The organism is Geodermatophilus sp. DF01-2, from assembly GCF_004571065.1.
Lineage (GTDB): Bacteria > Actinomycetota > Actinomycetes > Mycobacteriales > Geodermatophilaceae > Geodermatophilus.
In genome coordinates, this window is record NZ_SPQN01000021.1 from 1 (window position 1) to 49,826 (window position 49,826).

The 49,826-nt window shown below is 74.0% G+C and carries 37 protein-coding genes, 2 tRNA genes and 3 pseudogenes; 26 read left to right on the top strand and 16 right to left on the bottom strand.

The genetic code is table 11. From position 1 onward, the window contains the following. Window positions 1-288 precede the first annotated feature (288 nt). Entirely contained in the window at window positions 289-702 is a 414-nt protein-coding gene (locus E4P41_RS08185) for a DUF5318 family protein (protein ID WP_209307597.1), read from the bottom strand. 206 nt (window positions 703-908) lie between these two features. Between E4P41_RS08185 and E4P41_RS08190 the strand changes: the two genes are divergently transcribed. The 3 genes from E4P41_RS08190 (at window position 909) to E4P41_RS08200 (ending at window position 3,728) form a co-directional block, all read left to right on the top strand. Continuing rightward, on the top strand, window positions 909-1,535 hold the full coding sequence (locus E4P41_RS08190; RefSeq protein WP_135140431.1) for a PadR family transcriptional regulator: 627 nt from the start codon (window positions 909-911) through the stop codon (window positions 1,533-1,535). Between the two features lie 115 nt (window positions 1,536-1,650). Further along, on the top strand, window positions 1,651-2,730 hold the full coding sequence (locus E4P41_RS08195) for an inositol-3-phosphate synthase (RefSeq protein WP_135140433.1): 1,080 nt from the start codon (window positions 1,651-1,653) through the stop codon (window positions 2,728-2,730). Between the two features lie 236 nt (window positions 2,731-2,966). Then, the gene (locus tag E4P41_RS08200; protein ID WP_135140435.1) at window positions 2,967-3,728 is read left to right on the top strand and encodes a hypothetical protein; all 762 of its coding nucleotides are present in this window, start codon (window positions 2,967-2,969) and stop codon (window positions 3,726-3,728) included. Between the two features lie 295 nt (window positions 3,729-4,023). Here the strand turns inward: E4P41_RS08200 and E4P41_RS08205 are convergent, their stop codons facing one another. Beyond that, window positions 4,024-4,683, bottom strand: a complete 660-nt coding sequence (locus E4P41_RS08205; protein WP_245177188.1) for a YqgE/AlgH family protein — start codon at window positions 4,681-4,683, stop codon at window positions 4,024-4,026. Window positions 4,684-4,800: 117 nt separating this feature from the next. Here E4P41_RS08205 and E4P41_RS08210 point away from each other — a divergent pair, with 117 nt between their 5' ends. Then, the gene (locus E4P41_RS08210; RefSeq protein ID WP_135140437.1) at window positions 4,801-6,078 is read left to right on the top strand and encodes an MFS transporter; all 1,278 of its coding nucleotides are present in this window, start codon (window positions 4,801-4,803) and stop codon (window positions 6,076-6,078) included. Here the strand turns inward: E4P41_RS08210 and E4P41_RS08215 are convergent. Both E4P41_RS08215 and E4P41_RS08220 read right to left on the bottom strand, forming a co-directional pair. Next, window positions 6,075-6,686: a hypothetical protein gene (locus E4P41_RS08215; RefSeq protein WP_135140439.1), complete on the bottom strand. Its 612-nt coding sequence runs from the start codon at window positions 6,684-6,686 to the stop codon at window positions 6,075-6,077. The two genes, E4P41_RS08210 and E4P41_RS08215, sit on opposite strands and share 4 nt — an antisense overlap. A gap of 426 nt (window positions 6,687-7,112) precedes the next feature. Further along, window positions 7,113-8,546 (bottom strand): CCA tRNA nucleotidyltransferase, encoded by a 1,434-nt coding sequence (locus tag E4P41_RS08220; RefSeq protein WP_135140440.1) that lies wholly within the window; start codon window positions 8,544-8,546, stop codon window positions 7,113-7,115. Between the two features lie 334 nt (window positions 8,547-8,880). Here E4P41_RS08220 and E4P41_RS08225 point away from each other — a divergent pair, with 334 nt between their 5' ends. The 9 genes from E4P41_RS08225 (at window position 8,881) to E4P41_RS08265 (ending at window position 20,987) form a co-directional block, all read left to right on the top strand. Beyond that, window positions 8,881-9,357 (top strand): NUDIX hydrolase, encoded by a 477-nt coding sequence (locus tag E4P41_RS08225; protein WP_135140442.1) that lies wholly within the window; start codon window positions 8,881-8,883, stop codon window positions 9,355-9,357. Between the two features lie 38 nt (window positions 9,358-9,395). Continuing rightward, complete coding sequence (locus E4P41_RS21990) at window positions 9,396-11,711, top strand: DUF6049 family protein (RefSeq protein WP_280659823.1); 2,316 nt, start codon at window positions 9,396-9,398, stop codon at window positions 11,709-11,711. 73 nt (window positions 11,712-11,784) lie between these two features. Continuing rightward, the gene (gene murJ, locus E4P41_RS08235; protein ID WP_135140444.1) at window positions 11,785-13,785 is read left to right on the top strand and encodes a murein biosynthesis integral membrane protein MurJ; all 2,001 of its coding nucleotides are present in this window, start codon (window positions 11,785-11,787) and stop codon (window positions 13,783-13,785) included. Window positions 13,786-13,853: 68 nt separating this feature from the next. Beyond that, window positions 13,854-15,494 carry a protein kinase family protein gene (locus tag E4P41_RS08240; protein WP_135140446.1) on the top strand — a complete coding sequence of 547 codons (1,641 nt, stop codon included), beginning with the start codon at window positions 13,854-13,856 and terminating at the stop codon, window positions 15,492-15,494. A 270-nt stretch (window positions 15,495-15,764) separates the two neighbouring features. Next, the gene (trxB, locus tag E4P41_RS08245; RefSeq protein WP_135140487.1) at window positions 15,765-16,742 is read left to right on the top strand and encodes a thioredoxin-disulfide reductase; all 978 of its coding nucleotides are present in this window, start codon (window positions 15,765-15,767) and stop codon (window positions 16,740-16,742) included. Between the two features lie 134 nt (window positions 16,743-16,876). Then, window positions 16,877-17,203, top strand: a complete 327-nt coding sequence (trxA, locus tag E4P41_RS08250; protein WP_091220964.1) for a thioredoxin — start codon at window positions 16,877-16,879, stop codon at window positions 17,201-17,203. A gap of 116 nt (window positions 17,204-17,319) precedes the next feature. Beyond that, complete coding sequence (locus E4P41_RS08255; RefSeq protein WP_245177190.1) at window positions 17,320-18,471, top strand: N-acetylmuramoyl-L-alanine amidase; 1,152 nt, start codon at window positions 17,320-17,322, stop codon at window positions 18,469-18,471. Window positions 18,472-18,639: 168 nt separating this feature from the next. Continuing rightward, on the top strand, window positions 18,640-19,983 hold the full coding sequence (locus E4P41_RS08260) for a PLP-dependent aminotransferase family protein (protein ID WP_135140490.1): 1,344 nt from the start codon (window positions 18,640-18,642) through the stop codon (window positions 19,981-19,983). Continuing rightward, window positions 19,980-20,987, top strand: coding sequence for a D-alanine--D-alanine ligase (locus E4P41_RS08265; protein ID WP_135140448.1), 1,008 nt, complete (start codon window positions 19,980-19,982; stop codon window positions 20,985-20,987). Before E4P41_RS08260 ends, E4P41_RS08265 begins: the two co-directional genes overlap by 4 nt. Before the next feature lie 279 nt (window positions 20,988-21,266). Here E4P41_RS08265 and E4P41_RS08270 read toward each other — a convergent pair whose 3' ends face one another. The 8 genes from E4P41_RS08270 to rpmH form a co-directional block, all read right to left on the bottom strand. Next, complete coding sequence (locus tag E4P41_RS08270) at window positions 21,267-22,328, bottom strand: ParB/RepB/Spo0J family partition protein (RefSeq protein ID WP_209307598.1); 1,062 nt, start codon at window positions 22,326-22,328, stop codon at window positions 21,267-21,269. Further along, a complete protein-coding gene (locus tag E4P41_RS08275; RefSeq protein WP_135140452.1) occupies window positions 22,325-23,386 on the bottom strand; it encodes a ParA family protein in 1,062 nt (353 codons plus the stop codon). Before E4P41_RS08275 ends, E4P41_RS08270 begins: the two co-directional genes overlap by 4 nt. Window positions 23,387-23,461: 75 nt before the next feature. Continuing rightward, entirely contained in the window at window positions 23,462-24,133 is a 672-nt protein-coding gene (rsmG, locus tag E4P41_RS08280; RefSeq protein ID WP_135140454.1) for a 16S rRNA (guanine(527)-N(7))-methyltransferase RsmG, read from the bottom strand. Next, window positions 24,130-24,777, bottom strand: coding sequence for a protein jag (locus tag E4P41_RS08285; RefSeq protein WP_135140456.1), 648 nt, complete (start codon window positions 24,775-24,777; stop codon window positions 24,130-24,132). The genes rsmG and E4P41_RS08285 overlap by 4 nt, the downstream gene beginning before the upstream one ends. A gap of 100 nt (window positions 24,778-24,877) precedes the next feature. Next, complete coding sequence (gene yidC, locus E4P41_RS08290; RefSeq protein WP_135140457.1) at window positions 24,878-25,978, bottom strand: membrane protein insertase YidC; 1,101 nt, start codon at window positions 25,976-25,978, stop codon at window positions 24,878-24,880. Beyond that, window positions 25,971-26,327, bottom strand: coding sequence for a membrane protein insertion efficiency factor YidD (gene yidD / locus E4P41_RS08295; RefSeq protein ID WP_167760977.1), 357 nt, complete (start codon window positions 26,325-26,327; stop codon window positions 25,971-25,973). Before yidD ends, yidC begins: the two co-directional genes overlap by 8 nt. Continuing rightward, a complete protein-coding gene (gene rnpA / locus E4P41_RS08300) occupies window positions 26,324-26,707 on the bottom strand; it encodes a ribonuclease P protein component (protein WP_135140459.1) in 384 nt (127 codons plus the stop codon). The genes yidD and rnpA overlap by 4 nt, the downstream gene beginning before the upstream one ends. A gap of 1 nt (window position 26,708) precedes the next feature. Next, a complete protein-coding gene (rpmH, locus tag E4P41_RS08305; protein WP_089305879.1) occupies window positions 26,709-26,846 on the bottom strand; it encodes a 50S ribosomal protein L34 in 138 nt (45 codons plus the stop codon). 580 nt (window positions 26,847-27,426) lie between these two features. On the opposite strand from rpmH, the gene dnaA reads away from it, so the two are divergent. From dnaA to E4P41_RS08340, 7 genes are all read left to right on the top strand, one after another. Further along, window positions 27,427-29,187, top strand: a complete 1,761-nt coding sequence (dnaA, locus tag E4P41_RS08310; RefSeq protein WP_135140461.1) for a chromosomal replication initiator protein DnaA — start codon at window positions 27,427-27,429, stop codon at window positions 29,185-29,187. 740 nt (window positions 29,188-29,927) lie between these two features. After that, entirely contained in the window at window positions 29,928-31,091 is a 1,164-nt protein-coding gene (gene dnaN / locus E4P41_RS08315; protein ID WP_135140462.1) for a DNA polymerase III subunit beta, read from the top strand. 318 nt (window positions 31,092-31,409) lie between these two features. After that, window positions 31,410-32,342, top strand: coding sequence for a phosphogluconate dehydrogenase (NAD(+)-dependent, decarboxylating) (gene gnd / locus E4P41_RS08320; RefSeq protein ID WP_135140464.1), 933 nt, complete (start codon window positions 31,410-31,412; stop codon window positions 32,340-32,342). 135 nt (window positions 32,343-32,477) lie between these two features. Continuing rightward, window positions 32,478-33,677, top strand: coding sequence for a DNA replication/repair protein RecF (recF, locus tag E4P41_RS08325; protein WP_135140466.1), 1,200 nt, complete (start codon window positions 32,478-32,480; stop codon window positions 33,675-33,677). Next, entirely contained in the window at window positions 33,674-34,174 is a 501-nt protein-coding gene (locus tag E4P41_RS08330) for a DciA family protein (protein WP_135140468.1), read from the top strand. The genes recF and E4P41_RS08330 overlap by 4 nt, the downstream gene beginning before the upstream one ends. A gap of 42 nt (window positions 34,175-34,216) precedes the next feature. Further along, window positions 34,217-35,200 carry a hypothetical protein gene (locus E4P41_RS08335; RefSeq protein ID WP_135140470.1) on the top strand — a complete coding sequence of 328 codons (984 nt, stop codon included), beginning with the start codon at window positions 34,217-34,219 and terminating at the stop codon, window positions 35,198-35,200. 10 nt (window positions 35,201-35,210) lie between these two features. After that, on the top strand, window positions 35,211-37,007 hold the full coding sequence (locus E4P41_RS08340; RefSeq protein WP_245177192.1) for an ABC transporter ATP-binding protein: 1,797 nt from the start codon (window positions 35,211-35,213) through the stop codon (window positions 37,005-37,007). A gap of 116 nt (window positions 37,008-37,123) precedes the next feature. On the opposite strand, the gene E4P41_RS08345 is transcribed toward E4P41_RS08340, so the two are convergent. Then, window positions 37,124-38,662 (bottom strand): SDR family oxidoreductase, encoded by a 1,539-nt coding sequence (locus tag E4P41_RS08345; protein ID WP_135140473.1) that lies wholly within the window; start codon window positions 38,660-38,662, stop codon window positions 37,124-37,126. Between the two features lie 393 nt (window positions 38,663-39,055). Between E4P41_RS08345 and gyrB the strand changes: the two genes are divergently transcribed. The 6 genes from gyrB (at window position 39,056) to E4P41_RS08370 (ending at window position 45,382) form a co-directional block, all read left to right on the top strand. Then, a complete protein-coding gene (gene gyrB, locus E4P41_RS08350; RefSeq protein ID WP_135140475.1) occupies window positions 39,056-41,101 on the top strand; it encodes a DNA topoisomerase (ATP-hydrolyzing) subunit B in 2,046 nt (681 codons plus the stop codon). A 219-nt stretch (window positions 41,102-41,320) separates the two neighbouring features. Beyond that, complete coding sequence (gene gyrA / locus E4P41_RS08355) at window positions 41,321-43,789, top strand: DNA gyrase subunit A (protein WP_135140477.1); 2,469 nt, start codon at window positions 41,321-41,323, stop codon at window positions 43,787-43,789. 171 nt (window positions 43,790-43,960) lie between these two features. Then, window positions 43,961-44,650: a DUF3566 domain-containing protein gene (locus tag E4P41_RS23600; protein ID WP_135140479.1), complete on the top strand. Its 690-nt coding sequence runs from the start codon at window positions 43,961-43,963 to the stop codon at window positions 44,648-44,650. 324 nt (window positions 44,651-44,974) lie between these two features. Beyond that, a tRNA-Ile gene (locus tag E4P41_RS08365) sits at window positions 44,975-45,048 on the top strand. A gap of 89 nt (window positions 45,049-45,137) precedes the next feature. Then, complete coding sequence (locus E4P41_RS21995) at window positions 45,138-45,281, top strand: DLW-39 family protein (RefSeq protein WP_167760978.1); 144 nt, start codon at window positions 45,138-45,140, stop codon at window positions 45,279-45,281. 28 nt (window positions 45,282-45,309) lie between these two features. Further along, window positions 45,310-45,382: transfer RNA gene (locus tag E4P41_RS08370), tRNA-Ala, on the top strand. A gap of 202 nt (window positions 45,383-45,584) precedes the next feature. Here the strand turns inward: E4P41_RS08370 and E4P41_RS23605 are convergent. The 3 pseudogenes from E4P41_RS23605 to E4P41_RS08380 all read right to left on the bottom strand — a co-directional run. After that, window positions 45,585-45,857 (bottom strand): annotated as a pseudogene (locus tag E4P41_RS23605) (site-specific integrase); the annotation flags it as partial. Between the two features lie 398 nt (window positions 45,858-46,255). Next, a pseudogene (locus E4P41_RS23785) lies at window positions 46,256-46,537 on the bottom strand (site-specific integrase); the annotation flags it as partial. Window positions 46,538-46,661: 124 nt separating this feature from the next. Continuing rightward, window positions 46,662-49,382, bottom strand: a pseudogene (locus tag E4P41_RS08380) (AAA family ATPase); the annotation flags it as partial. Window positions 49,383-49,826: the final 444 nt, after the last annotated feature.

Consider the following 49,826-nt stretch of genomic DNA (forward strand, 5'->3'; position numbering starts at 1 on the left):
CCGGCCTCCGCGGCCCGCCGGTGGGCGGCCGCCTCCGCCGCTGCCGCCGACGGTGCGACCGGACGGCGGCCGGCGGACCGAGCCGCCACGCGGCCCGACCGGGGAGGTCTCGTCGTGGGGAGGCACAGGGCCCCTCTCTCGTTGGGGTCTCGGTGGGCACGCGAACGAGGGCGTCCGTCACCCAGGGTGGCGTCTTCAGCTGTGGCAGCGGGGACGACCCGCGGCGCGGCGGCCCCCAGCTGTCTCAACGACCACGCAGGGCACCGCGTGTTCCGGATGTGACGCGTACTACTCCGTGGCCGCCCGTCGCCGGGTCCGCCGCGGCTGACGCCCGGGATCGGGCTCGGCACCCAGGACGTACGAGCAGTCCAGATGGTTCCACCCGCAGCCGCGGCACACCTGGACCGCGTAGACCGAGAACTCCTCCTGCATCGCGTCCATGCGGGTGAGCTCGGCCTGCGTCTTCGCCTGGCCGGCCGTGGGGCCCAGGTGCTCCCCGTAGACGTAGCTGACCAGGATGAGCCGTTCCTTGCGGCACACCGGACAGGCGATGTCGGTCGCCTCGCCGTGGTACCTGGCCGCCCGGGTGAGGTACGGACTGGCGTCGCACACCTCGAAGAGCCCCGTGCGTCCGGCGTACACGTCGGCGAGGACGGCTCGCCGCTGCAGCGAGTAGTCCACGACGGATCGACGTCCGGGCACGGCGCCAATGTACGCACCGCCGGCGACATCGGAAGGCGTTCGACGACATGGACACCCACCCGAGCTGGTCTCCGGCCCCCGAAAGGACCCCCTCCCCCCTTCCCCCTCGCAGGCTCGGGGCGAGCCTCTGGGACGGGGCCGAGAGCGCGGGGTCCTTGATGTATCGTTCCGATACATCGATCCGCGGGACGACGAGGGAGGGCGACGTGCTCGAGTTCGCCATCCTGGGCCTGCTGCACCAGTCCCCGATGCACGGCTACGAGCTGCGCAAACAGCTCGCACAGGTGCTCGGCGGCCTGCGCAGCATCTCCTACGGCTCGCTGTACCCCGCGCTCAAGCGTCTGCACGCTGCGGGCTACGTCACCACCGACGAGCCCGACAAGCGGGCACCGCTGCCGGCGGACGCACCGCCGCTGACCGGACGGCGCGGGAAGGTGGTCTACACGATCACCGCGGAGGGCAAGGAGCGCTTCCACGAGCTGGTCAGCCAGGCCGGCCCGGAGGCGTACGACGACGGCGGGCTCTTCGGCGTCCGCCTGGCCTTCTTCCGGCACACCGCCGCCGACGTGCGGCTGCGGATCCTCGAGGGCCGCCGCCGCACGGTGGAGCGGCAGCGCGAGGGGCTGCGGGCCTCGCTGAGCCGCACGCGGGAGCGCCTCGACCGCTACACCCTCGAGCTCCAGCGCCACGGCCTGGACTCGGTGGACCGCGAGGTCCGCTGGCTGGCCGAGCTCATCGACCGGGAGCTGACCGAGAGCCAACGGCGTCGAACCGACGGCGCCGCCCCCGGAGATCCGGAAGCGCCTCCCGGAGAGGCGTCACCGCATTCCTGACCACCCGTCCCGATGACCCCTGACGGGAGAGCTCCACGCCCGTCACCACCCCGAGCAGGACCGCCCACGGTCCGCGCCCACCGACCGCACCCGGTCTGCTGAGAAGGAGATCTCCATGGGATCCGTCAAGGTCGCCATCGTCGGCGTCGGCAACTGCGCCGCTTCGCTGGTGCAGGGTGTCCACTACTACCGCGGCGCCGACGAGACCACGTCGGTGCCGGGCCTGATGCACGTGCGCTTCGGCGACTACCACGTCTCCGACGTGGAGTTCGTCGCCGCGTTCGACGTAGACGCCAAGAAGGTCGGCCGCGACCTGTCCGAGGCGATCGTCGCCAGCGAGAACAACACCATCACCATCTGCGACGTCCCGCCGCTGGGCGTCCCGGTGCAGCGCGGCACCACGCTCGACGGGCTCGGCCGGTACTACCGCGAGATGGTCGAGGAGTCCGACGAGCAACCGGTGGACGTCGTCGCGGCACTGCGCGAGGCGCAAGCCGACGTCCTGGTCTGCTACCTGCCGGTCGGCTCGCAGCAGGCCGCGGAGTTCTACGCGCAGTGCGCGATCGACGCCGGGGTCGCCTTCGTCAACGCGCTGCCGGTGTTCATCGCCGGCACGCCGGGGTGGGCGGAGAAGTTCACCGCGGCCGGCGTCCCGATCGTCGGCGACGACATCAAGAGCCAGGTGGGCGCCACCATCACCCACCGGGTGCTGGCCAAGCTGTTCGAGGACCGCGGCGTGCAGCTGGACCGCACGATGCAGCTCAACGTCGGCGGCAACATGGACTTCAAGAACATGCTCGAACGCGAGCGGCTGGAGTCCAAGAAGATCTCCAAGACCCAGTCGGTCACCAGCCAGGTCGGCCGCGACATGGGCGCCGGCAACGTGCACATCGGCCCGTCGGACCACGTCCCGTGGCTGTCGGACCGCAAGTGGGCCTACGTCCGCCTGGAGGGCCGCGCGTTCGGTGACGTCCCGCTGAACCTGGAGTACAAGCTCGAGGTCTGGGACTCCCCGAACTCGGCCGGCATCATCATCGACGCCGTCCGCGCCGCCAAGATCGCCAAGGACCGCGGGATCGGTGGCCCGATCCTCTCCGCGTCGTCCTACTTCATGAAGAGCCCGCCGGTGCAGTACGACGACAGCGAGGCCCGCGACGCCGTGGAGAGGTTCATCCGGGGCGAGATCGAGCGCTGAACGAGGACCCCACTGCGCCCACCCCTCGTAGAAGGACTCACCCCGAGGTCGTCGTCGAAGGACCTCCTTCCCGCGGGCTCGGGGCGGTGCCCTGGAGGTAGACCGGCGCCAGGCCAGGGCCGGGCCTCCGGGGGCCTGCAGGGCCCGCGATCCGCACGGATCGCGGGCCCTGTCGCGTGGCGGGGCACCCGCGTGGGACCCGGTCGACGACCTCCCCCGATGCCTACCCTGGCCGCATGCCCGCGCGCCGCCGTCCGCTGCTCCCTGCCCTGGGGCTGGCGCTCGCGCTGCTCGCCGGCTGCGCCGGCGGTACGGACGACCGGCCGGAGGGCGCACCGGTCACCCAGGAGGAGGCCGGCCTCCTCGCGCGGCTGCTGGTGGCCAACCACGAGGAGGGCGGGGCCGACTTCGTGGTCACCGCCCCGTACGGCGAGGGCACGGTGCTGACCCTCACCGGCGAGGTGGACCTCGCCGACGGGGTCGGACGCGCGCAGGCGGTCACCGCGTACGACGACGGGCGGCCCGACGACATTCGAACGCTGTTCTTCACCGCCGACGAGCTGTGGTTCGGCGACGTCCCCGGTCTGTCCGGCGCGCTGGATGCCGCCGGTCTCCCCGAGGCCTCCTACGTGCGCCGCCCGGTGACGCTGGGGGAGCAGGCGCCGCTGGTCGACGTCCTCACCCGGATGGTGCTCAACCTCTCCGCCGAGGAGGCCGACGCCGCCGGGGCCTTCCGCGACGCGGGCTACACCTGGGAGGGGGACCGCTCGATCGACGGCGAGCTGGCGGCGCTCTACGCCTCGGAGGCGGGCTGGTCGGTCGCGGTCGACCGCTCCACCGACCTGCTCGTCCAGTACCGCACCCCGCTGCCCGGGCAGGAGTTCGACGTCACGGTGACCCTGTCCGACCACGGTCCGCGGGAGATCGCTCTGCCGTCGGAGGAGGAGTCCGTGGACGGGGCGGCGCACCCGGAGGTGGCGGCGACCGTCGGCCTGTAGGGAAAGGACCCCCTCCTCCCCACCGCGCGCAAGCTCGCGGCGGGCCCCTGGAGGGGGCCGAGTGGCGGGGGGCAGAGGGTCCCTTCCACCTGCAGGAGGGCGGCCGTCCCGGCCCGACCCCTCGCCGTAGAAGGACCCTCTCCCGAGCCCTTCGCAAGCTCGGGGCACGCCAGGAGAGGGCCAGGGACCCGGGACGGGGCCGGGACATGCGGAAGGGGGCGGCCTCTTCCCCAGACCGCCCCCTTCCATCCCCGTTCCTACCAGATGCCGGGCTCCCGTGCACCCGGGACTCGCGTCAGTTGGCGGTCGGGTCGGCCGGCGCGGTCGACAGGACCGCCAGGCGGCCGGTCTGCCGGCCCATCACCCGGCGCCAGAGCTCCGGGCCGGCCAGCGCGCTCAGCACGTCGTCCGGGCTGCCGGGCACGCAGGCCCAGGCCCCCTCGGCGAGCTCCCCGACCAGCTGGCCCGGTGACCAGCCCGCGTAGCCGGCGAAGACCCGCAACCCGCGGACCTGGCCGGCCAGGGCGTCGGGGTCGGCGTCCAGGTCGACCAGGTGGACGTCGCCGGCGACGCGCCGCAGGCCGCAGTCGTCGCCCGGCGTCCCGCAGACGGCCAGGCACAGGGCCGTGTCGGTCTCGCAGGGGCCGCCCACGTGGAACACCCCGGGGTCGACGGCGAGGTCGCACCAGCCCGGCAGCACGTCGCGGATCTCCACCTGGCTCGGCCGGCCCAGGACCACGCCCAGCGTGCCGCTGTCGTTGTGGTCGAGCACGAAGACGACCGTGCCGGCGAAGGTCGGGTCGGTCAGGCTCGGCATGGCCACGAGCAGCGACCCGGTGCGGACGTCGTCCAGGCAGCCGATCGAGAGCACGGGAACCGCGTCCGGACGACGGCGGCCCGTCGCGGGCCGGGCCGGCGGCCCCGACTCGGGATCGGGCGAGGACGGGGGAGTCATCGATCCCAGTGTGCCCCAACCGCGGGCCCCTCGGCGGCGGAGGCCGCGTCCGCCACGGGGGGATGCGCGGCCCGTCGTCCACCGTGCGACGCCGGGCGGCCACCGTAGGGTGACCGGGTGCGGCAGGCCGGGACGACCGTGCGGCACCTCCTGGCGCGCGGCGTCTTCCGCCGGCTCCTGGCCACCCGGCTCTCCGCCCAGTTCGGGGACGGCGTGCTGCAGGCCGCCCTCGCCGGCACGGTGCTGTTCAACCCGCAGCGGGCGGCCGACCCGGTCGACGTCGCCGCCGGGTTCGCCGTCCTGCTGCTGCCGTACTCACTGGTGGGTCCCTTCGCCGGCGTCTGGCTGGACCGGTGGAGCCGGCGTCAGGTGCTCGTGCACGCCGACCTCCTGCGCGCCGGCCTGGTCGCCGTCCTCGCCCTGCTCGTGGCGGGTGGCGTGGCGGGGGCGCCGTTCCTGCTCACCGGGCTGGCGCTGTTCTCGCTGGCGCGGTTCGTGCTCTCGGCGCTCTCCGCGGCCCTGCCGCACACGACCGACGCACTGGTGCCGGCGAACGCGCTGTCGACGACGTCCGGGGCGGTGGCGACCGTGGCCGGCGGAGCGGTCGCCGTCGGGCTGCAGCAGGCCGGCGGTGTGGCGGGGGACGCCGGCTACGCGCTGATGACGCTGGGCGCGGCGGCGCCGTACCTGCTGGCCGCCGCGCTGGCCGCCCGGTTCGCCCGCGGCGCGCTCGGCCCGGACGAGGAGAGCCGGGCCGGGCGGGTGCCCGCGGCGGCGGTGGTCGCCGGGATGGTGGCGGGGGCCCAGCACGTGTGGGCCCGGCCGGCCGCGGTGGGAGCGCTGGCCGTCGTCACCGTGCACCGGCTGTGCTTCGGACTGGTCACCCTCATGACGCTGCTGCTCTTCCGCACCACCTTCTCGACCGATCAGGGATTCGTGCCCGGCGGGCTGGCGGGGCTGGGCGTCGCGGTCGCCGCGGGGGCCGTCGGCGCGCTGGTGGCGGCCGCGGTGACGCCGGCGGCGGTGCGCCGCCTGGGGACGGCGCGTTGGGTGACGCTGCTGCTGGCCGCCTGCGGTCCGCTGCTGGTGGCGTTCGGCCTGCCGTTCCTGCCGTGGACGGTCGTCGTCGCCGGCATCGTGCTCGGGTTCGTCGGGCAGGGCGTGAAGATCTGCGTGGACGTCACCCTCCAGCAGGTGGTGGACGACGACGTCCGCGGCCGGGTGTTCTCCGTCTACGACATGCTGGTCAACGTCAGCTACGTGGCGGCCCTGCTCGCGGCGGCGTACCTCCTGCCCCCGTCCGGCGTCTCGCCTCCGGCGGTCCTGGCGGTCGGCGCCGTCTACGCCCTCACCGCCCTCTGGTGGAGTCGCTGGAGCGCGGAAACCGTCACCTAGCGACTCCGCAAGAGGGTGTCGATCTCTCGTCCACATGCCGCTTCGTCCGAGCGCAGCCGGCGGACCGGGAACCGCAGGAGCACGATCCCCGCGCCGTGGATCGCGTTCTGCCGGACGAGGTCCTCCGACCAGTCCTCTGCCGAGAGGTGGAAGGCGGCACCGTCGGCCTCCGCCGCGACACCCTGGGCGCGCCACAGGGCGTCGACGAAGAACCGGCCGACCGGGGTGACGACCTCCGCGTTCCACTCCGGTTCCGGTAGGCCGGCGGCCACCACCACCCGCCGCAGGTCCGCTTCCCCGACCGACCGCATGCCGCGACAGGCATCGACCACAGCGGTTCGTAGCCACGCGGTGGCGCTCCGGCCGAGCAGCCGGGTCTCCTCCGCCAGTTGCTCGACACTCGCCATCCCTCGCTGGAGCACGTGGGAGACGACGTGGTCGACCTCGGACCGCCGACGCGCCGTGACGGCCACGTCCACGGCGGCACGAGCGGCTGAGGTCACCGGCAAGTCCGACACCATCCGGACGCCCAGGGGTCGACGGCTCTGGTGGACGACCACGAAGCCGGAGGAGCGCAGATGCCGGCCGTGCGGGACCGACACCTCCACGATCCCTCCTTCCGGGAGCGCGACGTACGTTCCTCGAACCCCGGCGACCCGAAGGGCAGGTGGCAGCTCCTCGACACGGGCACCGAGCACGGCCAGCGCGCTGCGATGGGACAGGCATCCGGTCGGGCCGGCATGACGGACGCCGACCTGCCACCGCTGGCGCTGGGTGAGCGGCCCACCGTGGCCCACGACGACGCCGGGCACGGGCTCCTGCCAACGACCGGAGGCGATGGCCCGTCGGATGCGACCGACGCTGATGCCGCTCTCGGTCAGTCCACGGCGGTGGACGACGGCATCCGGGCGGAGCGATACGCGCTGAGGCACCGGCGCAGGATGTCGCTGCGAGGCCGTCGGCCGCTGGCGCCGTCCACAGGCCCGCCCCTCGCGGAGTCGCTCGATGACGGTTTCCGCACTCCAGCGACTCCGCTAACGGTTGGCCCACCAGGACCGCAGCTCGCGCTCGGCGTCCTCCCGTGACAGCGGACCGCGCTCGAGCCGCAGGTCCTTGAGGTACGCCCACGCCTCGCCGACCTCCCGGCCGGGTGGGATGCCCAGGATCGCCATGATCGCGTTGCCGTCGAGGTCGGGCCGCACCCGCGCGAGGTCCTCGGCCGCGGAGAGCTCGGCGATCCGGCGCTCCAGGGAGTCGTAGGTGGCCGACAGCGCCGCGGCGCGCCGCTCGTTGCGGGTCGTGCAGTCCGAGCGGACCAGCTTGTGCAGCCGCGGCAGCAGGTCGCCGGCGTCGGTGACGTAACGCCGCACGGCCGAGTCGGTCCACTCCCCCCGGCCGTAGCCGTGGAAGCGCAGGTGCAGGAAGGTCAGCCGGGCCACCGCCTCGACGACCTCCTTGGAGTACCGCAGCGCCTGCAGCCGCTTGCGCACCAGCTTCGCCCCGACCACCTCGTGGTGGTGGAAGGACACCCGGCCGCGCGGCTCGTGCCGGCGGGTGGCCGGCTTGCCGACGTCGTGCAGCAGCGCGGCCAGCCGCAGCACCAGGTCCGGCGACTCGGCGTCCGGATCGGCCTTCTCCAGGTCGATCGCCTGGTCGAGCACGGTGAGCGAGTGGGCGTAGACGTCCTTGTGCTGGTGGTGCTCGTCGATCTCCATCCGCAGCGCCGCGAGCTCGGGCAGGACGACGTCGGCCAGGCCGGTCGAGACGAACAGCTCCAGCGCCGCCCGTGGGGAGTCCTGCAGCAGCGTCTTCGACAGCTCCACCTGCACCCGCTCGGGGGTGATCCGCGCCAGCTCGGGGGCCAGCGACGTCATCGCCTCGATCACCTCGTCGGCCGGCGTCAGGCCGAGCTGGGCGACGAACCGGACGGCGCGCAGCATGCGCAGCGGGTCGTCGGCGAAGGAGTCCACCGCGGCGCCCGGCGTCCGCAGCCGGCCGGCGAGCAGGTCGCCCAACCCGCCGTAGGGGTCGGTGACCGTACGGTCGGGCCCCAGCGACACGGCCATCGCGTTGACGGTGAAGTCCCGGCGGGCCAGGTCGTCCTCGAGCGAGTCCCCCCAGGCCACCTCCGGGTTGCGCGACTCCCGGTCGTAGCGGTCGGCGCGGAAGGTGGTGATCTCCAGCCGGACGCCGTCGACCTCGGCTCCCACGGTGCCGAAGGCGATGCCGGTGTTCCACGTGGAACCGGCGAACCCGCGCAGCAGGCCGAGCACCTGATCGGGCCGGGCGTCGGTGGTGACGTCGAGGTCACCGGGCGGGGGAGTCGGGTCATGCGCAGGCGCGCCCGAGCCGGCGGCCAGCAGCGCGTCCCGGACCGAGCCGCCGACGAGGTGTGCCTGGAAACCCGCGGCCGCGAACCGCTCCCCGAGCCGGGTCAACACGGGGGAGACGTCGACGAGCTGCCGCACCGTCTCCTGGACGGCGGGTGGTACCGGACCAGCGACCGGGAGACGACCACCGAGGCCGGTCCGACTCCGCGCCCCGGTCCGCTCCTCGCTCGCCGGCCCTCGCTGCGATGCCCCTCGAGGGACGGCGGTCGTCGGACGGAGCAGCTCACCGGACACGACGATCCAGGGTAGTGGCGCGCCCGGGCGACGCTGGTCCGGCTCCGCGCCCGCGGAAGGACCCCGCTGCCCCCCACCGCTCGCACGCTCGCGGCGGGACCTGCAGCGGGGCCGCTATAGCTCGTTGCTCGCTGCGATGCTCCCGGGGCTGTCGCCGAACGCGCGCTACCCTCCTGGCATGGCTGCGACGGGTGGGCGAGGGCGCCCCGGCCGCCGCCTGCGCCGGGTCGACGAGACCTCCGCCGGAGGCCTGGTGGTCGCCGACGACCCCGTCACGGGGCCGCGCGCCGCCCTCATCGGCCGCACCGACCGCCGCGGTCGACTGCTCTGGTCGCTGCCCAAGGGCCACATCGAGGAGGGCGAGACTCCGGAGGACACCGCCGTCCGGGAGGTCGCCGAGGAGACCGGGATCATCGGCGAGGTCGTCGCCCCGTTGGGCATCATCGACTTCTGGTTCGTCGCCGACGGCCGCCGCGTGCACAAGACCGTGCACCACTTCCTGCTCCGCGCCATCGGAGGAGCCCTGTCCGACGCCGACATCGAGGTCACCGAGGTCGCCTGGGTGCCCCTCGACGAGCTCGCCGCCCGGCTCGCCTACGCCGACGAGCGGGCGCTCGTCGAGCGGGCACCCGCGCTCCTCGCCGACAGCGCGTGAGCTGGTCGGCTGCCGGGCGTGCCGGCGGCCGGTCCGCCGTGCGGGGTCCCGGCCACGACACTGCCCGCCGCCACCGGGGGACGACGGTTCGCGCGGTGCTGGCCGGGCTGCTGACCGCTCCCCTCCTCGCGCTGGCACCCCCCGCCGCTGCGGCACCCGAGGATCCGGCCACCGCCGAGGAGAGCGCCGGCGACCGCCCGGTGCAGGTGGACCTCGGCCTCCTCGAGCCGCGGACGCTCACCCTCGGGGCCACGGTCACCCTCGCCGGCACGCTGACCAACACCGGCTCGGAGACGCTCACCGACCTCGACCTGCGGCTGCAGCGCGGCGAGCTGCTCGACACCCGCGCCGAGCTGCTGGCCACCGACGACGCCCCGGACCCGATGACCGCCGTCACCACGCCGTTCCGCGAGGTGGCCGGAGAACTGCGGCCCGGGGACTCCCTCCCCTTCACCCTCACCACGACCACCGATGAGCTGGGCATCGACCGGGACGGCGTCTACCCGGTGCTGCTCAACCTCAACGGCGCCGGGCCCGACGGCGAGCGTCGCCGGGTCGGTGAGCTGTCGACGTTCCTCGTGCAGCCGCCGGTGCTCCCGGCCACGCCGACCAGCGTCGCCTGGCTGTGGCCGCTGGTCGGGCACACCCACCGCGACGCCTCCGGCGGGTTCGTCGACGACGAGCTGGCCGAGGAGCTGGCCGCCGGCGGCCGCCTGGACCGGGCGCTGGCCACCGTCGAACGACTGCCCGAGACCGTTCCCGCCGAAGGGGGCGAGCCGGTGCCGGCGGTCCCGGTGACCCTGGCGATCGACCCGGCCCTGGTCGAGGAGCTCGCGATCATGGCCGACGGCCCCTACGACGTCGCCGGCGAGGACGACGCGGGGACCGGGACCGAGGAGGCCGCCGCCTTCCTCGACCGGCTGCGCGCCGTCGCCGCCGACCACCCCGTCGTCGCCCTGCCCTACGGCGACGTCGACGCCGACGCCCTCACCGCGACCGGCCTCCCGGGCGTGGTCGCACGCAGCCTGCCGGGCACGCCCGAGGAGGACCCCGACGCTCCGGCCACTCCGCCGACGGGAGCCCCACCGGCATCGGACGCGGCGGCCACCGACGCCGGCATCCTCCGCGAGGTCCTGGGGGTGACGCCGCGCACCGACCTGGCCTGGGCGGTCGGCGGCTCGCTGCGCCCGGACACGCTGCGGACGCTGCAGGACGGGGGCATCGACGAGGTCGTGCTCGCGCCCAGCGGGCTCACCGACGGCTCGGCCGCCCTCGGGCTGGACGGACCCGCCGCGGCCCGGACGACCGTGCCGACGCCGGACGGTGCAGTCAGCGCCCTGGTCGCCGACAGCACGCTGAGCGAACTGGTGGAGGCGGTCGCAGAGACGCCCGGCGGCGCCCGCGTGGCCGAGCAGCGATACCTCGCCGGGCTCGCGCTGCTCACCCTCCAGCCGGGCGGCGCCACCGCCGGCCAGAGCGTGCTGGTGGCCCCGCCGCGGGAGGTCGACGCCGACCCCGCGGGGGTGAGCGCGATGATGGCCGACGCCGCCCAGCTGCCGTGGCTGCGTCCGGTGACGGTGGCGCAGCTCGGCGACGGCCCGGTGGTCGACACCGGGGAGCTCGTCCCCCCGTCCGGACCGGGTGGACTCGAGCCCGGCGGCCTGGCCGACGTCGCCGCCGCGGTGGCCATCCGCAACCAGCTCGCGAGCGCCGTCGTCGGCGACCCCGGCGTGGCGCTGGCGCCCTGGGACGCGGCCATCGCCCGGACCACCTCGGCCGCCTGGCGGGACGACCCGGAGGCGTTCGCCGAGGCCGCCGAGGACCTCCGGGCCACCATGGGGCGGCTGCTCGAGCGGGTCACGCTGCTCTCCCCGGCCGACGGTACGTACAGCCTCGCCTCCAGCGACGCCCCACTCGTGCTCACCGTCCGCAACGACCTCCCCTTCGCCGTCCGCGTGCAGCTGCGGGTCCAGCCCCGCGGGAACGCCCTGGCCGTGGAGGACATCGGCGAGCAGGTCCTCGCCCCCGAACAGCGGACGACGCTCCAGGTCCCCACCGAGGTGCGCCAGTCCGGCCGTTTCACCGTCGTGGCCACGCTGACGACCCCGGACGGCGCCCCGCTCGGGGACCCGGTGCGGCTGCAGGTGAAGAGCACCGCCTACGGGTCGATCTCCCTGATCATCACGATCGGCGCGGCGGCGCTGCTCGGCCTGCTCTTCCTGCGCCGGCTCGCGCTGTACCTGCTGCGCCGACGCCGTGGCACCCCCGAGGGCGGCGACGACGACCTCCCGCCCGGCGGACCGGCACCCGAGGGTGCGGCGGTCCCGCTGCCCCCGACCCGGAGCCCCGTGTGAACGAACGCACGAGCTTCCCGATGAGCACAGCAACCCCGCTCGCAGGGCCGACGAGCGCCGGCGAGGAGAACCCGTGAGCGGCGAGCGACCCGTGGGGCAGCAGCCCCGGCCGCTGCCGCCGGTCCCGCCGTCCGCGGCTCCCCGCCGGCCGGACGGCGGGCGTCCCCCGTCGGGCGAGCGGCCGCGGCGCCAGCCGCCGCCGGTCCCCGGTCCGGGCACCCCGCCGGCGCTGTCGCTGCCCCCACCGCCGTACCCGAAGGCGTCGCCGTCCGGGGTCCGTCCGCTGCCGCCGGTCCCCCCACCGGCGCCGCGCGTCCGGGACCTGCCACCGGTCCCCCCGCCCCGGCGGGCCTCCCGGTGGGTGCCCGGTCCCGACGACACCCAGCTCATCCCGGTGCTGCCGGCGGTGCCGCGGCCGGTCGACGAGACCGAGGAGGAGGTCGAGGCCCGCGAGGGCCGGCCCGGCGCCAGCCGGGGCATCCTGCGCGCCGCCGGGACGATGGCGGTGGCCACCCTGGTCTCCCGCATCACCGGGCTGCTGCGGACGATGGTGCTCACCGCGGCGCTGGGCGTCGGCCTGGTCGGCGACGCCTACACCACCTCGAACACCCTGCCCAACATCGTCTACGAGCTGCTGCTGGGCGGCGTGCTGACCTCGGTGGTGGTGCCGCTGCTCGTCCGTGCCCAGGAGCGGGACGACGACGGCGGCGCCGCCTACGCCCAGCGGCTGGCCACGATCGCGACCGCCGGGCTGGTCGTCGTCACCGGCCTGGCCGTGCTGGCCGCGCCGCTGCTCACCGCGCTGTACGGCCTCGACGAGGACCCCGAGCAGTACCGGCTGGCCACCTGGCTGGCCCGCATCCTGCTCGTGGAGATCGTCTTCTACGGCATCGGCGCGCTGGCCCAGGCGATCCTCAACTCCCGCGGGGTGTTCGGCCCGCCGGCCTGGGCGCCGGTGCTCAACAACGTCGTCGTGATCGCCACCGGACTGCTGTTCCTCGCGGCGAGCGGTCCCGGTGAGCTCACGCCCGTCACCATCACGCCGGGGCAGGTGTGGCTCCTCGGTATCGGGACCACGCTGGGCATCGCCGTCCAGGCGCTCGTGCTGCTGCCGCTGCTGCGCCGGGTCGGCGTCCCGCTGCGCCCGCGCTGGGGGCTCCGGGACACGGGGCTGCGCGAGGCGGGAACGCTCGGCCTCTGGGTGATCGGCTACGTGGCGGTCAGCCAGATCGGCGTCGCCGTGGCGACCCGGATCGCCAACGAGGCCGGGCGGGACGGCGGGCTGGGCTCGCTCGGCTTCGCCAACGCCAGCCTGCTGTTCCAGATGCCGTACGGGATCATCGGCGTCGCGCTGCTCACCGCCCTGGTGCCGCGGATGAGCCGGGCCGCCGCCCGGTCCGACGTCCCCGGCGTGGTGCGCGACCTCTCCCTCGGCACCCGGCTCTCCGCCCTCGGCCTGCTGCCGGTCAGCGCGGCGCTGACCGTGCTCGGCCCGGCCCTGGCGGTCGTGGTCTTCGCCCGCGGCAACACCGGGGTCGAGGAGGCCCGGTCCATCGGCGTCGCGCTCGCCGTCGGCGCGTTCGGGCTGCTGCCGATGGCGGTCACCCTGCTGCAGCTGCGGGCCTTCTACGCGATGAAGGACGCCCGCACCCCCACGCTGGTCCAGCTGGGGATGGTCGGCGTCCGGGTGCCGCTGCTGCTGCTGGTCCCGGTGGTCGTGCCCCCGGAGCACGTGGTGGCCGGGCTGATGCTGGTCACCAGCATCACGTACGTGGCCGGCTGGGTCATCGGGCACGCCGTGCTGCGCCGCCGGCTGGGGACGCCGGAGGACCGCACGACGTTGCCGTCGGTGCTGCGGGTCGCCGCCGTCGCGCTCGTCGCCGGCCTGCTCGGCTGGCTCACCGTGGTGGTGAGCGACGACGCGCTCGGCCCGTCGGTGGCAGGCTCGCTCGCCACCCTGCTGCTGGGTACCGTGGTGATCGGCGTCGCGGCCCTCGCCGGGCTCGTGCTCGCCCGCGTTCCCGAGGTCCAGGAGCCTCTGGCAGCCGTCAGGGCCCGGTTGGGACGCGGATGAGCAGCGCGTCGCCGCCGCCGGGGCAACCCAGCCGCCGGCAGGGAGCGAACAGGGGGCCGGGCGCACCGATGACGTCCGCGATCACCGGGCTCCCCGACCGCTATCGCCCGCTCGACGAGGTCGGCCCCGTCGAGACCACGGCGACCGGGGTCATCCACTGCTGGCGCGCGAAGGACCGGATCCTCAACCGCGACGTCGCCATCCGGGTGCACAGCCCGGGCGGGCCCGCCGCCCGCGGCTGGATCACCCGGGCGCTGACCGCCGGGGGGCTGGCCACCCCGGCGCTGGCGATGGTGTACGACGCCGCCGAGGGCACCGGGGACGTACAGGCGCCCGGCGGCGCCGCCTACGTCGTCAACGAGTGGATCGAGGGGCGCACCCTCGCCGAGCGCCTGGCCGAGGGCCCGATGCCCGAGCGCGAGGCGCGGACCGTGCTGCGCCGCCTGGCCGAGGGCGTCGCCGCGGCGCACCGGGTGGGCCTGGCCGTCGGCGGGCTCACCCCCGAGGCCGTCGTCCTGCGGCCCAACGGGCTCGTCGGGCTGCGCTCGGTGCCCGCCGCCAGCGGCACCATCCAGGGCGACGTCGCGGCCCTCGGTGAGCTGCTCGAGCACTGCCTCACCGGCCGGCGACCCGGGGCCGCGCCGGCGGGGCAGGAGGCGGGGATGCCGCCCGACCTGGCGGCGCTGGTCCGCCGGGCCCGCTCCACCGAACCGGGCGCCGGGCTGTCCAGCGTGGCCGCCATGGCGGCGCTGCTGGCCGAGCGCCCCCGCGGCGTCCACTCCTCCGAACCGCTGCGCGCGCCCGACGAGTCCGACAGCGGATGGCTGCGCCGGCTGCGGGAGCGCCGCGAGGAGGACCGCGGGGACGTGGCCGTCGACCCCGCGCCGACCCGGGACGCCTCCGGCCAGTCCCCGCCACGGCCGCCGGGCGCCCCGGGCCGCCCGCCGGTCCCCGGCCGGCACCGCGACGACGAGGAGGACCTGCTCCCCCTGTCGGCCGGCCTCGGCCCGGAGGACGACGACCTCGACGCCGGCCCGTACCTGCGCGACGACGATGAGGACCCCGGGCCGGCGGGTCGGCGGCGGTTGGTCGTCGTCGGGCTTCCCCTGCTCGCGCTGGTCGTGGTGATCGTGCTCGCCTGGTACGTGGGCAACAACCTGCTGTCGGTGGCCGACGACATCACCGGGGAGCAGTCCCAGGCGCCGAGCGCACCCTCGACCAGCGCGCCCGCCCCGGAGGAGACTGCTCCACCCGGCGACAGCCCGGCCCCCACCATCACCGGCGCCACCGTCTTCGACCCGTTCGGCGACGGCGAGCCGGAGAACACCGACGAGATCCCGCTGTCCTTCGACGGCGATCCGGCCACCGCCTGGTCGACGCTGACCTACCGGGGGTCGCCGGCGTTCGGGAACCTCAAGGACGGCGTCGGCGTCGTCTACGACCTCGGCTCGGAGCAGGCGCTGGCCGGGGTCGACCTCGCCAGCACCACCCCCGGCGCCACCGTCGAGATCCGCGTCGGCGACCAGCCCGACGGCGACCTCGACTCCTACGAGGTCGTCGCCAGCGGCGAGCTGGGGGCCTCGACCGACCTGGCCTTCGACGAGCCGGTGACCACCCGGTACGTGCTGGTGTGGCTCACCGGTCTGGTTCCCTCCGGGAACGGCTTCGCCGCCGACGTCGCCGAGGTGACCCTCACGCCGGCGAGCTGAGGAGAGGCCCTGCCCCCGGCCACTCGTGGAAGGACCCCGTCCTCCCCGTGAAGGACCCCTCGCCCCCCACCACTCGCAGGCTCGCGGCGGGACCCTGCAAGGAGGCCGTCAAGGCTCGGGGCGGGGCCCGGGACGGGGCCGGCGGTGCCCTGGGGGAGGCCGACGCCAGGAGAGGGCCGGGACCGTGCAGGAGGGCCGGTGGGGAATGCAGCACCTACGATCCTGGTTGTGCCGCCCGTGACGACAGACCACCCGACCCCCGGCCCCGCGGTGACGACGGAGCACGCAGACCCTGCGATCCCGCCGGCCGAGCACGACGGCGTCCGTGACCTGATCGTCATCGGGTCGGGCCCGGCCGGGTACACCGCCGCCATCTACGCCGCGCGCGCCAACCTCCACCCCCTGGTGTTCGAGGGCTCGCAGTTCGGCGGCGCCCTGATGACCACGACCGAGGTCGAGAACTTCCCCGGCTTCGCCGAGGGCGTCCAGGGCCCGCAGCTCATGGACGACATGCGCACGCAGGCCGAGCGCTTCGGCGCCGAACTGGCCGCCCGCGACGTCACCGAGGTCGACCTCACCGCCGAGCCGAAGGTCGTCAAGGTCGGCGACGAGGTGCACCGCGCGCACGCGGTCATCGTCGCCACCGGCTCGAAGTACCGGTACCTCGGCCTGGAGAACGAGGAGCGCCTGCTCGGCCGCGGCGTCTCCGCCTGTGCCACCTGCGACGGCTTCTTCTTCCGCGACCAGGACATCGTCGTGGTCGGCGGCGGCGACTCGGCGATGGAGGAGGCCACCTTCCTCACCCGCTTCGCCAGGACCGTCACCGTCGTCCACCGGCGCCACGAGCTGCGCGCCTCCAAGATCATGCAGCAGCGCGCGCAGGGGAACGAGAAGATCCGCTGGGAACTGGGCAAGCAGGTCACCGACGTCCTGGGGGACAGCACGGTGAACGGCGTCCAGCTGACCGACGTCGAGTCCGGCGCCACCGAGACCGTTCCGGTCTCCGGCATGTTCGTGGCGATCGGGCACGACCCGCGCAGCGAGCTCTTCGCCGGTCAGCTCAAGCTCGACGACGAGGGCTACATCCAGGTGGAGCACCCCACCACCCGGACCAACATCGAGGGAGTCTTCGCCTGCGGCGACGTGGTCGACCACATCTACCGCCAGGCGATCACCTCGGCCGGCACCGGCGCCGCGGCGGCCATCGACGCCGAGCGCTGGCTGGCGGTCGCCTTCGGCGAGCGCTAGGCCACCCTGCAGGGTCCCGCCGCGAGCTCGCGAGCGGTGAGGGGCAGGGGCAGGGAGGTTCTTCCGCGGGCATACATCCACTTCCCGTCCGGTTGCAGCCGGCGGACACCGACAGACCGAGAGGGAGAACGACCATGGCAGGCAACACCGTGACGGTCACCGACGCGACCTTCGCCGACGACGTCCTGGGCAGTGACAAGCCCGTCCTCGTCGACTTCTGGGCCGAGTGGTGCGGGCCGTGCAAAATGGTCGCCCCGGTCCTCGAGGAGATCGCCGCCGAGCACGGTGACAAGCTGACGATCGCCAAGCTGAACATCGACGAGAACCCGCAGATCGCCCGCGACTACCAGGTCATGTCGATCCCGACCATGACGGTCTTCCAGGGTGGCAAGCCGGTGAAGAGCATCATCGGCGCCAAGCCGAAGGGCGCGATCCTCTCGGACCTCGCCGACTACATCTGATCGGCGGCGGCACCGCCCACCATCGAGGGTCTCCCGGGCCAGTGGCCGGGGAGGCCCTCACCCGTCCGGGGCCCCACCGGGCCGGGACGGCGCCCGGGGACGACAATCGACCCACGATGGGAACCGACAGCCGCATGCAGCCCCTGGGCCCGGGGGACCGCGGTCCCGCCGTGGCCGACGTGCACGCCGCCCTGCGCACCCTGGGCCTCCTCCCCGCAGGAAGTGGTGCGGAGGAGGCGTCGCTGGACCAGGCGGCCTACGACCCGGCCACCGAGCTCGCCGTCCGCCACTTCCAGCAGGTCCGCGGGCTGACCGTCGACGGCCGCGTCGGCGAGGAGACCTACCGCGCCCTGTCCGAGGCCCGCTGGTCGCTCGGCGACCGGCTGCTGCACCACGACCCGGTACGGCCCATACGCGGGGACGACGTCACGAACCTGCAGGACCGGCTGCACGAGCTCGGCTACGACGCCGGCCCGGTCGACGGCGTCTTCGGCCCCGAGACCGAGGTCGGCCTGCGGGCGTTCCAGCGCGACTACGGCCTGACCTCCGACGGCACGTGCGGGCCGGCCACCCTCCGCGCACTGCGCCAGCTCGGCCGCAAGGTCACCGGCGGGCGGCCGCAGCTGCTGCGCCAGAGCGCCAGCTTCGTCGAGAGCGGACCGCACCTGATCGGCCGGCGGATCGTCGTCGACCCCGGCCACGGCGGCGCCGACACCGGCTTCACCGCCGGGGAGACCACCGAGGCCGACCTGGTGCTCGACCTGGCCTCGCGCATCGAGGGGCGGCTCGCCGCCGCCGGCGCCACCGTGTACCTGACCCGCGGCCGTGACCAGGACCCCAGCCCGGCCGAGCGGACGGCGTTCGCCAACGACGCGCGCGCCGACCTGTTCCTCTCCCTGCACACCGACGCGCACCGCTCCGAGCACGCCCGCGGGGTGGCCAGCTTCTACTACGGCACCGGCTCGGGCTCCTCCTCCACGGTCGGCGAGCAGTTCGCCAACCTGGTGCGCCGTGAGGTGGTCGCCCGCACCGGCCTGCTCGACCTGGGCTCGCACCCCAAGACCTGGGACCTGCTGCGGACGACCCGGATGCCGGCCGTCCGGATGGACTGCGGCTACCTGTCCCACCCGGTCGACCGGCTGCTGCTCCTCGACGCCCGGCTGCGCAGCACGGTCGCCAGCGCCGTCCTGGCCGCCGTCCAGCGGCTGTTCCTGCCCGCCGAGGCCGACCCGCCCACCGGCACCTTCGTGCTCCCCGGGAGAAGATGAGCGAGCCGTCCGGCGAGGGCGGCGATCTCGTCGGGAAGTGACGACGAGAGTGACTCGTGGGGTGGGACGGGTCCGTCCCACCCGCCGTGTCCGGGCGAGCTCGCTCATCCCGCTCCCTACACTCGGTGTGTGGCCGATCTCCCGCCCGGGCTGCCCCCGGGTCCTGGTGTGCACCACCCGGCGCCGCGCCATCCGCGGCTGGACCCGCTGGCCGACCGGTACGCAGCACGCACCCACGGGATGAAGACGTCGGAGATCCGCGCGCTGTTCTCCGTCGTCAGCCGGCCCGAGGTCGTCTCGCTCGCCGGCGGCATGCCCGCCGTCACGGCCCTGCCGCTGGACGCGGTCGGCTCGATGATCGGCGAGCTGGTCTCCGGCATGGGCGCCCAGACCCTGCAGTACGGCTCCGGCCAGGGCGACCCCCGGCTGCGCGAGCGCATCTGCGACGTCATGGCGCTGGAGGGCATCACCGACGCCTCGCCCAGCGAGGTCGTCGTCACCGTCGGCTCCCAGCAGGGGCTGGACCTGGTCACCCGCGTCTTCTGCGACCCGGGGGACGTCGTCCTCGCCGAGGGACCCTCCTACGTCGGCGCGCTCGGTGTCTTCCAGGCGGCCGAGGCGCGCGTCGAGCACGTCCCGATGGACGACGACGGGCTGATCCCCGAGGCGCTGGAGCAGGCGCTGATCGAGTGCAGAGCCGCCGGCGACCGGGTGAAGTTCCTCTACACGGTGCCGAACTACCACAACCCGGCCGGCGTGACCCTCTCGGAGCCGCGCCGTCAGGCGGTCATGGAGATCGCCGAGCGGTACGACCTGCTCGTCATCGAGGACAACCCCTACGGCCTGCTGGGCTTCGACCGCGAGCCGATGCGTGCGCTGCGCGCCCGGGACGACCGCCGGGTGATCTACCTGGGCTCGTTCTCCAAGACCTTCTCGCCGGGCCTGCGGGTGGGCTGGGTGCTCGCCCCGCTCGCCGTCCGCGAGAAGCTCGTGCTGGCCACCGAGGCGCAGGTGCTCTGCCCACCTTCGCTCACCCAGTACGCCGTCGCCCGGTACCTCGACACCCAGCCGTGGCGGGAGCAGATCAAGCACTTCGTCGAGCTGTACCGGGAGCGCCGGGACGCCACCCTGGAGTCGCTCCAGGCGCTCATGCCCGCGGGCACCACCTGGACGAAGCCGGACGGCGGCTTCTACGTGTGGCTCAAGCTGCCGCACGGCCTGGACGCCAAGCTCATGCAGCCCCGCGCGGTCAACGCGCACGTGGCCTACGTGCCCGGTATCGGCTTCTACGCCGACGGGTCGGGGCGCGAGCACATGCGGCTGTCCTACTGCTACCCCGAGCCGGACCAGATCCGCGAGGGCGTGCGCCGGCTGGCCCGCGTCGTCGAGGCCGAGCTGGACCTGCACTCCACCTTCGACGGCGTGGACACCGGCAGCTTCCGTGCCGTGTCCGGCTCGCAGCCGGGCATCGTCGGCCCGGCCAACAGCGACCGATTCGAGGACCGTCCATGAGCGAGCCCGCACCCGCACCCGCACCCGCCCCCGCCGTCGAGCCGGAGCCGCCGGCGCACCCGCTGCGTGCCGTCGTCCTCGCCGGCGGCCTGAACGTCGAGCGGGAGGTCAGCCTCTCCTCGGGCACCCAGGTGGCCGAGGAGCTCGCCCGCGCCGGCGTGGAGGCCGAGCTGCGCGACGCCGATGCCGAGCTGCTGCCCGGCCTGGCCGCCGCGCCGGCCGACGCGGTCTTCATCGCCCTGCACGGCGCCACCGGTGAGGACGGCGCGCTGCGGGCGGTGCTCGACCTGGCCGGCGTCCACTACGTCGGCTCCCCGGCCGCGGCCTGCCGGCTGGCGTGGGACAAGCCGGCCGCGAAGTCCGTCGTCCGCTCGGCCGGGGTGGCCACGCCGGACTGGGTGGCCCTGCCGCACAGCACCTTCCGGGAGCTCGGCGCCGGCGCGGTGCTGGACCTGATCGTCGCCCGCCTCGGCCTGCCGCTCATGGTCAAGCCGGCCTCGGGCGGCTCCGCGCTGGGCGTGCAGAAGGTCAGCCGGGTCGAGGACCTGCCGGCCGCGATGGTCGGCTGCTTCGCCTACGGCGACACCGTCATGGTGGAGCGCTTCGTCGACGGGGTGGAGCTCGCCCTGTCGGTCGTCGACCTCGGCGACGGCCCGGAGGCGCTGCCCGCCGTGGAGATCGCCCCGGAGTCGGGCGTCTTCGACTACACCTCCCGCTACACCCCCGGCCTCACCGAGTACCACGCCCCGGCCCGGGTGTCGGCCGAGGTGGCGGAGCGGGCCGCCGAGATAGCCGTCCACGTGCACCGGGTGCTCGGCCTCGCCGACCTCTCCCGCACCGACGCCATCGTGACCCCGGACGGCGAGGTGCACTTCCTCGAGGTGAACGTCTCACCGGGGCTCACCGAGACGTCGATGTTCCCCATGGCGGTCGAGGCGTCCGGCTCCTCGCTGGGCGACGTCCTCGCCCGGCTGCTGACCCGGCGGGCGAGCACTCTGCGCTGAGAGCAGCGGTGGTCGCTCAGCGCGCGGAATCGGCGTGCTGGGTGAGGTTCCTGCCCAGCGTCGGGCGCAGGTCTCTGTGGACGAGGTCTTCCGGGTGTGGCCGTCGCAGAACCCCCGGACGACCGTCCTCCCCCTGGGAAGGGCAGGCCCGGTCGAGTTCATGGTGCGGAGGGGTCTTCCGAGGACGAGCCGCGCCGACGATGGAACCGTCGGACCACAGGCGGTCCGACCGACCGGAGGCCCGATTCCGTCCGTGACGGAACCGGGCCTTCGTGCAGGTCAGTCCTCTGGCCGCCGACCGGTGATGTCGGGAGCCATCTGCCCGATGATGCGCTGCAGGTCGTCGACCGAGCCGAACTCGACGACGATCCGTCCCTTGGCGCGGCCGATCTGGATCTTCACCTTGGTCTCGAAGGCGTCGGACAGCCGACCGGCGAGGTCCTCGACGCCGGGCGCGGTGATCCGGCGGGGCCGCCGCTTGGCTGCCGGCTCCTCGGCGACGGCCAGGGCGACCGCCTCCTCGGTGGCGCGCACCGACATCCCCTCGGCGACGATGCGCGCAGCCAGCGCCTCCTGCTTCTCGGCGTCGGGCAGACCGAGCAGCGCGCGGGCGTGTCCGGCGGAGATGACGCCGGCGGCGACGCGGGTCTGCACCTTCACCGGCAGCTTGAGCAGCCGGATCGTGTTCGTGACCTGCGAGCGACTGCGGCCGATCCGGTTGGCCAGCTCCTCGTGGGTGGCGCCGAACTCCTCGAGCAGCTGCTGGTATGCGGCCGCCTCCTCCAGCGGGTTGAGCTGGACGCGGTGGATGTTCTCCAGCAGGGCGTCGCGCAGCAGGGCGTCGTCGGTGGTGTCCCGGATGATCGCGGGCACCGATTCCAGCTCGGCGGCGCGGGCGGCGCGCAGCCGGCGCTCGCCCATAATGAGCTCGTAGCCGCCGTCCCCACGCTCGCGCACGACGACCGGCTGCAGCAGGCCGAACTCGCGGACGGAGTGGGTGAGCTCCTCCAGCGCCTCGTCGTCGAAGACCTGGCGGGGCTGCCTGGGGTTGGGGACGACGTCGGCCACGGCCACCTCGCGCAGCTGCGCGCCGGGAACGCCGACGGCCGCCACACCTACTGTCGACGCGGCCTGCGCGGCCACCGTCGCGGCCGCCTGCGCGGCCGGCGGGAGCAGGTGGACCGGGGGAGTGACGGGCGGCTCGACCGCGCCCGGGGACGGGGCGATGCCCGTCGCGGCGGTGTCGTCGTCGGTGCCGGGCCGCGCGGGCCGCTCCTCCGTCGGGGCGCTGGTGGGGATCAGCGCCGCCAGCCCCCGGCCCAGACCGCCACGCTTGCTCATGATCGCTCCTCAGCAGACGGGGGGACGGGGACGGTCCCCCCGTCGGTGTCGGGGAACGCCGCACGCAGGGGCGCGGCGACGGGGGTGCCGGGCGTCGGCCGCGACGGCAGCGGGGGGAGTGTGACGCCGCGCTGCGCCAGCTCGCGGGCGGCCTCCACGTAGCTCGTGGAGCCGCGCGAGCCGGGGTCGTAGGTCACCACCGACTGGCCGTAGCCGGGTGCTTCCGAGACTCGAACGTTCCGTGGGATGACCGTGTCCAGCACCAGGCTGCCGAAATGCTTGCGAACCTCCTCGGCCACCTGGTCGGCGAGCTTCGTCCGCCCGTCGTACATGGTCAGCAGGATCGTCCGGACGGCGATGCCCGGGTTGAGGTGCCGGCGGACGAGGTCGATGTTGTTGAGCAGCTGGCCCAGACCCTCGAGCGCGTAGTACTCGCACTGGATGGGGATGAGCACCTCGTCGCCGGCCACGAGCGCGTTAAGCGTGAGCAACCCCAGCGATGGCGGACAGTCGACGAGCACGTAGTGCGGCCGCCGCTCGGGCGGCAGCTCCTGCAGGTAGGTCTCGATCGCCCGGCGCAGCCGGTACTCGCGGGCGACGACGGAGACCAGCTCGATCTCCGCGCCGGCCAGGTCGATGGTCGCCGGCACGCACGAGAGCAGCGGCGTCGCCGTCGTCGGGTGCACGACCTCCGCGAGCGAGCTGTCGCCGACCAGGGCGTCGTAGACCGACGGCGTCCCGACGCTGTGGTCGACGCCGAGCGCCGTGCTCGTGTTGCCCTGCGGGTCCAGGTCGACGACCAGCGTCCGCAGCCCGTACAGCGCGAGAGCGACCCCGAGGTTGACCGACGAGGTCGTCTTGCCGACGCCGCCCTTCTGGTTGGCGATGGTGATGACCCGGATGCGGCCCGGCGCAGGGAAGGGCTCCTGGTCGGCAGCGTGCAGGACCCGGGTGGCCCGCAGCGCCTCCATCGCGATGGGGCTGTCGAACTCGACTGCGGGGGTGGCCGACTGGTCGGCGGCGAGACTGCTCCGCAGCCGCTGGCCCGGGTCGGTCATCTGAGGTCCTTCCTGCCGGTCCGTTTCACGTGGAACGGACTCGGGAAGTGGCACGGGTTCCACGTGGAACACGGCTCACCGCGCCCCTCGCGTCATGACCACCACGGTAGTGGCAGCGTTCCCGAGCCCGGCACCGACAGCCCGCGCGTGGACCTCCCGCATCCCCGCCGCCTCGAGCTCGGGGGCGAGGGTGGACAGCTCCTCGACCGCGCGAGCCCCGACCAGCGCGATCAGCTGGGCGCCCGGCCGTAGCAGCCCGCGGCACCAGGACACCAGCCGGGGCAGCGCCGCGACGGCCCGCGCCGTGACGACGTCGACCGGCCCGACCGCGGCGCGCACCGAGCGCTCCTCGGCCCGACCGCGGACCACACGCCATGGGGCGCCGAGCTCGGCGACGACCTCCTCGAGGAACTCCACCCGCCGGGCCATGGGCTCGACCAGGGTGAGCCGGATGTCCGGCCGGGCCAGCGCCAGCGGAATCCCGGGCAGACCCGCGCCACTGCCGACGTCCACGACCCGGGCACCGGGCGGGACGGCGTCGGCGACGGCGGCGCTGTTGAGGACGTGCCGCTCCCACAGTCGGGGCACCTCCCGCGGACCGATCAGCCCGCGGGTGACACCGTCGCCGGCCAGCCGGGCGACGTAGCGCTCGGCGTCGGGCAGCCCCGGCCCGAAGACCGACCGGGCGACCTCCGGGGCCGGTGGGGCGACCGGGGCCCCTGCGTCCGGAGAGGCGCTGTCGCTCACCGCTCCGGCAGCACCACGACGCGCCGGTTGGGCTCCTCGCCCTCGGACTCGCTGTGCACGCCGGAGACCCCGGCGATCACATCGTGGACGACCTTGCGCTCGAAGGGGTTCATCGCCGCGAGCCGCTCCGGCTGCCGGCTCCCGGCGACACGGCGGGCCGTCGCAGCGGCCAGCGAGGTGAGGTCGGCGCGGCGCCGGGCACGGAACCCCCCGATGTCGAGCATCAGCCGGCTGCGGACGCCGGTGGACTGGGCGACGGCGAGCCGGGTGAGTTCCTGCAGCGCCTCCAGCACCGCACCGTCGGAACCGACGAGGTCCTTCAGGTCACCGCCGACGATCGCCACCGAGGCCCGGTCACCCTCCACGTCGAGGTCGATGTCGCCGTCCACGTCGAGGATGTCGAGCAGCCGCTCGAGATAGTCCCCGGCGACGTCGCCCTCGCGGACCAGCAGGTCGTCCCCGCCGTCCTCGTCGGCGTCCTCGTCGGCCGGCTCGACGGCGGCGTCCGCGCCGTCGTCGTCGGTGTCGGGCAGGTCCGGCTGGGCCGCGACGCCGGCGTCACCCGGGACGGGGCTCAGGACCGCGCCGGAGGTGGCCTCGCTGGTGGGGCCGGCCGGATCGGTGGGGTGCTGCGGGGCGCTCATGGCGTGTCCTCCCAGTCGGTGCGGGCATCCGGGGTTCCCCCGGTGGTCGGTGGACGGCGCCGCCCGGCGTCCTCTGCAGAGGGACGCCCGGCGCGCCGGATCAGCGGCGCTTGCGCTTGCCGCGGTTGGCCGGGCCCTGGCTGCCGCGGCCGGCGCCACCGCGCGGACGCCCTCCCGAGGAGCGCGCAGCAGGCGGCTGCCCGTCGGGCCCGGCCGCGGTGGCGCCGGACGGCGCGGCGCCGGCGACCTCGGCGGTCTCGCCGGTCGGGTTGGTCGTGTCGACCGTCGACGCCGGAGCGGCGGTGCGGCCCTGCTTCGGGCGGATCGGCTTCGCGCCCGGCTTGGGTGCGAGGGTCTTCGGGTCCACCGGCGGACGCGGCGGCCCTTCCTTGGCCTTGGCGCCGGGCGAGCCGGGGGGCGGCATCTTGCGGAGGATGAAGAACTGCTGACCCAGCGTCCACAGGTTGTTGGTGAACCAGTAGAGGAGGACGCCGATCGGGAAGAAGAACCCGGAGACGAACAGGCCCAGCGGCATCACGTAGAGCAGCAGCTTCTGCACCATCGCGGCCTGGCCCTCGACCGGTCCGGAACGTCGCATGATCTGCTTCTGCGTGAAGTAGGTCGTGAAGCTCATGACCAGGATGAGCAGGAACGCGACGACGCGGATGTTGGTGTAACCGCCGGTGATCTCGAGGATCGCGTCGGCCTTGGCCCCGCTCATGAAGAACGACGAGGAGATCGGCGCCCCGAAGAACGGCGCCCGCGCCGCCTCCTGGGTGAGCTCGGTCGACCAGGTGTAGAGGCCCTGGGCGTCGGGAGACAGCCGCCGCAGCACGTGGAACAGCGCGAAGAAGACCGGGATCTGCGGCAGGATCGGCAGGCAACCGGCCAGCGGGTTGACCCCGCGCTCCTTCTGGAGCGCCATCATGGCCTGGCTGAGGCCCTGCCGGTCGCTGCCGTACTGCTTGCGCAGCCGCTGGATCTCCGGCTGCAGCTCCTGCATCGCCCGCTGCGACTTGACCTGCTTGACGAACAGCGGGAAAAGGATGATCCGGACGGTGACGACGAGGAAGACGATCGACAGCGCCCAGGCCAGGCCGGACAGCCCGGTCCCGGCCGCGGGGTCGTCGAAGACGAGGCTCCACAGCGCGTGCCACCGCGCCAGCACCCACGAGATGGCGATGTAGAACCAGTCAAGCAAGGGAGGACTCCTCCTGCGGGGCCCGGCGGGGTGCCGACGGGACGGGTCGGTCGGTTCCGGGTGAGAACGTGCGGGCCGCCGGCACCGGGTCGAAGCCCCCAGGGTGCCAGGGTGCGCACTTGAGCAGCCGGCGCAGCGCCAGCCAGCTGCCCCGCCCCGCGCCGTGGACGGCGATCGCCTCGGCGGCGTAGGCACTGCAGGTGGGCGCGAAGCGGCACCGCGGGGGGAGGGCCGGGCTGACCGCCCGCATGTAGAAGCCCACGACGGCCAGCAGGGCCCGGGCCACCGGACGCCGCCCACCACGTGCGGCGGGGCGGCCGTGGCCGTGACTGCCCGGGTCGGTGGTCACGGGGTGCGGGTCCGGGGAGCGAGGACCCGGTCGAGCCCGGCGGCGAGGTCGCGGCGCAGGTCCGCCGAGCTGGCGGTGGCCGCCTCCGGGCGGGCGCGGACCACCATGTCCGCCGTCGACGGCAGGCGGTGCAGCTGGTCGAGGGCGACCGCGCGGAGCCGCCGGGTCACCCGGTGCCGCACCACGGAGTTGCCCACGGCCTTGCCCACCACGAAGCCGGCCCGTGGACCGCCGGCCGTCCCGGCGTCGCCGGGGGTCGGGGTCACGGGCCGTTCGGGGAGATAGTGGAGGACCATGGTCGGCCGCCCGGCACGCCGACCGGACCGGACGACCGCGGTGAACTCCGGACGCCGGCGCAGGCGTGCCTGCGCGGGCAGCACCTCAGGCGGAAAGCTTCTCGCGACCCTTGCGCCGGCGACCGGCGATGATCGCCCGGCCTGCGCGGGTGCGCATCCGCAGCCGGAAGCCGTGGGTCTTGGACCGCCGGCGGTTGTTCGGCTGGAACGTGCGCTTGCTCACGAGGTACTCCCACTACACGACATCGACGGGGCGCTCCCACCGGGAAGCGGGCGCGCAACAGGGACGGACACACGGCGGGAGGCCGGCTCCCCGTCCACGGACTCCCGCCAGCATAGCCGAGGAAGAGGTCCGGCCGGATGCCGACCACCCAGGCTTCCCCACCCCCCGTCGCGGCGGGCGGTGCCGCGCCGCGGACCGCGGGCGACACACCGAGACGGCACGCCGAGAACTGCCACCGGGCTCGTTGCCGGGCTGTGGACGGGGCTGTTAGCGTCGCCGTCGCTCCACATCGGACACCGACGTCCGGCGCAGGGGCCGTCCTGCTGGTGTCGCCTGACCACCGCGCCCTCCGGAACAACAGACCTCGCCTCTCACCAGCGGCAATGTCTCTGACGGGCCCGCAGGCACGGGTCCCGGTGCGCATGCGTCGTCGACCGTGCACAGCCTGTGGACACCGGTGTGGACGCCGTGCGTCCACACCGGTGTCCACAGTGGAGGGCTGACCGGGGGACGACGGACCCGGCAGCGGACGGCCGCGGCGGGGGCCGACGACACACGGGACTCTGGGAGGACGAGGGCCATGGCCGATGCCACGGGGGACCTGCCGACGGTCTGGGACCAGATCCGTGAGCGGCTGGTGACGAGCCTGTCCCCGCAGCAGAACGCGATGCTCAACCTGACCCGGCCGGTCGGCGTCTTCGAGGACACCGCGGTGCTGTCGGCGCCCAACGAGTTCACCCAGACCGTGCTGGAGTCCCGGATGCGCCGGGTGCTGGCCGAGGCGCTGTCCGAGCACCTCGGGCGCGACATCCGCGTCGCCGTCCAGGTGGAGGACAGCCCGGCCGAGCCTGCTCCCGCACCGGCACCCGAGGTGCCGACCCGGCGGCCGTGGTCGGCGGTCGAGGCGCAGCGCGCCGAGGAGGACCGGGAGACCCGCGACCGGACCGACGACGGCCGCAGCGCGTTCGGCGTCCGCGCCGACGTGCGGCCCGCCTGGGAGGACGACGGCGCCGCCGGGCCCGACGCCCGCGCTCCCGAGCGGGACGCCGAGGACTGGGCCCCCACCGACTGGAGCCCGCCGGCCCGGCGGCCGGCGGGTCGCGGCACCCGGGCCGCCGAGCGTGACTGGGGTGGCACGGACCTGGACGAGGACGGCGTCGCAGTGCTGCCCTTCGACCTGGGCACCGGCGCCGTCGACGAAGCCGCGCCCGCCCGCGGACGGCGGGGCGAGGGCCGCGGCGGGTCCGGCCGCGGCGGGGACGCCGTCCCACTGTTCGGCGACCGGCGGGCGCCGGCCGGAGCGCAGGACCCGGGGTTGAACCCCAAGTACGTCTTCGACAGTTTCGTCATCGGCAACAGCAACCGGTTCGCCCACGCCGCGGCCGTCGCCGTGGCCGAGGCGCCGGCCCGTGCCTACAACCCGCTGTTCATCTACGGTGACTCCGGGCTGGGCAAGACCCACCTGCTGCACGCCATCGGCCACTACGCGGCGCGGATGTTCCCCAACGTCCGGGTGCGCTACGTGAGCACCGAGGAGTTCACCAACGAGTTCATCAACCTGGTGCACTCCGGCCGGGCCGAGGACTTCCGCCGCCGCTACCGCGACATCGACTTCCTGCTCATCGACGACATCCAGTTCCTGGAGCGCGCCGAGCGGACGCAGGAGGAGTTCTTCCACACGTTCAACACGCTGCACAACGCCAGCAAGCAGATCGTCATCACCTCCGACCGGGCGCCGAAGAAGCTGACGACCCTGGAGGACCGGCTGCGCACCCGCTTCGAGTGGGGCCTGATCACCGACGTCCAGGCGCCGGACCTGGAGACGCGGATCGCGATCCTGCGGAAGAAGGCCTACGGCGAGCGGCTGCAGGTGCCCGACGCGGTGCTGGAGTTCATCGCCAGCAAGGTGCAGACCAACATCCGCGAGCTGGAGGGCGCGCTCATCCGGGTGACGGCGTTCGCGTCGTTGAACAAGCAGCAGGTGGACCTGTCGCTGGCCGAGCTGGTGCTCAAGGACCTGATCAGCGACGAGCAGGGCCCGCAGATCACGGCGGCGATCATCATGGCCGCCACCGCGGAGTACTTCTCCGTGACGATGGAGGAGCTGCAGGGCGCCAACCGCAGCCGCACGCTGGTCAACGCCCGGCAGATCGCGATGTACCTGTGCCGCGAGCTGACCGAGCTGTCGCTGCCGCGGATCGGCGCCTCCTTCGGCGGCAAGGACCACACCACCGTCATGCACGCGGTCAAGAAGATCACCAACCTGATGAGCGAGCGGCGGGCCACCTACACCCAGGTCACCGAGCTCACCGCCCGCATCAAGAGCCGCGCTCGGCAATGACGTCGCGGTCCTCCGGACCGCACCGCCTCCAGGGCCGTTCCCGTGCTGGGCTGAGCCCTCCCCGTCCCTCGTCGCGGAGGCTTCGCAGGGCTCACTGTCCACAGACCTGTGGGTCGGCCGGCGGCCGTCGTCCCCGCGCATCGAGCCCCCAGGAGGCCACCGGGACCGGTGACCTCGGTCGACTCGTCGAGAAGTTGTCCCCAGGGATGTGCACACCCTGGGGAGATTCCACGCCGCCCCCTCACGCCGGGTCACGACCGACCGGGACGGCGCCCGATCGGCACAGCCGTGTGCTCTGCCCCCGCACGCCGCTCACCTGCACGGACGCCCCCTCCTGCCCGGCCCGGCGGAATCGCTGGCCACCGGACCGGCCACAGGCCTGGGTACGGGCTGGGGACGGGGTCGGGGCAACCGGGGGACAGCGCGTGGAGAGACGGCGACGGGTGTGCGCAACCGTCGAGATGTCCACGTGTCGACACAGGAGAGCCGCTGCCCACCCACAGTCGGCCAACACGTCGACTCGGGGCCCGACCTGGGCGGACGGCCTCGATCCCCAGGTTCCACACCAGTGATGACGAGGATGAGGGAGAGAGATCGGGGCTTTCTCGAACCACACTCTGGGTGGGGAAGCTGCGCCGGGAGTGACCTGATCGAGGAGCACGGTTACCCCCATGTCTCCGGCAGGAGGCACGATGAGCAGCGCAGTAGGAGGAGCACACAGAGCTGGGGTGGATCAGGTCATGAAGTTCCGGGTGGCACGTGAGGTGCTCGCCGATGCCGTCGCCTGGACGGCGCGCAGCCTGCCGCCCCGGCCGTCGGTGCCGGTCCTGGCCGGAATCCTGCTCGAGGTCGACGGCAGCCAGCTCTCGGTGTCCGGCTTCGACTACGAGGTCTCCGCCCGCGCCGAGGTGGACGTGCAGGCGTCCGAGAGCGGCCGCGCACTGGTGCCGGGCCGGCTGCTCGCCGAGATCACCCGGGCGCTGCCGCCGCACCCCGTCGACATCACCGCTGAGGGGCCGCGGCTGTCGATCGCCTGCGGCAACGCCCGGTTCAGCCTGCCGACGCTGCCGGTCGAGGACTACCCGTCCCTGCCGGCCATGCCGTCGTCGGCCGGCGTCGTCGACAGCGACGTCTTCGCCGAGGCGGTCGGTCAGGTGGCCGTCGCCGCCGGGCGCGACGACACGCTCCCGATGCTCACCGGCGTCCGCCTGGAGATCGACGACGACCTGGTGACTCTTGCCGCGACCGACCGGTACCGGCTCGCGGTCCGCGAGTTCGCCTGGCGGCCGGACACCCCCGGGCTCACGGCGGCGGTACTGGTGCCCGCCCGCACGCTGGCCGACGCGGCGAGGACGCTGACCAGCGGGCCGGAGATCACGATCTCGCTCTCCTCCGGCGGTTCCGGGGAGGGCATCCTGGGCCTCTCCGGCAAGGACCGGCAGACCACCACCCGGCTGCTGGACGCCGAATTCGTCAAGTACCGGGCGATCATGCCCAACGAGTCGCACAGCAACGCCACGCTGCCGGTCGGGCTGTTCACCGACGCGGCCAAGCGCGTCGCCCTGGTCGCCGAGCGGGGCACGCCGCTGCGCTGCGAGTTCACCCCCGGCCAGGTCACGCTGCGCGCCGGTGGCACCGACGACGAGGGGCAGGCCGAGGAGCGCTGCGACGTCGAGTTCGAGGGCGAGCCGCTGACCATCGGCTTCAACCCGGCGTTCCTGCTCGACGGGCTCGCGGCGGTGCACACCCCGCGGGCGCGGATGGACTTCACCAGCCCGCTCAAGCCCGCCGTCCTCTCGGGGGTGCCCGAGCCGGCGGCCGACGACGGCGAGGCGACGTCCCGTCCGGCCGAGCGGCCCGGCAGCTACCGGTACCTGATCATGCCGGTGCGCCTGCCGGGCTGAGGGTCCGCACGCGCCTCACCCGGGTGCAGCACCGGTCCCGCACCGTGCGGCTGCCGGGCCGAGGAAGGACCCTCCTGCTCCACCGAGGTCCGCCGTGGCCCCGTCCCGGTCCGGCCCGTCCAGAGGCTCGCCGTGAGCCTGCGAACGGTGAGGTGGACGGGGTCCTTCCACTGCAGGAGGGCTGCCGGTCGCGGGCCCGGGCGGCGGCGACCGGCCGGACCGAGCACGATGGGGTGCCGGGACTGGCCCTGCTGCAGGGTCCCGCCGCGAGCGGTGGGGGGCAGGAGGGTCCTTCTACTGCGAGGAGAGGACTGCGTCGTGCAGCTGGGACTGATCGGGCTGGGCAAGATGGGCGGCAACATGGCCGAGCGGCTGCGCCGCGCCGGCCACGAGGTCGTCGGCTACGACCGCTCCCCGGGGAAGCGGGACGTCGACACCCTGCCGGCGCTGGTCGAGGCGCTCACCGCGCCCCGGGTGGTCTGGGTGATGGTCCCCGCAGGTGAGCCGACCCGTGACACCGTCCGTGAGCTGCGGGACCTGCTCGACGAGGGCGACGTGGTCGTCGACGGTGGCAACTCGAGGTTCACCGACGACCAGGTGCACGCCGCAGCCCTCGCCGAGAAGGGCATCGGCTACGTCGACGCAGGCGTCTCGGGCGGGGTCTGGGGCCTGGAGAACGGCTACGCGCTGATGGTCGGCGGCTCCAAGGAGGACGTCGCCAAGGTGCAGCCGGTGTTCGACGCGCTCAAGCCGCCGGCGCCGGTGGACGAGTCCGGCCAGGAACTGCCGGGTGCGGGCTTCGTGCACGCCGGGCCGGTGGGCGCCGGGCACTTCAGCAAGATGGTCCACAACGGCATCGAGTACGCGCTCATGCAGGCCTACGGCGAGGGCTACGAGCTGCTGGCCGCCGTCGACCTGATCGAGGACGTCCCCGGCGTGATCAAGTCCTGGACCCAGGGCACGGTCATCCGTTCCTGGCTGCTCGACCTGCTGGTCCGCGCCCTGGAGGAGGATCCGGCGCTGGAGAAGATCAGCGGGTACGCGGAGGACTCCGGCGAGGGCCGGTGGACGGTGGAGATGGCGATCGAGCACGCCGTCCCGATGCCGGCGATCGCCGCCTCGCTGTTCGCCCGCTTCTCCTCGCGGCAGGAGGACTCGCCGACGATGAAGGCCGTCGCCGCGCTGCGGAACCAGTTCGGCGGCCACGCGGTGCAGGCCGTCCGCGACCAGGAGGTCGAGCGCCCCGCATGAACGAGGACCCCCTTGCTCCCCACCAAGAAAGGACCCCGTCCTCCCCGCCCTTCGCAAGCTCAGGGCGGGACCCGGGACGGGGCCACGGCGGGGCCCGGCAGGGGGGCCGTTCCAGCACATCGCGGGGATGCTGAGGTGTACCTGCGCCACCTGCAGCTCGGCTCGTTCCGCAACTGGGACCGGGTGGACCTGGCCCTGCGCCCGGGGCCGACGGTCTTCGTCGGCCGCAACGGCGAGGGCAAGACCAACCTGGTCGAGGCGGTCGGCTACCTCGCCACCCTGGGCAGCCACCGGGTGGCCGGTGACGCCCCGCTGGTCCGGCAGGACGCGAGCCAGGCGGTGGTGCGCGCGGCGCTGCGCCGCGAGGACCGGGAGCTGCTCGTCGAGATCGAGATCAACCCGGGCCGCGCCAACCGGGTGCGGGTCAACCGGGCGCCGCTGTCCCGGCCCCGCGAGCTGCTCGGGCTGGTCAAGTCGGTGCTGTTCGCGCCGGAGGACCTGGCGCTGGTCCGCGGCGACCCGGCCGAGCGGCGGCGCTTCCTCGACGACCTGCTGGTCAGCCGGACGCCGCGGCTGGCCGGGGTGCGCAGCGACTACGACCGGGTGCTCAAGCAGCGCAATGCCCTGCTCAAGACCGCTCGCCTGGCCCGCGGCGACGCGCTGGCCACGCTGGACGTCTGGGACGGGCACCTGGTCCACCTCGGCGGGCAGCTGCTGGCCGCGCGGCTGCGGCTGGTGGCCGACCTGGCCCCGCACGCGGCCCGGGCCTACGCCGGCGTCGCCGGCACGGACGCCGCGGGAGCGGCGCTGGGCTACGCCAGCACCGTGCCCCTGGCCGGGGACGGGACGCCGATCGCCGAGGGGATGGCGCTGCCCTCGGCCGCCGAGCTCTCCGCCGCGCTGGGCGAGCGCGTGACCGAGCGCCGGAGCGAGGAGGTGGACCGCGGGATGACGCTGGTCGGCCCGCACCGCGACGACCTGGTGATCTCGCTTGGGTCGATGCCGGCCAAGGGGTTCGCCAGCCACGGCGAGTCCTGGTCGCTGGCCCTGGCGCTCAAGCTGGGCTGTTTCGCGCTGCTGCGGGCCGACGGGGAGGAGCCGATCCTGGTGCTGGACGACGTCTTCGCCACCCTGGACGCCGACCGCCGCGCGGCGCTGGCGACGGTGGCCCGCTCCGCCGAGCAGGCGCTGGTCACCGCGGCGGTGCTCGACGACGTCCCGGCGGAGCTGCGCCGCACGGTGGTGCAGGTCGCCGGCGGTCAGGCGGTGCCGCTCGAGCGCCGGGCCGCCGAGGAGGATGCCGTGGACGGCGGAGTGCGGGAGGAGGTGCCATGAGCGAGGAACGACCCGCCCGACCCAGCGACATCGCCCGGGCGGCGCTGGAGGCCGCCCGCGCGGCGTCGGCGTCCCGGCCCCGGCCGACCCGGCGGCGGATCGCCGGCCCGCGGCGGACCTGGACCGGCCCCCGGCCCGGCGACGACGACCCCCAGCCGTTGGGCCGGCTGGTCGACTCGCTGGTGCAGACCCAGGACTGGACCGGGCACACCAAGGTCGGCGCCGTCTTCGGTCGCTGGTCGGCGCTGGTGGGCCCGGAGATCGCCGCGCACTGCACGCCGCAGACCCTCACCGAGGGTGAGCTGCTGGTCGTCGCGGAGTCCACCGCCTGGGCCACCCAGCTGCGGCTGCTGGCGCCGACGATCCTCGGGAAGCTGCGCGCCTCGGTGGGCGGGGACGTCGTGACCCGGCTGCGCGTTGTCGGTCCGACGGCCCCGAGCTGGAAGAAGGGCCCCCGCTCGGTCCGCGGGCGTGGACCGCGGGACACGTACGGATAGGAGCGCACCCGGCACCGGGAGCTCCGGGAGGACGATGCAGCGATGAGCAGCCCGCGCGACCCTGACGGTTTCGAGCAGCGCCCCGACGAGGGCAGCGGCTGGCGGGAGCCCGGCCACCTCGGCGGGGACGGCGGCGCCGAGCGACCGCACGGCGAGCCGGCTCGTGACGCGCAGACCCCCGCCGACCAGCCCCCCGCGGACCGCCCGGACGAGGGCGGCGGGAGTACCGCCTGGCAGCCGCCGGGTTGGGATCTGCCCCCGGCCTCCCCCGACCGGCCGGTCCAGGGCCCGGCCGCCCAGTACCCCGCACCGCAGTACCCGCCGGTCCAGGGCCCGGCCGCGCAGTACCCGCCGGCCGGGCCGCAGACCGCCGGTGGGCCGCCGGTCCGCGGCGGCCTCTTCGGCGGCCGGCGCCCGCGCAGGCCCAGCGAGCTCGAGCGGGTCTTCGCCTACCGCGGCGACGCCGTCGGCGCGCAGGGCTGGGCGGTCCAGCAGGGGTGGGCCGTGTCCGACGGCACCGCCCCGGAGGACGCCGTCCTCGCCGAGCTGGTGCGCACCGCCCCGGTCCGCGCGACCAAGGACCACCGCCCGGCCGGCGTGATGCGCGGTCGCTACGGAACGCTGGACCTGGTCGCCTTCGACGTCCTCTTCGCTTCCGGGCGCTACGTCGTGCCGGAGTACGCGGTCACCGCCGCCCCGGTGCTCGGCAACCTCCCGCCGCTGCGCCTGTCACCGGCCCGGTTCTGGAAGCACCGCACCGGCGGGCTGGTGCAGGTGCCCAGCGGTGACCCCGGCTTCGACGGCCGGTGGGTGCTGCTCGCCGCCGAGGACGGCCCGGCCGTCCGTGCACTGGTCGGGGACGCCACGGTCCGTGGCCTGCTGCTGGGCACCGACGACGGCGACGAGTTCTGGACGGCGGCCGGTCATGTGGCCGCGATCCGTCCCGACGGGCACCGGCCCGAGCTCATCGAGCACCACGCCCGGATGCTCACCGCGATCGTCGGCGCGCTCTCCCCCGCCCTCTGAGCGCCGTCCGGTGAGCACGCCCGCCGGCGAGGCGTCGGCGACCGCGGCCCCCACGGCGACGGTGCGGGAGCTGTTGCCCCTGCTGCGACCGCACCGGCGCGCACTGGCCGTGGCCGCCGTCCTCTCGCTGGTCGCGGCGGCCGGGGCCCTCGCCCAGCCGGCGCTGGTCGCCCGGGTCATCGAGGCGGTCGGCGCGGGCCGGGAACTGCTGCCCGCGGTCCTGGTCCTCGTCGCCGTCCTCGTGGCGGCGTCCGTGCTGGGTGCGCTGCAGCAGTACCTGCTGCAGCGCACAGCCGAGGGGGTCGTGCTCTCCACCCGCCGGACGCTGGCCGACCGCCTGCTGCGGCTGCCGGTCGCCGAGTACGACCGGCGGCGCACCGGGGACCTGATGTCGCGGGTCGGCGCGGACACCACCCTGCTGCGCGCGACGGTGACCTCCGGGGTGGTCGAGGTCGCCGGCTCGGCCGTGGTCGCCGTCGGCGCCGTGGTGGCGATGGCGCTGGTGGACGGCTGGCTGCTGCTGGTCACCGTGCTGTCGGTCGGCGTCGGGTTGACCGTCGTCCTGTCGGTGAGCCGCGGCGTGCGTCGACTGTCCCAGCAGGCCCAGGAGGAGGTCGGCGCGATGAGCGCCGCGGTGGAGCGGGCGCTGTCGGCGGTGCGCACCATCCGGGCCAGCGGAGCGACCGCTCGGGAGGTGGACGTCGTCGCGGCCAGCGCCGGCCGGGCGTACGCGGCCGGGGTGCGGGTGGCGCGGCTCGAGGCGCTGGTCAGCCCGGCCGGTTCGATCGCCGTCCAGGGGGCCTTCCTCGCCGTCCTCGGCCTCGGCGGCTACCGGGTGGCGACCGGCTCCATCGCCGTCGCCGACCTGGTCGCGTTCATCCTGTACCTGTTCCTGCTGGTCATGCCGCTGGGCCAGGCGATCGCGGCGTGGACGCAGCTGCAGAGCGGACTCGGCGCGCTGGCCCGCATCCAGGAGATGCTCGCACTCGAGCCGGAGGACGACGCGCGGCCGGAGCGGGGCTCGGTCGCCGTCCCGCCCTCCCCGGTCGCCGTCCCCGCGTCGTCGCCGTCCCCCGGCGTCCCGCTGCTCGAGCTCGAGGACGTGACCTTCGCCTACCCCGACGGCACAGAGGTGCTGCACGGGGTCTCCCTCACCGTGCCGGCCGGAAGCCGGGTGGCCCTGGTCGGGCCCTCGGGGGCGGGCAAGTCGACGGTGCTCGCGCTGGTCGAGGGGTTCTACCCGCTCACCGGAGGATCGGTCCGGTGGGCGGGCACCGACGTCCGCGACCTGCCGCGGGCCGGCCTGCGCGCCCGACTGGGCTACGTCGAGCAGGAGGCGCCGGTGCTCGCGGGCTCGGTGCGCGACAACCTGCTCCTGGCCGCGCCGCGGGCGAGCGATCCGGAGCTGTGGGCGGTGCTGGCCGACGTCGGGCTCACCGAGATGGTGCAGCGCTCGCCGCGCGGGCTGGACGTCCCGGTGGGGGACGACGGCGTGCTGCTCTCCGGCGGGGAGCGCCAGCGGCTGGCTATCGCCCGGTCGCTGCTGGCCCGCCCGGCGCTGCTGCTGCTCGACGAGCCGACCGCCAGCCTTGACGCGCGCAACGAGGCCCTGCTCCGCGACACCCTGGCCGCCGCAGGCGCCGACCGTGCGCTGCTGGTGGTCGCGCACCGGCTCTCCACCGTGCTCGGCAGCGACGAGATCGTGGTGCTCGACGCCGGCCGCGCGGTCGCCCGCGGCACCCACCACGAGCTGGTCGACACCAGCCCCCTCTACCGCGAGCTCGCCGCCGCTCAACTGTTGGTATAGCGGTGGCCGCCCCGGTGATCAGGTGAGCTGATCCGACCGGCTCCTGGCTCACTTCTGGTCGTGAGCCTGGAGCGTGAACGGTCAGCTCACCTGATCATCGAGGAACGAGGAGGGCGTCACGCCGCGCGCGCCCGGCGCTCCCCGACCGCGGCCGCGGTCCCCTGCTCGGCGGCGCGACAGATGTTGCGGACCATGCCGCCGAAGACGACGCCGTGGAAAGGCACGAGCGCCCACCAGTAGAGGTCGCCGAAGAGGCCGTTCGGCTTGAAGGTCGCCTTCTGCCGCAGCCGGGTGCGCCCACTCTCCTGTTCCACGTGGAACTCCAGCCAGGCCAGCCCGGGCAGCCGCATCTCCGCGCGCAGCCGCAGCAGCCGGCCCTCCTCCAGCTCCTCCACGCGCCAGAAGTCGAGGGCGTCGCCGACGTAGAGGTCCGAGGGCGACCGCCGTCCCCGCCGCAGCCCCACCCCGCCGACCGCCCGGTCGAGCCAGCCGCGCACCTCCCAGGCGAGGGGGAACGAGTACCAGCCGGTCTCCCCGCCGATGCCCTCGACGACCCGCCACAGCTCGTCCGGCGCCGCGTCGGTCTCCCGGATGCGTTCGTCGAGGTGGAGGGTGCCGCCGGCCCAGTCGGGATCGGTGGGCAGCGGGTCCGACGGCGCCCCGGGCACGGACGCCGAGGACCAGCGGGTGGCCACCGCGGCGTCCTTGACCCGCTGGATGGCCAGTCGCACCGCCTCGTCGAAGCCGAGCAGCCCCTCCGGCGGGTCTGGGACGAACTCCGCGATGTCGTGCTCGGCGCAGACGACGGTATTGCGCAGGGACTCCACCAGTGGACGAGCGATGGAAGCAGGGACGGGGGTGACGAGGCCGACCCAGTGGCTGGACAGCTCGGGACTGAGCACCGGCACCGGCAGGATCCGCCGCCGGGGCAGCCCGGCCACCGCGGCGAAGCGCTGCGTCATGTCCAGGTAGGTCATGACGTCGGAGCCGCCGATGTCGAAGCAGCGGTGCACCTCGGGCGGGAGCGTCACGCAGCCGACGAGGTAACGCAGGACGTCGCGGATGGCGATCGGCTGGATCCGGCTGTGCACCCAGCGCGGTGTGACCATGACCGGCAGCCGCTCGGTCAGGTACCGCAGCATCTCGAAGGACGCCGACCCCGAGCCCAGCACCACCGCGGCCCGCAGGACGACGGTCGGGACGCCGGAGCCGAGCAGGATCCCGGCGACCTCCGCGCGGGAGCGCAGGTGCGGCGAGAGGTCCTCGCCCTCCGGCTCCAGCCCGCCCAGGTAGACCAGCCGGCCCACGCCGGCGTCCCGGGCGGCCCGCGCCATCACCCGCGCCGTCCGCCGGTCGGTCTCCTCGAACTCCGGGCCGCTGCCCAGCGCGTGGACCAGGTAGTAGACGACGTCCGCGCCGGCGCAGGCCGCCGCGACCGCCTCGGGGTCGCCGGCGTCGGCCCGGACGACCTCGACCTGCCCGGCCCACGGGTGGTCGCGCAGCCGCTCGGGGGAGCGGGTCATCACCCGCACCCGGTGGCCGGCGGCGAGCAGCTCGGGCACCAGCCGCCCGCCGATGTAGCCGGTGGCCCCGGTGACGAGGCAGGTCGCCGGGGTCGGGTGGGCGGGAGGACGGACGCCGGGGGTCTCTGCCATGTCGCGAGTGTCCGGCGTGGACGCCGTGCCCGCCGGGGTCGCGGGCGGACGGCGCGGGCGGGGACGCTCCTCGTCACCCGGCGCACTCGCACGACCCGGCCGGAGTCGGCTCGTGCGACCGGCGGGGCGATCGACGGACGTCCGGCCCAGCGCCTCCGGGACGGCGTGTCGGCCCGGGGGCCGACACCGGTGGTGGCAGGCGCGCTGCGAGTGGCGCAGACACGACGTGAGGGCCGGGACGGCGGCATTCCTGTCGTACCACCCGGTATCGTGGAGAGCAGAAACCGCCAGCATCCGGCCCAGCGTCGTTCTGCGCCCCTGGAGCATGGGCCGCTCTGCGCCCCTGTCCGCGTCGGGGCGCCAGCCGCCGGGTGCGCGACAGAAGGGCCCCACGTGGTCGCTCGACCGAAGACCGACGCCCAGGCTGACGCCTACTCCGGCAGCTCCATCACCGTCCTCGAGGGTCTCGAGGCCGTCCGCAAGCGGCCCGGCATGTACATCGGCTCCACCGGTGAGCGGGGCCTGCACCACATGGTGTGGGAGGTCGTCGACAACGCCGTCGACGAGTCGCTGGCCGGCTACTGCGACACCGTCCGGGTCACCCTGCTCCCCGACGGCGGTGTCCGGGTGGAGGACAACGGCCGCGGCATCCCCGTCGACATGCACCCGGTGGAGAAGCGGCCGACCGTCGAGGTCGTCATGACCATCCTGCACGCGGGCGGCAAGTTCGACGGCAAGAGCTACGGCGTCTCGGGCGGCCTGCACGGCGTCGGCGTCACCGTCGTCAACGCGCTGTCCACCGAGCTCGACGTGCGCATCTGGCGCGACGGCACCGAGTGGCACCAGCACTACGCCGATGCCAAGCCCGGCCCGCTGGAGAAGATCGGCCCGACGACGAAGCGCGGCACCCAGATCACCTTCTGGGCCGACCCGGGCATCTTCGAGACGACGTCCTACTCGTTCGACACGATCAGCCGCCGGCTGCAGGAGATGGCGTTCCTCAACGCCGGCCTGAAGATCGTGCTCCGCGACGAGCGTCCCGGGCACGGCAAGGCCGAGACCGGGATGGCCGAGGAGGTGTCGATCGCCGAGGAGGCCCCGGCCCCGCAGGCCGAGCAGCCGGCGTTCGAGCCGACCGAGGTCACCTACTTCTACGAGGGCGGCCTCAAGGACTACGTCGCCCACCTGAACCGCACCAAGTCCGCGATCCACCGCTCGGTCATCGGGTTCTCCGCCGACGGCACCGGCAAGAACGACACGGCGATGTCGGTGGACATCGCGATGCAGTGGTCGGAGGCCTACTCGGAGTCGGTGCACACCTTCGCCAACATCATCAACACCCACGAGGGCGGCACCCACGAGGAAGGCTTCCGCGCGGCGCTGACGTCGATCGTCAACCGCTACGCGGAGGAGAAGAAGCTCTTCAAGAGCAAGGACGAGAAGCTCACCGGCGAGGACATCCGCGAGGGCCTGGCCGCGATCATCTCGGTGAAGATCGGCGACCCGCAGTTCGAGGGCCAGACCAAGACCAAGCTGGGCAACACCGAGGTCAAGGGCTTCGTGCAGCGGGTCTGCAACGAGCAGATCGGGCACTGGTTCGAGGCCAACCCGACCGAGGCCAAGCAGATCATCACCAAGGCCAGCTCGGCCGCGCGCGCCCGCCGCGCCGCCCAGCAGGCCCGGCAGCTGGCCCGCAAGAACCCGCTGAACTCGACCGGTCTGCCCGGCAAGCTGGCCGACTGCCGCTCGACCGACCCCCGCAACTCCGAGGTCTACATCGTCGAGGGCGACTCGGCCGGCGGCTCGGCGAAGTCCGGCCGCGACTCGATGTTCCAGGCGATCCTGCCGATCCGCGGGAAGATCATCAACGTCGAGAAGGCGCGTATCGACCGGGTGCTCAAGAACACCGAGGTCCAGTCGATGATCACGGCGTTCGGCACCGGCATCCACGACGAGTTCGACCTGTCGAAGCTGCGGTACCACAAGATCGTGCTGATGGCCGACGCCGACGTCGACGGCCAGCACATCCGCACCCTGCTGCTGACGCTGCTGTTCCGCTTCATGCGGCCGCTGGTCGAGGCCGGGCACGTCTACCTGGCCCAGCCTCCGCTGTACAAGATCAAGTGGGGTGGCAAGGTCGGCGACGAGTACGCCTACTCCGACCGCGAGCGCGACGCGCTGCTCAAGGCCGGAGCCGAGGCCGGCCGCAAGATCCCCAAGGACGACGGCATCCAGCGGTTCAAGGGGCTCGGCGAGATGAACGCGACCGAGCTGTGGGAGACCACGATGAACCCGGAGACCCGAATCCTGCTGCAGGTCACCCTCGAGGACGCCGCGACCGCCGACGAGCTGTTCAGCGTGCTCATGGGCGAGGACGTCGACGCTCGCCGCAGCTTCATCACCCGCAACGCCAAGGACGTCCGGTTCTTGGATGTGTAAGAGCCTCGACGTCTGAAGGACCCCCTGCCCCCCACCGCTCGTAGAAGGACCCCGTCCTCCCCGCCCTTCGTTGAAGGACCCCCTGCCCCCCACGGCTCGCGAGCTCGCCGTGGGACCCTGCAGGGGGCCAGCGGGACCCGGGACGGGGACGACCCCTACAGGGGGCCTGACCAGCGACTTCGTCCACATCCCGTGCACCGAACCGTGGAGATCTGAACCGTGACCGAGACCCCTGCCCGCGACCGCATCGAGCCGGTCGACCTCCAGCAGGAGATGCAGCGCAGCTACATCGACTACGCGATGTCGGTCATCGTCGGCCGCGCGCTACCCGAGGTTCGCGACGGCCTCAAGCCGGTGCACCGCCGCGTGCTGTACGCCATGTACGACCAGGGCTTCCGCCCCGACCGCAGCTACGTCAAGTGCGCCCGCGTCGTCGGCGAGGTCATGGGTAACTACCACCCGCACGGTGACTCGGCGATCTACGACGCCCTCGTGCGACTGGCCCAGCCGTGGGCGATGCGCTACCCGCTGATCGACGGCCAGGGCAACTTCGGCTCCCCAGGCAATGACCCGGCGGCAGCGATGCGCTACACGGAGGCACGGCTGACGCCGCTGGCCATGGAGATGCTGGCCAACATCGACGAGGAGACCGTCGACTTCCAGCCGAACTACGACGGCAAGAACCAGGAGCCGCTGGTCCTGCCGGGGCGCATTCCCAACCTGCTGATCAACGGCTCGGCCGGCATCGCCGTCGGCATGGCCACCAACATGCCACCGCACAACCTCCGCGAGGTCGCGTCGGCGGTCTTCTGGATGCTCGAGCACCCCGACGCCGAGCCGGAGGAGGCGCTCACCGCCTGCATGCAGCGCATCCCGGGCCCCGACTTCCCGACCCACGGCCTGATCGTCGGCCGGGAGGGCATCGAGGATGCCTACCGCACCGGCCGCGGCTCGGTCCGCATGCGTGCGGTCGTCACCGTGGAGGAGGACGCCAAGGGCCGGGTGCAGCTGGTCGTCACCGAGCTGCCCTACCAGGTCAACCCGGACAACCTGGCCGAGGCGATCGCCGAGGCGGTCCGCGACGGCCGGCTGCAGGGCATCAGCGAGATCGCCGACGAGTCCAGCGACCGCGTCGGCCGCCGGCTGGTCATCACGCTGCGCCGGGACGCCGTCGCCAAGGTCGTGCTGAACAACCTCTACAAGCACACCCAGCTGCAGACGACGTTCGGCTGCAACATGCTCTCGATCGTCGACGGCGTCCCGCGGACGCTGCGCCTCGACGAGCTCATCCGCTACTTCGTGCTGCACCAGATCGAGGTCATCCAGCGGCGGACCCGCTACCGGCTGCGCAAGGCCGAGGAGCGCGCGCACATCCTGCGCGGCCTGGCCAAGGCCCTCGACCAGCTCGACGCGGTCATCGCCCTCATCCGGTCCAGCGCATCCGCGGACGCGGCACGCAGCGGCCTGATGGAGCTGCTGGAGATCGACGAGATCCAGGCGACGGCGATCCTGGACATGCAGCTGCGCCGGCTGGCCGCCCTCGAGCGGCAGCGGATCCTCGACGAGCTCACCGAGCTCGAGGCCCGCATCGCCGACCTGCAGGCGATTCTCGACTCGCCCGAGCGGCAGCGGCAGATCATCCACGACGAGCTGGCCGAGATCGTGGAGAAGTACGGCGACGAGCGGCGCACGAAATTCGTGGCCAACGACGGCGACGTCTCCATGGAGGACCTCATCGCCGAGGAGGAGGTCGTCGTCACCATCACCCGCACCGGATACGCCAAGCGGACGAAGAGCGACCTCTACCGGTCGCAGCGCCGCGGCGGCAAGGGCGTCATGGGAGCGACGCTCAAGCAGGACGACATCGTCGACCACTTCTTCGTGGGCTCCACCCACGACTGGATCCTGTTCTTCACCAACAAGGGTCGGGTCTACCGGGCCAAGGCATACGAGCTGCCCGAGGCCAACCGCACCGCCCGCGGCGCGCACGTGGCCAACATCCTGGCCTTCCAGCCGGACGAGAAGATCGCCCAGGTCATGCAGATCAAGGACTACGGGGTGGCCCCGTACCTGGTCCTGGCCACGGCCAACGGTCAGGTGAAGAAAACCCGGTTGACCGACTTCGACTCCCCGCGCAGCGGCGGCGTCATCGCGATCAACCTGCGGGAGGGTGACGAGCTGGTCGGTGCGGCGCTCATCGACCCCGAGCAGGACCTGCTGCTGGTGACCCGCAAGGCGATGTCCATCCGCTTCAAGGCCGACGACGCGACGCTGCGGCCGATGGGCCGGGCGACCGAGGGAGTTCGCGGCATCTCGCTCGGCGAGGGGGACTCGCTGCTGTCGATGATCGTGGTCGAGGAAGGCGTCGACGTCCTCGTGGCCACCGAGCGCGGATTCGCCAAGCGCACCGGGATCGAGAACTACCCGCCGCAGGGGCGCGGCGGCAAGGGCGTGCTCACCGCCGACCCGAAGTCCCGCAAGGGCAACCTGGTCGGCGCGTTGTCGGTGCGGCTCGGCGACGAGCTGTACGCCATCACCTCCGGCGGCGGGGTCATCCGCACCCCGGTCAACGGTGTCCGGCACAACAAGGACCGCGCCACCATGGGTGTCAAGCTCATGAACTTGCCGGAAGACGTGTCGATCGTGGCAATTGCGCGGACCACGGACAACGACGAGCCCGCCGCCTAGGCTGTGGTCGATGACGGAGGTGGCGAGGCGTCCGCGCTCCCGGGTGCGGACGTCCCGCCACCTCCGTCCCAGCTACCACGGAACCGACCGGCGCCCGGGCGCCCCTGGCCGCGTGCCGGGCATCTCGGGTGCGAGGCAGCGGCGAGGGCCGCTGGGGAACGGGAGACTCGCATGAGCGACCGGACGCAGGGTTCGGTGCGCACCGGGCCCCGGACCGGGGAGACCGCCCCGGCGCAGGGGACGGCGACCGGCCGGCAGCCCGCAGCAACCGGCCAGCAGCCGGCGGCCGACGGGGGTGTCCCCGTGGGGGCGACCCAGTCCATCCCCGGCGCGAACACCGCCCGGACCCAGGCCGCGGCGGCCACCGACGGAACCGCCCCGGTCACCGGCGGCCCGGTGCCCGTCACCCCGGCCGCCGTCCCGCCGGGCGCCACCGCCAAGCCGGCCGCCGGTGCGGCGAAGGCCGCCTCCGGGAGCGGGCAGAAGTCGGCCCGCGGCCCGCGTCGGGCGCGCCTGCAGCTGCGGCACATCGACACTTTCTCCGCGCTGAAGATCTCGCTGGTCCTGTCGATCGCGATGTTCTTCATCTGGATGGTGGCCGTCGGCGTGCTCTACGGCGTGCTGTCCGGCCTGGGGGTCTTCGAGACCCTCAACGACCTGTTCGGCCAGCTGGGCAGCGCTGCGGGCGAGGACGGCCGCGGTGAGGTCATCACCCCGGGCATCGTTTTCGGCGGCGCCGCGGTCATCGGAGCAATCAACATCGTGCTGATGACCGCGCTCTGCACCGTGGCGGCGTTCATCTACAACATGTGCTCCGACCTGGTCGGCGGCCTCGAGGTCACCCTCTCCGAGCGCGACTGAAGAAGGACCCCGTCGTCCCCACCCTTCGCAGGCTCAGGGCGGGTCCCGGGACGGGGCCACCGGCCTACCGGCCGACATCGCGGCCACGTGCCGTTGTCCTGTTGCGTCGAGCCCTGCTCGCGCACTGGTCGGGGAGCCTCCAGCGCCCGCTCCTCGCAGGCGCCTCGCGGGGCGGCTCGCGTCCTGTTCCGCCGGCCGGGTGCCGTTCCCCTGGTGCGTTGCGCGCGTCCCGGGACCCTCCGGGCCCGCACACGTCGGGCCGAGCTCATGGCGTGCCCCCCTGCGGACGGTGGGTACGGGGCGGGTACGCTGTCCGAGGTCCACGGGCCTGTAGCTCAGGCGGTTAGAGCGCATCCCTGATAAGGATGAGGCCGGAGGTTCAAGTCCTCCCAGGCCCACCCGTGTCCCGGCGCCATCGGCCACCCCGTCCAAGGGTCGGCCTCGGCCCTCTCCTCGAGGAGGGGGCTCCCCTCGAGGAGGTACCCGCGTGCTCAGGAAGCTGGTCTTCGCGGCAGCCGCCGCCGGCGCCCTCGCCGCCGTCCGCAAGCGTTCGGCCGGCAAGGCCGAGGCCGACCTGTGGGCCGAGGCCACCCGCGGGCCCCAGGCCGTCAGCACGCCCGCGGCCCGCTGACCCACCGGGGAGGTCCGCCTCCCACCCCGGGGACGTAGCTCAATTGGCAGAGCACCGCCTTTGCAAGGCGGGGGTTAGGGGTTCGATTCCCCTCGTCTCCACTCTTCTGACCTGCGGATTCGCCTCCGTCGGGGGCTCCGGCGAGCCCTCCGGCGAGGTCTCGGTCCGCAAAATGTCCGCAACTCGTCCGCGAGATGCGACCCGCAGCGCGTCCAGCCGGTCGGCCACGTCGTCCAGGTCGTCGTCGAACAGGTCGGCGTAGCGGTCCAGGGTCATGGCCGCCGAGGCGTGCCCGAGCATCCGCTGCACCGCCTTGACGTTGGCCCCCGCCTTGATCGCCAGCGAGGCTGCGGTGTGCCGGAGTTCGTGCGGCGTGAGTCCGGGCTCCCCGATGGCCCGGGCCGCGGCGTCGAACCAGGCGGACCGGGCGTGTTCCGGTTGCGCAGCACCGCGCCCTGCGGCGAGGGGAAGGCCAGCTCGTCGGCAGGGCGGGTCACCACCGTCCGGGCGAGTTCGTCGACGAGGAACCGCGGCAGCGGCACCGAGCGGCGGCCGTGGGTCTTGGGGGTGCCCCACACCAGGCGGGAGCCGTCGACCTCGGTGACAGCCTCCTCGACGAGCACCCGCCGGCGCAGCAGGTCGAAGTGCCGCACCCGCAGCGCCGCCAGCTCCGACCAGCGCAGCCCGCAATAGCCGAGCACCAGCACGGTGACCCGGCCGGGCCCGGCGGCGTCGGCGAGTGCCTCGAGCTGCTCGGCGGTCAGGTACCGGCGGCGCCTCTCCTGCATCGGGGGCAGGGCGACGCCGAGCGCGGGGTTGACGGCCAGGCGCCGGTCGCGCACCGCGAGTCCGAGGATGCCGGACAGGACGCCCTGCGCCTTGCGGACCGAGGCCCCGGCCAGCCCTCGGTCGGAGAGCTCGGACAGCCAGGCCTGCACGTCGCCGTGGGTCACCCGGATCAGCGCGACGTTCCCCCAGCGCGGCAGGACGTGGGTCTTGAGGACGTCGGCGTAGCGGGCACGACTGGTGGGCTTGAGGTTGATCTTCCCGGCGAGCCAGACGTGGGCCAGCTCGCCCACGGTCGTCCTGGCCCGCTTGGGGTCGACGTAGGTGCCCGTCTGCACGGCCGCGGTGACCTCGTCGAGCCATCGCTGGGCGTCGACCTTGCGCTTGAAGTGGCGGGCGTGCTCCTTGCCCTGCGCGTCCCGGTATCGCGGCCGGTACGTGCCGTCAGGCCGTCTCGCGATCGACGCCACCGCTGCTCACCATCCTCTCCTCGGATACGGGTCTGTCTGGCGCAGGGGGGGTGGCCTGCACCGCTGGCGGGGACGCTGTCACCAGGTGACGGTCCCGTTGTGGGGCCGCCGCGAATCTGTGGATTCACCGCGGTACTCCACGGTCGCGGTCGCGCGCTGCGGCGTAGGAGGGAACGGGCTCGCGGTCTCCCCAGCGGCCGGCCGGCGGTCGCGCCAGTGCCTGGGCGGCGCGGAGCCGCGCGGCTTCGCGCGCGTAGTCATCACTCCAGCGCTCTCGCTCCTGGGGGAGCCGGTCGTCCGGCTGCCCGAGCAGCGCCGGCTCGGTACGCAGTGACGCGACGCGGGCGCGGGCGGCAGCAAGCTCGCGTGCGGCGGCGGCGACGTCGCGCTCGGCGTCGGCCAACCGCGCCGTCGGGCCGCCGCGGTCTCCGGACATCTCGGCGCGGAGGGACCGGTCCTCCTCGCGGCGGCGTGCGTGGACGAGCTCGGTCTGCACGCGGTCGGCGGTGGCCTCGGCAGTCCGGGCGGCGGCGACTAGCCGAGGATGCTCGGGATGCGCGGACTCGGCGCAACGTCGGGCGTCGTCGGCGAGCGCGTCCTGCAGCCGGGGACGGTCGTCGGCCGCGGCGGCGAAGACGGCGACCCGGGTCGGATCGTCCGGCATGCCGGGCACATGGGCTCGCCAGGTGTCGGCCCAGGCGGTGAGTTCTGCCTCGGCTCGGGCGACGGCGGCGCGCCGCCGGCCGAGCCAGCCGGGACCGGCGAGCACGACCTGAGCAGCCCGGTGGGCGGCGTCGCGCTGGGCATCCCAGGCGGCGAGCAGCTGCTCCTGCCGCCGGCCTGTCTCGGTGGCGATCACTGCGGCGCTGGTTTCGACCCGCGCTCTCGCGCGCTCCGCGTCGGCGGCCGTGGTCCGGCTGGCCGCATCCAGGGCGGTGAGCCGGTCGGCGTCGCTGGCCTCGAGCGCCGCGATGTGCCGGAACAGGTCGCGGCGCGACTCGGCGGAAGCGAGGCGGTCGAGGCAGCGCTGTTCGCCGGTCCACGCGGCGTGCAGGTCGGCCAGCACGGCCTCCGGCGGCCGGGGCTGGGCGTAGCGGGCCGCCTCCTGGGCGGCGAGTTCGGCGGCGTGGGCGGGGCCGAGGTCTGCACGGTCCCGGCCGAAGGCGGTGATCCACTGCTGGCGTGCCTCGGTCAGGTCGGCGGCGACGAGGTGGGCGTTGTTGCTCTCACGGCCGCGGGTCATGCCGACGTAGACCGCGGCCGCGCCGGTGCGCTCGCCGACAACCAGGTGCGCGGCGAGGACCGTGTCGCCCTGAGCGCCATGCACGGTGGTGGCGTAGGCCAGCTCGACGTGCTCGGTGACGTAGCCGGCAGGGAGGATTCGCTGCCGTGCGCCGGCGGGGGTCACAACGCCCGGAGGAACGTCACCCCGGGGGAGGGCGGTGGGGGTGACAGTGAGGTTCCCCTGCGCGTCGACCGCGGTGACGGCCCAGGTGTCGCGGTTGGCGACACCCAGGTTCCGGTCGTTGCGGCGGGTGGCGATCCGGTCGCCAACGCCGATCCGCTGCCCGGCCCCGGTGGTGACCGCGTGGGTGTCGTCGACCCGGCCGTCGGCGACGGAGCGGTCGCGGACGGCGGCGTTGAGCTCGCCGGCCTGCTCACGGGTGTCCACCACCACAGCCAACCGCTGCCGGTCGCGGTGGGCGTCGGTAGCGATCGCGGCCAGTGCTTCGCGCAGCGCCGCCGCATCGTGATGCAGCTGGATCTGGCCGCGGGCAGCGAGCGCATCGAAGACCGCGCCGGGGTCGGCGCCGGTGCGCATGGTCAGGGTCAGCTCGGCGTACTGACCGTCGGGCACGGTGGCGCCGGTGGAGTCGGTGCGGATGAAGCGGTGCACCTGGCCCAGGGGCAACACCGCGGCCGGGTCAGCGGCCCGGACGGCCAGTTCCAGGACACCGCCGCGGCCAACCGCGGCCAGCTGTTGACGGTCGCCGAGCAGTGCCACCCGTGCGCCTGACTCGTCGGCGACGGTGAGCAGGGCGCGCGCGGTGTCCTGGTCGAGCATCCCCGTTTCGTCCACCACCAGCAGGTCCCCGACGCTCAGCCGTGCAGCGTCCTCGGGACCGGTGTAGACGGCGCCGGTGGTCGGGTCGGCCTGGCCGGAGATGAGCCGGGTCCAGGTGCCGTCGTCGGTCCAGCGCCAGCCGTGATGGAAGACCAGCCACGCCGCCGAGCCGGCGGCAGCGCCGACCTCGGCAGCCGCAACCTGGGCGGCCTTGAGGGTGGGGGTGACCACCACCAGCCTGCGCCCCTGCTCGTCCAGCAGATCGCGCGTGGCCGACAGCGTGGTGGTCTTGCCCGAGCCGGCGGCACCTTCGACGACGACCAGCGGGTGCTCTCCGGCGAGCATGGCGACCGCCGCGGCTTGCCCGGCGTCCAACGGCGCAGTCGTCGCAGCTGTGGCCAGCGGCCACGGTGGCACTGCGGCATCCGGTTCGGTGCTGCGGTCGGCGAGGCGGGCGGTGAGGTCGGCTTCGACGTCGAGCACTTGCCGGGAGGTCCAGGCCCGGACGTGCTCGGGCGTCTCCTGGCCCGGCAACAATGAGGTGCAGCGCGTAAGGGCGCGAGCGGTGAGGTCCTCGGCCAGCTCGATCCGCACCGCCGGGTCGACGACGATTCCGGCGGCGGCGATCAGCTGCTCGACCTCGCCGCGGATGTCGGCGGCGTTCCACGCCGACCGGCCGGCCGCCAGCCGGGTCAGGACTTGGCCGGCGAGGTGGTCGCGGTCGAGCGTGCCGACCGGGGTGACATCCAGGTCGACCGGGCGGTCCGGGTCCCGGTAGCCGCTTTCCCATAACCGCCCCACCTTCGGCGGCGCCGGCTGGGGGAAGGGTGGGCCGGAGGCCCATCCCGGAGGGACGCGTAGCGCCCTTCCGGCGGCCGGTGCGGCCGGAGATCATCCAGCGGTGACGGGGGAGCGGTCTCTCCCCTCGCCAGTTGGCCGCCACAAGCGACCGCGGCCGGCGAACAAGAGGCAGCCCGTAGTTGACGCCTTCCGCTCCGGAAGTGCCCGATCGGAGGGATTGCGATGTGTCGCTGGAGCCTGCCATGCGCTCGCTTCCGGGGTGGCACGGCTCTCCTTGTGCCGGAAGAAGACGGATGATCGAGCCTGTCGCATAAAGCCGCGTGCCTGAGCGGGTGCGGGCGGTAGTTGCGGGAGAATGGGGCATGCCGCAGAACTTCATCCGCGCGGATGTCGATCAGGGGTTTCTGCTGCCGCCGGATGTGC

Bases quoted from the DNA above. Each gene is read 5' to 3' on its own strand.
- E4P41_RS08255 (WP_245177190.1), top strand. From the start codon at position 17,320: ATGGGAACCGACAGCCGCATGCAGCCCCTGGGCCCGGGGGACCGCGGT.
- E4P41_RS08335 (WP_135140470.1), top strand. From the start codon at position 34,217: ATGAGCAGCCCGCGCGACCCTGACGGTTTCGAGCAGCGCCCCGACGAG.
- E4P41_RS08200 (WP_135140435.1), top strand. From the start codon at position 2,967: ATGCCCGCGCGCCGCCGTCCGCTGCTCCCTGCCCTGGGGCTGGCGCTC.
- E4P41_RS08195 (WP_135140433.1), top strand. From the start codon at position 1,651: ATGGGATCCGTCAAGGTCGCCATCGTCGGCGTCGGCAACTGCGCCGCT.
- E4P41_RS08345 (WP_135140473.1), bottom strand. From the start codon at position 38,662: ATGGCAGAGACCCCCGGCGTCCGTCCTCCCGCCCACCCGACCCCGGCG.
- E4P41_RS08285 (WP_135140456.1), bottom strand. From the start codon at position 24,777: ATGAGCGCCCCGCAGCACCCCACCGATCCGGCCGGCCCCACCAGCGAG.
- trxA (WP_091220964.1), top strand. From the start codon at position 16,877: ATGGCAGGCAACACCGTGACGGTCACCGACGCGACCTTCGCCGACGAC.
- E4P41_RS08330 (WP_135140468.1), top strand. From the start codon at position 33,674: ATGAGCGAGGAACGACCCGCCCGACCCAGCGACATCGCCCGGGCGGCG.
- E4P41_RS08240 (WP_135140446.1), top strand. From the start codon at position 13,854: ATGACGTCCGCGATCACCGGGCTCCCCGACCGCTATCGCCCGCTCGAC.
- dnaN (WP_135140462.1), top strand. From the start codon at position 29,928: ATGAAGTTCCGGGTGGCACGTGAGGTGCTCGCCGATGCCGTCGCCTGG.
- E4P41_RS08270 (WP_209307598.1), bottom strand. From the start codon at position 22,328: ATGAGCAAGCGTGGCGGTCTGGGCCGGGGGCTGGCGGCGCTGATCCCC.
- E4P41_RS08205 (WP_245177188.1), bottom strand. From the start codon at position 4,683: ATGACTCCCCCGTCCTCGCCCGATCCCGAGTCGGGGCCGCCGGCCCGG.
- E4P41_RS08225 (WP_135140442.1), top strand. From the start codon at position 8,881: ATGGCTGCGACGGGTGGGCGAGGGCGCCCCGGCCGCCGCCTGCGCCGG.
- E4P41_RS08275 (WP_135140452.1), bottom strand. From the start codon at position 23,386: ATGACCGACCCGGGCCAGCGGCTGCGGAGCAGTCTCGCCGCCGACCAG.
- dnaA (WP_135140461.1), top strand. From the start codon at position 27,427: ATGGCCGATGCCACGGGGGACCTGCCGACGGTCTGGGACCAGATCCGT.
- E4P41_RS08265 (WP_135140448.1), top strand. From the start codon at position 19,980: ATGAGCGAGCCCGCACCCGCACCCGCACCCGCCCCCGCCGTCGAGCCG.
- E4P41_RS23600 (WP_135140479.1), top strand. From the start codon at position 43,961: ATGAGCGACCGGACGCAGGGTTCGGTGCGCACCGGGCCCCGGACCGGG.